This is a genomic window from Mycobacterium sp. 236(2023), from assembly GCF_029623955.1.
In the GTDB taxonomy this organism is placed as follows: Bacteria; Actinomycetota; Actinomycetes; order Mycobacteriales; family Mycobacteriaceae; genus Mycobacterium.
Map to the genome: position 1 here is coordinate 1 of NZ_JARSBP010000008.1, position 56734 is coordinate 56734.

54 protein-coding genes, 1 tRNA gene and 1 other RNA gene are annotated in these 56734 nt (G+C 67.1%); 31 read left to right on the forward strand and 25 right to left on the reverse strand.

Going from position 1 to position 56734, the window contains the following annotated elements; genetic code table 11:
- The first annotated feature begins 104 nt into the window (after nucleotides 1-104).
- The 7 genes from glnT to leuA all read left to right on the forward strand — a co-directional run bounded on the left by glnT (nucleotide 105) and on the right by leuA (nucleotide 8245).
- On the forward strand, nucleotides 105-1412 hold the full coding sequence (glnT, locus tag P9A17_RS26620) for a type III glutamate--ammonia ligase (protein WP_278041770.1): 1308 nt from the start codon (nucleotides 105-107) through the stop codon (nucleotides 1410-1412).
- Nucleotides 1413-1445: 33 nt separating this feature from the next.
- On the forward strand, nucleotides 1446-2354 hold the full coding sequence (locus P9A17_RS26625) for a glutamine amidotransferase (protein ID WP_278041771.1): 909 nt from the start codon (nucleotides 1446-1448) through the stop codon (nucleotides 2352-2354).
- On the forward strand, nucleotides 2342-3025 hold the full coding sequence (locus tag P9A17_RS26630; RefSeq protein WP_278041772.1) for a protein glxC: 684 nt from the start codon (nucleotides 2342-2344) through the stop codon (nucleotides 3023-3025). Before P9A17_RS26625 ends, P9A17_RS26630 begins: the two co-directional genes overlap by 13 nt.
- A complete protein-coding gene (locus tag P9A17_RS26635; protein WP_278041773.1) occupies nucleotides 3025-4356 on the forward strand; it encodes an FMN-binding glutamate synthase family protein in 1332 nt (443 codons plus the stop codon). Before P9A17_RS26630 ends, P9A17_RS26635 begins: the two co-directional genes overlap by 1 nt.
- Nucleotides 4357-4387: 31 nt before the next feature.
- Nucleotides 4388-5584 carry an FAD-dependent oxidoreductase gene (locus P9A17_RS26640; RefSeq protein WP_278041774.1) on the forward strand — a complete coding sequence of 399 codons (1197 nt, stop codon included), beginning with the start codon at nucleotides 4388-4390 and terminating at the stop codon, nucleotides 5582-5584.
- A gap of 11 nt (nucleotides 5585-5595) precedes the next feature.
- Entirely contained in the window at nucleotides 5596-6264 is a 669-nt protein-coding gene (locus P9A17_RS26645) for a helix-turn-helix domain-containing protein (protein ID WP_278041775.1), read from the forward strand.
- Nucleotides 6265-6424: 160 nt separating this feature from the next.
- On the forward strand, nucleotides 6425-8245 hold the full coding sequence (gene leuA / locus P9A17_RS26650) for a 2-isopropylmalate synthase (protein WP_278041776.1): 1821 nt from the start codon (nucleotides 6425-6427) through the stop codon (nucleotides 8243-8245).
- Here the strand turns inward: leuA and P9A17_RS26655 are convergent.
- Nucleotides 8242-8826 carry a TetR/AcrR family transcriptional regulator gene (locus P9A17_RS26655; protein WP_278041777.1) on the reverse strand — a complete coding sequence of 195 codons (585 nt, stop codon included), beginning with the start codon at nucleotides 8824-8826 and terminating at the stop codon, nucleotides 8242-8244. The genes leuA and P9A17_RS26655 overlap by 4 nt on opposite strands.
- A gap of 91 nt (nucleotides 8827-8917) precedes the next feature.
- Here P9A17_RS26655 and P9A17_RS26660 point away from each other — a divergent pair, with 91 nt between their 5' ends.
- Nucleotides 8918-9973: an aldo/keto reductase gene (locus P9A17_RS26660; protein WP_278041778.1), complete on the forward strand. Its 1056-nt coding sequence runs from the start codon at nucleotides 8918-8920 to the stop codon at nucleotides 9971-9973.
- On the opposite strand, the gene P9A17_RS26665 is transcribed toward P9A17_RS26660, so the two are convergent.
- Nucleotides 9970-10971 carry a DEDDh family exonuclease gene (locus P9A17_RS26665; RefSeq protein ID WP_278041779.1) on the reverse strand — a complete coding sequence of 334 codons (1002 nt, stop codon included), beginning with the start codon at nucleotides 10969-10971 and terminating at the stop codon, nucleotides 9970-9972. The genes P9A17_RS26660 and P9A17_RS26665 overlap by 4 nt on opposite strands.
- 78 nt (nucleotides 10972-11049) lie before the next feature.
- Here P9A17_RS26665 and P9A17_RS26670 point away from each other — a divergent pair, with 78 nt between their 5' ends.
- Together P9A17_RS26670 and P9A17_RS26675 are read left to right on the forward strand one after the other, a co-directional pair.
- Nucleotides 11050-12273: a MurT ligase domain-containing protein gene (locus P9A17_RS26670; protein ID WP_278041780.1), complete on the forward strand. Its 1224-nt coding sequence runs from the start codon at nucleotides 11050-11052 to the stop codon at nucleotides 12271-12273.
- Nucleotides 12270-12986, forward strand: a complete 717-nt coding sequence (locus P9A17_RS26675) for a glutamine amidotransferase (protein WP_278041781.1) — start codon at nucleotides 12270-12272, stop codon at nucleotides 12984-12986. Before P9A17_RS26670 ends, P9A17_RS26675 begins: the two co-directional genes overlap by 4 nt.
- A gap of 29 nt (nucleotides 12987-13015) precedes the next feature.
- Here the strand turns inward: P9A17_RS26675 and P9A17_RS26680 are convergent, their stop codons facing one another.
- Both P9A17_RS26680 and P9A17_RS26685 read right to left on the reverse strand, forming a co-directional pair.
- Entirely contained in the window at nucleotides 13016-13672 is a 657-nt protein-coding gene (locus tag P9A17_RS26680; RefSeq protein ID WP_278042038.1) for a response regulator transcription factor, read from the reverse strand.
- Nucleotides 13657-14880: a histidine kinase gene (locus P9A17_RS26685; protein WP_278041782.1), complete on the reverse strand. Its 1224-nt coding sequence runs from the start codon at nucleotides 14878-14880 to the stop codon at nucleotides 13657-13659. Before P9A17_RS26685 ends, P9A17_RS26680 begins: the two co-directional genes overlap by 16 nt.
- 133 nt (nucleotides 14881-15013) lie before the next feature.
- On the opposite strand from P9A17_RS26685, the gene P9A17_RS26690 reads away from it, so the two are divergent.
- Nucleotides 15014-16330 carry a cytochrome P450 gene (locus P9A17_RS26690; protein ID WP_278041783.1) on the forward strand — a complete coding sequence of 439 codons (1317 nt, stop codon included), beginning with the start codon at nucleotides 15014-15016 and terminating at the stop codon, nucleotides 16328-16330.
- On the opposite strand, the gene P9A17_RS26695 is transcribed toward P9A17_RS26690, so the two are convergent.
- The 3 genes from P9A17_RS26695 to P9A17_RS26705 form a co-directional block, all read right to left on the reverse strand.
- The gene (locus tag P9A17_RS26695) at nucleotides 16290-17177 is read right to left on the reverse strand and encodes a DUF559 domain-containing protein (protein WP_278041784.1); all 888 of its coding nucleotides are present in this window, start codon (nucleotides 17175-17177) and stop codon (nucleotides 16290-16292) included. The two genes, P9A17_RS26690 and P9A17_RS26695, sit on opposite strands and share 41 nt — an antisense overlap.
- Before the next feature lie 96 nt (nucleotides 17178-17273).
- Nucleotides 17274-17885, reverse strand: a complete 612-nt coding sequence (gene recR, locus P9A17_RS26700; RefSeq protein ID WP_278041785.1) for a recombination mediator RecR — start codon at nucleotides 17883-17885, stop codon at nucleotides 17274-17276.
- A 14-nt stretch (nucleotides 17886-17899) separates the two neighbouring features.
- Nucleotides 17900-18232: a YbaB/EbfC family nucleoid-associated protein gene (locus P9A17_RS26705; protein ID WP_278041786.1), complete on the reverse strand. Its 333-nt coding sequence runs from the start codon at nucleotides 18230-18232 to the stop codon at nucleotides 17900-17902.
- Between the two features lie 116 nt (nucleotides 18233-18348).
- Between P9A17_RS26705 and P9A17_RS26710 the strand changes: the two genes are divergently transcribed.
- Nucleotides 18349-19083, forward strand: a complete 735-nt coding sequence (locus tag P9A17_RS26710; protein ID WP_278042039.1) for an Rv3717 family N-acetylmuramoyl-L-alanine amidase — start codon at nucleotides 18349-18351, stop codon at nucleotides 19081-19083.
- 16 nt (nucleotides 19084-19099) lie between these two features.
- Here the strand turns inward: P9A17_RS26710 and P9A17_RS26715 are convergent, their stop codons facing one another.
- A complete protein-coding gene (locus P9A17_RS26715; RefSeq protein WP_278041787.1) occupies nucleotides 19100-19549 on the reverse strand; it encodes an SRPBCC family protein in 450 nt (149 codons plus the stop codon).
- A 102-nt stretch (nucleotides 19550-19651) separates the two neighbouring features.
- Here P9A17_RS26715 and P9A17_RS26720 point away from each other — a divergent pair, with 102 nt between their 5' ends.
- Both P9A17_RS26720 and P9A17_RS26725 read left to right on the forward strand, forming a co-directional pair.
- Nucleotides 19652-21040: an FAD-binding oxidoreductase gene (locus P9A17_RS26720; RefSeq protein ID WP_278041788.1), complete on the forward strand. Its 1389-nt coding sequence runs from the start codon at nucleotides 19652-19654 to the stop codon at nucleotides 21038-21040.
- Complete coding sequence (locus P9A17_RS26725) at nucleotides 21037-22359, forward strand: class I SAM-dependent methyltransferase (RefSeq protein WP_278041789.1); 1323 nt, start codon at nucleotides 21037-21039, stop codon at nucleotides 22357-22359. Before P9A17_RS26720 ends, P9A17_RS26725 begins: the two co-directional genes overlap by 4 nt.
- Before the next feature lie 7 nt (nucleotides 22360-22366).
- Here P9A17_RS26725 and P9A17_RS26730 read toward each other — a convergent pair whose 3' ends face one another.
- The 5 genes from P9A17_RS26730 to ffs form a co-directional block, all read right to left on the reverse strand.
- Complete coding sequence (locus P9A17_RS26730; RefSeq protein ID WP_278041790.1) at nucleotides 22367-24130, reverse strand: peroxidase family protein; 1764 nt, start codon at nucleotides 24128-24130, stop codon at nucleotides 22367-22369.
- Nucleotides 24111-24500 (reverse strand): hypothetical protein, encoded by a 390-nt coding sequence (locus P9A17_RS26735; protein ID WP_278041791.1) that lies wholly within the window; start codon nucleotides 24498-24500, stop codon nucleotides 24111-24113. The genes P9A17_RS26730 and P9A17_RS26735 overlap by 20 nt, the downstream gene beginning before the upstream one ends.
- Nucleotides 24501-24571: 71 nt before the next feature.
- A complete protein-coding gene (locus tag P9A17_RS26740) occupies nucleotides 24572-26524 on the reverse strand; it encodes a DNA polymerase III subunits gamma/tau (protein WP_278041792.1) in 1953 nt (650 codons plus the stop codon).
- A 39-nt stretch (nucleotides 26525-26563) separates the two neighbouring features.
- Nucleotides 26564-27856: an aminotransferase class I/II-fold pyridoxal phosphate-dependent enzyme gene (locus P9A17_RS26745; RefSeq protein ID WP_278041793.1), complete on the reverse strand. Its 1293-nt coding sequence runs from the start codon at nucleotides 27854-27856 to the stop codon at nucleotides 26564-26566.
- Between the two features lie 29 nt (nucleotides 27857-27885).
- Nucleotides 27886-27980, reverse strand: an RNA gene (ffs, locus tag P9A17_RS26750) — signal recognition particle sRNA small type.
- Nucleotides 27981-28073: 93 nt separating this feature from the next.
- Between ffs and P9A17_RS26755 the strand changes: the two genes are divergently transcribed.
- From P9A17_RS26755 to P9A17_RS26780, 6 genes are all read left to right on the forward strand, one after another.
- Nucleotides 28074-28159, forward strand: a tRNA-Ser gene (locus P9A17_RS26755).
- Nucleotides 28160-28242: 83 nt separating this feature from the next.
- On the forward strand, nucleotides 28243-29010 hold the full coding sequence (locus tag P9A17_RS26760; protein ID WP_278041794.1) for a hypothetical protein: 768 nt from the start codon (nucleotides 28243-28245) through the stop codon (nucleotides 29008-29010).
- Nucleotides 29011-29056: 46 nt separating this feature from the next.
- The gene (locus tag P9A17_RS26765) at nucleotides 29057-30076 is read left to right on the forward strand and encodes a S1C family serine protease (protein ID WP_278041795.1); all 1020 of its coding nucleotides are present in this window, start codon (nucleotides 29057-29059) and stop codon (nucleotides 30074-30076) included.
- Nucleotides 30077-30125: 49 nt separating this feature from the next.
- Nucleotides 30126-31196: a dihydrodipicolinate reductase gene (locus tag P9A17_RS26770; RefSeq protein WP_278041796.1), complete on the forward strand. Its 1071-nt coding sequence runs from the start codon at nucleotides 30126-30128 to the stop codon at nucleotides 31194-31196.
- A gap of 10 nt (nucleotides 31197-31206) precedes the next feature.
- Nucleotides 31207-32073 carry a DMT family transporter gene (locus P9A17_RS26775; protein WP_278041797.1) on the forward strand — a complete coding sequence of 289 codons (867 nt, stop codon included), beginning with the start codon at nucleotides 31207-31209 and terminating at the stop codon, nucleotides 32071-32073.
- 156 nt (nucleotides 32074-32229) lie between these two features.
- Nucleotides 32230-32403: a hypothetical protein gene (locus P9A17_RS26780; protein WP_278041798.1), complete on the forward strand. Its 174-nt coding sequence runs from the start codon at nucleotides 32230-32232 to the stop codon at nucleotides 32401-32403.
- 65 nt (nucleotides 32404-32468) lie between these two features.
- Here P9A17_RS26780 and P9A17_RS26785 read toward each other — a convergent pair whose 3' ends face one another.
- Genes P9A17_RS26785 through P9A17_RS26800 form a run of 4 tightly spaced genes read right to left on the reverse strand, consistent with a single transcriptional unit; the run spans nucleotide 32469 to nucleotide 35861 of the window.
- Entirely contained in the window at nucleotides 32469-33218 is a 750-nt protein-coding gene (locus P9A17_RS26785; RefSeq protein WP_278041799.1) for an alpha/beta fold hydrolase, read from the reverse strand.
- On the reverse strand, nucleotides 33215-33733 hold the full coding sequence (locus P9A17_RS26790; protein WP_278041800.1) for a hypothetical protein: 519 nt from the start codon (nucleotides 33731-33733) through the stop codon (nucleotides 33215-33217). Before P9A17_RS26790 ends, P9A17_RS26785 begins: the two co-directional genes overlap by 4 nt.
- A 23-nt stretch (nucleotides 33734-33756) precedes the next feature.
- A complete protein-coding gene (gene ligD, locus P9A17_RS26795; RefSeq protein WP_278041801.1) occupies nucleotides 33757-34809 on the reverse strand; it encodes a non-homologous end-joining DNA ligase in 1053 nt (350 codons plus the stop codon).
- On the reverse strand, nucleotides 34809-35861 hold the full coding sequence (locus P9A17_RS26800; RefSeq protein ID WP_278041802.1) for an ATP-dependent DNA ligase: 1053 nt from the start codon (nucleotides 35859-35861) through the stop codon (nucleotides 34809-34811). Before P9A17_RS26800 ends, ligD begins: the two co-directional genes overlap by 1 nt.
- 162 nt (nucleotides 35862-36023) lie before the next feature.
- Between P9A17_RS26800 and P9A17_RS26805 the strand changes: the two genes are divergently transcribed.
- From P9A17_RS26805 to P9A17_RS26830, 6 genes are all read left to right on the forward strand, one after another.
- On the forward strand, nucleotides 36024-36986 hold the full coding sequence (locus tag P9A17_RS26805; protein ID WP_278041803.1) for a sensor histidine kinase: 963 nt from the start codon (nucleotides 36024-36026) through the stop codon (nucleotides 36984-36986).
- 31 nt (nucleotides 36987-37017) lie between these two features.
- Entirely contained in the window at nucleotides 37018-37869 is an 852-nt protein-coding gene (locus P9A17_RS26810; RefSeq protein WP_278041804.1) for a hypothetical protein, read from the forward strand.
- Nucleotides 37853-39289 (forward strand): aminotransferase class V-fold PLP-dependent enzyme, encoded by a 1437-nt coding sequence (locus P9A17_RS26815; protein WP_278041805.1) that lies wholly within the window; start codon nucleotides 37853-37855, stop codon nucleotides 39287-39289. The genes P9A17_RS26810 and P9A17_RS26815 overlap by 17 nt, the downstream gene beginning before the upstream one ends.
- A gap of 4 nt (nucleotides 39290-39293) precedes the next feature.
- Nucleotides 39294-40367 carry an ATP-dependent DNA ligase gene (locus P9A17_RS26820; protein WP_278041806.1) on the forward strand — a complete coding sequence of 358 codons (1074 nt, stop codon included), beginning with the start codon at nucleotides 39294-39296 and terminating at the stop codon, nucleotides 40365-40367.
- A 61-nt stretch (nucleotides 40368-40428) separates the two neighbouring features.
- Nucleotides 40429-41304: an LLM class F420-dependent oxidoreductase gene (locus tag P9A17_RS26825; protein ID WP_278041807.1), complete on the forward strand. Its 876-nt coding sequence runs from the start codon at nucleotides 40429-40431 to the stop codon at nucleotides 41302-41304.
- 115 nt (nucleotides 41305-41419) lie between these two features.
- Nucleotides 41420-42067, forward strand: a complete 648-nt coding sequence (locus P9A17_RS26830; protein WP_278041808.1) for an MBL fold metallo-hydrolase — start codon at nucleotides 41420-41422, stop codon at nucleotides 42065-42067.
- Here the strand turns inward: P9A17_RS26830 and P9A17_RS26835 are convergent.
- The 4 genes from P9A17_RS26835 to P9A17_RS26850 are packed head-to-tail and all read right to left on the reverse strand — an operon-like array spanning nucleotide 42048 to nucleotide 47871.
- Nucleotides 42048-43748, reverse strand: coding sequence for a diol dehydratase reactivase ATPase-like domain-containing protein (locus tag P9A17_RS26835; protein ID WP_278041809.1), 1701 nt, complete (start codon nucleotides 43746-43748; stop codon nucleotides 42048-42050). The genes P9A17_RS26830 and P9A17_RS26835 overlap by 20 nt on opposite strands.
- Nucleotides 43745-44074 carry a diol dehydratase small subunit gene (locus tag P9A17_RS26840; protein WP_278041810.1) on the reverse strand — a complete coding sequence of 110 codons (330 nt, stop codon included), beginning with the start codon at nucleotides 44072-44074 and terminating at the stop codon, nucleotides 43745-43747. Before P9A17_RS26840 ends, P9A17_RS26835 begins: the two co-directional genes overlap by 4 nt.
- Entirely contained in the window at nucleotides 44071-46311 is a 2241-nt protein-coding gene (locus tag P9A17_RS26845; protein ID WP_278041811.1) for a propanediol/glycerol family dehydratase large subunit, read from the reverse strand. The genes P9A17_RS26840 and P9A17_RS26845 overlap by 4 nt, the downstream gene beginning before the upstream one ends.
- A 24-nt stretch (nucleotides 46312-46335) precedes the next feature.
- Nucleotides 46336-47871 carry an APC family permease gene (locus P9A17_RS26850; RefSeq protein ID WP_278041812.1) on the reverse strand — a complete coding sequence of 512 codons (1536 nt, stop codon included), beginning with the start codon at nucleotides 47869-47871 and terminating at the stop codon, nucleotides 46336-46338.
- A gap of 172 nt (nucleotides 47872-48043) precedes the next feature.
- On the opposite strand from P9A17_RS26850, the gene P9A17_RS26855 reads away from it, so the two are divergent.
- From P9A17_RS26855 to gluQRS, 5 genes are read left to right on the forward strand one after another with little or no spacing between them, the layout of a single operon-like run.
- A complete protein-coding gene (locus P9A17_RS26855) occupies nucleotides 48044-49327 on the forward strand; it encodes an aminotransferase class III-fold pyridoxal phosphate-dependent enzyme (RefSeq protein ID WP_278041813.1) in 1284 nt (427 codons plus the stop codon).
- 6 nt (nucleotides 49328-49333) lie between these two features.
- Nucleotides 49334-50323, forward strand: coding sequence for a phosphotransferase (locus P9A17_RS26860; protein ID WP_278041814.1), 990 nt, complete (start codon nucleotides 49334-49336; stop codon nucleotides 50321-50323).
- 32 nt (nucleotides 50324-50355) lie between these two features.
- Nucleotides 50356-51135: a 3-oxoacyl-ACP reductase FabG gene (gene fabG, locus P9A17_RS26865; RefSeq protein ID WP_278041815.1), complete on the forward strand. Its 780-nt coding sequence runs from the start codon at nucleotides 50356-50358 to the stop codon at nucleotides 51133-51135.
- Between the two features lie 50 nt (nucleotides 51136-51185).
- Entirely contained in the window at nucleotides 51186-51953 is a 768-nt protein-coding gene (locus P9A17_RS26870; RefSeq protein WP_278041817.1) for a GntR family transcriptional regulator, read from the forward strand.
- Nucleotides 51950-52837, forward strand: a complete 888-nt coding sequence (gene gluQRS / locus P9A17_RS26875) for a tRNA glutamyl-Q(34) synthetase GluQRS (protein ID WP_278041818.1) — start codon at nucleotides 51950-51952, stop codon at nucleotides 52835-52837. Before P9A17_RS26870 ends, gluQRS begins: the two co-directional genes overlap by 4 nt.
- Here gluQRS and P9A17_RS26880 read toward each other — a convergent pair.
- The 4 genes from P9A17_RS26880 to P9A17_RS26895 are packed head-to-tail and all read right to left on the reverse strand — an operon-like array spanning nucleotide 52819 to nucleotide 56690.
- Nucleotides 52819-53787, reverse strand: a complete 969-nt coding sequence (locus P9A17_RS26880) for an ABC transporter substrate-binding protein (protein WP_278041819.1) — start codon at nucleotides 53785-53787, stop codon at nucleotides 52819-52821. The two genes, gluQRS and P9A17_RS26880, sit on opposite strands and share 19 nt — an antisense overlap.
- 32 nt (nucleotides 53788-53819) lie before the next feature.
- Nucleotides 53820-54584 (reverse strand): ABC transporter ATP-binding protein, encoded by a 765-nt coding sequence (locus P9A17_RS26885; protein WP_278041820.1) that lies wholly within the window; start codon nucleotides 54582-54584, stop codon nucleotides 53820-53822.
- A 1-nt stretch (nucleotide 54585) separates the two neighbouring features.
- Nucleotides 54586-55380 carry an ABC transporter permease gene (locus tag P9A17_RS26890; RefSeq protein WP_278041821.1) on the reverse strand — a complete coding sequence of 265 codons (795 nt, stop codon included), beginning with the start codon at nucleotides 55378-55380 and terminating at the stop codon, nucleotides 54586-54588.
- Nucleotides 55377-56690: an aryl-sulfate sulfotransferase gene (locus P9A17_RS26895; RefSeq protein WP_278041822.1), complete on the reverse strand. Its 1314-nt coding sequence runs from the start codon at nucleotides 56688-56690 to the stop codon at nucleotides 55377-55379. Before P9A17_RS26895 ends, P9A17_RS26890 begins: the two co-directional genes overlap by 4 nt.
- Nucleotides 56691-56734: the final 44 nt, after the last annotated feature.

Genomic DNA, 56734 nt, shown 5'->3' on the forward strand with positions numbered 1-56734 from the left:
TTATCGACCGCCGGCCGCCGCGGGAGTTCCCCGCGGCGGCCGGCTTGTCTGCACGATGTTTCACACCGTGATACGGTGATTCTTAACAAGAGACAAGGACTGAGATGGCCACCACTCTCCAGGACCTCGCGAAGGAAAACGGGACGAAGTTCATCCTCGCGCTGTTCGTCGATCTGCGCGGAAAGCCCTGCGCCAAACTGGTTCCCGTCGAGGCGGTCGACCTGCTCGCCACCGAGGGCGTCGGGTTCGCCGGCTACGCCGTCGGCGCCATGGGCCAGGAGCCCAAAGATCCCGACATGATGGCCATCCCGGACCCCGACTCGTTCACGCCCATCCCCTTCATCAAAGAAGGCTTGGCGATCGTGCACTGCGATCCGCACGTCGAGGGTGCGCCGTGGCCGTACGCGCCCCGCGTCATCCTCAAGAAGCTCATCGAACAGTGCGGCGACGCCGGATTCGAACCGTGGGTCGGCGCCGAAGTCGAGTACTTTCTGTTGCGCCGCAACGACGACGGCTCCGTCGCCGTCGCCGATACCGCAGACACCGCCGCACAGCCCTGTTATGACGCCCGCGGCGTCACCCGGATGTATGACCACCTGACTGCGGTCTCGGCAGCGATGAACCAGCTCGGCTGGTCCAACTACGCCAACGACCACGAGGACGGCAACGGCCAGTTCGAGCAGAACTTCAAGTTCGCCGAAGCACTCACCACCGCCGACCGGGTCATCACACTGCGCTACCTGCTGTCGATGATCGCCGCAGAACGCGGGATGATCGCCACCTTCATGCCAAAGCCCTTCGGCGACAAGACCGGTAGCGGATTGCACCTGCATCTGTCGCTGACCAGCGGCGGCACACCGGTCTTCCCGGCCGACGATGACGACAGAGGCCTCGGCCTGTCCGACACCGCGTACGGATTCATCGGCGGCATCCTCGAACACGCCTGCGCGTTACAGGCTGTGGTCGGTCCAACGGTCAACTCCTACAAGCGAACCGGAGCCGTCGCCACGTCGTCCGGCGCGTCGTGGGCGCCGCGGCTGCCCACCTACGGCGGCAACGACCGGACTCACTACATCCGGGTGCCGGACTCCGACCGGATCGAGATGCGCGGCGGGGACGGCTCCGCCAACCCGTATCTCGCGATCGCCGCGGCGCTGGGTGCCGGTATCGACGGCATCAAGCGCAGCACCGACCCGGGCTCCGTCGGTACCGGTGTCAGTACGCGCCCGCTGCCTCCGACGCTGCTGCACGCAGTCGAGGATTTCGAGGGCAGCCCGGTGATCACCGGCGTGCTCGACGCTGCGGGTGACGGCGTCGCCGCCTACTTCGCCAATGTCAAACGCGAGGAATTCTTCGCTTACCACAGCTCGGTCAGCCCTTGGGAGCTCGACCACTACCTCACGGCCTTCTGAGCCGAAACAGCATTACAGGAAAGGGAATCCATCATGTGTGGGATCGTCGGGCTGCACCTTCGCACTCCCGAGCTCTATCCTCAGCTGGGCGAGCTGGTGACTGGAATGCTCTGTGAGATGGGCGATCGCGGTAGCGACTCGGCAGGCGTCGCCATCTACGGCGACCCGAACTGGTCGCCGCCGGGGAGCGGATGCGTCTCGGTGGCCGACCTCGGAACCGGACGGCTTGAGGCCGCCGATACCGTTGCAGCGGCAGTCGGCGAGGCTCTGGGCGGCGAGGTCACCTGTGTGGCGGTTGACGTCAGCTACGTGCTGTCGGCGCGCGTCGATTCCGAGGTGCTGTTGTCGGCGCTGCGCACGGTGTATCCGCAGGCATTGATCGCCGGATTCGGTTCCGACATAGCCGTTCTGAAAGGCGTCGGCCACCCTCGAGCACTCACCGACGGCTGGGGACTGTCCAAAGCGCAGGGCTGGCAGGGCGTCGGACACACTCGGATGGCCACCGAATCCGCGGTGACGCCTGCGGGGTGTCATCCGTATGCCGTCGGTCCGGGACAATGCATGGTGCACAACGGATCCTTTGCCAATCACGCCACGATCCGTCGCGAATTGCGTTCCGCAGGCGTGAATTTCGACAGCGAGAACGACACCGAGGTGGGAGCCCGGTTCATCGCCAAGGAGCTGTCGGAGGGCCGTGACGTCGAGACGGCGCTGAAGGCACTGTGCGCAACGTTTGACGGCTTCTACACGCTGCTGGTCTCCAACCGCGATTCCTTCGCAGTGGTACGCGACGCCATCGCCTGCAAGCCCGCGGTGATCGCCGAGACCGACGACTGGGTCGCCATGGGCAGCGAATATCGCGCCCTGGCGGCACTTCCCGGTGTCGAGAAGGCCAAGATCTGGGAGCCCGAGCCCGAGGTGGTGTACGCATGGAGCCGTTAGCGTTTGACCTGAACGCGACCCCGTTGCGCGAGGTCAACACCGCGTTGCACGCCCCGGATCTCGCCGGCGAGTTCGCCATCCAGAATCCCGCCGGTGCGCACAACGTCGCCGTCGGCCTCAACGCGCCGGTGACGGTGACCATCGACGGCCACGTCGGCTACTACGCCGCGGGCATGAACCAGCAGGCCGACGTCGTCATCAACGGCAACGCCGGCACTGGCGTCGCCGAGAACATGATGAGCGGCTCGGTCTGGGTCAAAGGCGATGCGTCGCAGTCCGCAGGCGCGACCGCCCACGGAGGCCTACTCGTCGTCGAAGGCAACGCCGCCGCGCGGTGCGGCATCTCGATGAAGGGCGTGGACATCGTCGTCGGCGGCAACGTCGGCCACATGAGCGCCTTCATGGCGCAGGCCGGCCGCCTCGTGATCCGTGGTGACGCCGGTGAGGCGCTCGGCGACTCGATCTATGAGGCCCGCATCTACGTCCGCGGCGAGGTCGCCTCGCTCGGGGCGGACTGCATCGCGAAGCCGATGCGCGACGAACACCACGAGGAGCTCGAAAAGCTCCTGAAAACCGCTGGATTCGAGGGCGACGACACGAGCGCCTATACCCGGTACGGATCCGGACGGACCTTATACAACTTCCACGTCGACAATGCGAGCAGCTACTGATGAGCTACACGACTGACGACCGCGCCCGCCTCGGCCTGCGCGAGTCGGCGACCTTCGACCGCGCCACCATCGCCGCGATCCAGCGCGCCGCCGATACCGGCATCTACGACATCCGCGGGTGGGGAGCCAAACGTCCCCTGCCCCACTTCGACGATCTGCTGTTCCTGGGTGCCTCGATGTCGCGCTATCCGCTCGAGGGCTACCGCGAACGCTGCGCCACCGACGTGGTTCTTGGCGATCGGCACGCCAAACATCCTCTGCACCTTGAGATTCCGGTGACCATCGCCGGGATGAGCTTTGGTGCGTTGTCCGGCCCGGCCAAGGAGGCCATCGGGCGTGGCGCCAGCGAGGTCGGCACGTCGACGACGACCGGTGACGGCGGTATGACTCCCGAGGAACGCGGCCAGAGTAAATACCTCGTCTACCAGTACCTGCCGTCGCGGTACGGCATGAACCCCGACGACCTCCGCAAGGCCGACGCGATCGAGATCGTCCTCGGCCAGGGCGCCAAGCCCGGTGGCGGCGGAATGCTGTTGGGGCAGAAGATCTCCGAGCGGGTCGCGGGGATGCGTACCCTCCCCGAGGGCATCGACCAGCGGTCGGCGTGCCGACACCCCGACTGGACCGGACCCGACGATCTGACCATCAAGATCAACGAACTGCGCGAGATCACCGATTGGGAAAAACCGATCTACGTCAAGGTCGGCGCCACCCGCACCTACTACGACGTCAAGCTTGCGGTACACGCCGGTGCCGACGTCGTGGTCGTCGATGGCATGCAGGGCGGTACGGCCGCCACCCAGGACGTCTTCATCGAGCACGTCGGCATCCCCACGTTGGCCGCGATCCCGCAGGCCGTGCAAGCGCTCCAGGAACTCGGCGTCCACAGAAAGGTCCAGCTGATCGTCTCGGGCGGCATCCGCAACGGCGCCGACGTCGCCAAGGCACTCGCGTTGGGCGCCGACGCGACGGCGATCGGCACCGCGGCGCTGATCGCCCTCGGCGACAACCACCCCAAGTACGCCGCCGAATACGAAAAGCTCGGCAGTGCAGCGGGTTTCTATGACGACTACCAGGACGGCAAGGATCCCGCGGGCATCAGCACGCAGGATCCGGAACTGGCCGCCCGCTTCGACCCGATCGCCGGCGGCCACAGGCTGGCCAATTATCTGCGCGTGCTGACGATGGAGGCGCAGACCATCGCCCGCGCCTGCGGCAAGTCCCACGTGTGCCACCTCGAACCCGACGACCTCGTCGCGGTCAGCATCGAGGCCGCTGCTATGGCCAAAGTGCCTCTCGCGGGGACGGACTGGATTCCGGGGCAGCGATGAGCGCTCGCGCGAAGAGCAGAAGGCAGCGCTTGTGAGCGAGACCGCAGACGTCGTCATCGTCGGCGGCGGCATCGAAGGCTGCGCGGCGGCGTGGGCGCTGAGCCGGCGCGGAGTCACCGATGTGGTTGTTGCCGAACGCAGTACCGTCGGCTCGGGCATGACGGGCAAGTCCAGCGGGATCGTGCGCTGCCACTACGGCGTCAGTTCCCTGGCCGCGATGGCCGCCAGCGGCCTCGAGGTCTTCGAGCAGGCCGAGGACATCTTCGGTTCGGACATCGGCTTCCGGCAGACCGGCTACGTCGTCGGCGTCGGTGAGCAGAACGTCGAGGCGATGCGTAAAAGCCTTGCCGCCCAACGGTCTGTCGGAGTCGAGACCGAGGAGATCGACAAGGCCGACGTCGCAGAGCTGTGGCCGTTCGCCGACCTGTCACCGTTCGCGGCGTTCGGGTGGGAAGCCCGCGGCGGTTACGGCGACGCGTACCAAACCGCTCAGGCGTTCTCGACATCGGCGCGCGCAGCTGGTGCGAGAGTCCGCCAGGGCGCCAATGTCACCGAACTGCTCGTCGACGGCGACACCGTGACTGGCGTGCGACTGGCCGACGGCAGCGAGATCTCGGCGCGCACTGTCGTCGTCGCCACCGGCGTGTGGACGCAGCCCTTCCTGGCCCGGTATGGCATCGACATGCCGATCCGGGTGATCCGCGAACAGATCGTCATGATCAACCCCGGGCTGGACGTCGGCAAGGTGCCCGTCTTCTCCGATCTGGTGTCGCTGCAGTACGTGCGCCCCGAGGTCGGTGGCGACATCCTGTTCGGCAACAGCGACCTGCCCGGATATGACGCGATCGATCCGGCCGATCCCGACGGCTATCTCAACCGCGCCACCGAAGACTTCGTCGATGTCACCGTCGACAAGGTCGGCACCCGCTTCCCCGGCCTCCCCGACGCGTCGATCTCCAGCAGCTACGCCGGGTGCTACGACGCCACTCCCGACTGGAACCCCGTCATCTCCAAGGCGCCCCTGGACGGGCTCGTCATCGCCGCAGGCTTCAGCGGGCACGGATTCAAGATCGCCCCGGCCGTGGGCACGCTGATCGCCGACATCGTGGTCGACGGCCACAGCAGCGACCCCCGGATCCCCGCGTCGGACTTCCGGTTCTCCCGTTTTGCCGAGGGCGACCCGCTCAAGACGCCGTACCCGTACGTGGGGGCGGGACAGATGCGCTAGACAGGAGCATTGTGGCCGCCCGCGACAATCACGCCGATCATGGCTCTCTCCTGCGCAACACCTCCGGTACCGCGCGGGACCGGGATCCCGCCGCACCGGTCGAGGAACTCGAGATCGAGTCGGCCATCGGCCGCAATGTGCGCCTGCTCCGTCAACAGCAGGGCCTGACCGTTGCCGAGACCGCAGCGCGGGTCGGCATCTCGAAGGCCATGATGAGCAAGATCGAGAACGCCCAGACCTCCTGCAGCCTGTCCACGTTGTCGCTGCTCGCCAAGGGTTTCGATGTGCCGGTGACCAGCCTGTTCCGCGGCGCCGACGTCGAACGGCCCGCGGCCTTCACCAAGGCGGGTACCGGTGCGGCCATCGTGCGTGAAGGGACCCGCGAGGGCCATGAGTACCAACTGCTCGGGTCGCTGCGCGGCGAGCACAAGCGGCTGGAATGCCTGCACGTCACGCTGTCGGAGAAGAGCCAGACCTACCCGCTGTTCCAGCATCCCGGCACCGAGTTCATCTACATGCTCGAAGGCGTCATGGACTACAGCCACAGCCGCTCGGTGTACCGGCTGCACGCGGGCGACTCACTACAGATCGACGGCGAGGGCGCCCACGGTCCCGTCGACCTCGTCGAGGTGCCGATCCGCTTCCTGTCGGTGATCGCATTCCCCGACTCCCAGGTATGACGGGGTTTTGACCTGGGATCCCTCAGGAGTATGGTGAGGCGCGTGCAGCGGGTGCTCCTTCTCGGACGCCGCGACGGGGTCTGATCCAGACTGGCTTCCCGTCGCGGGTGTTTCGCGATGCGCCGGTCTGAATCCCATCTAGACCTATCCGGAGCACCCAATGACTGAGAATTTCAATCCTTCGACCGATGCTTTCAGCTCGGTACGCACCATCTCCACGCCCGCGGGCGACCCGCATGCCAGCCAGCCGTCCTGGAACACCCAGCGCGGCTCGCAGATGCCTGTGGCCCGCTACCGCAGCTTCGACGAAGAAGTCGAGCCGATCCGCCTGCCGGACCGCACGTGGCCCGAAAAGGTCATCTCCACTGCACCCGGCTGGTGCGCCGTGGATCTGCGTGACGGCAACCAGGCCCTGATCGACCCGATGAGCCCGCAGCGCAAGCGCCGCATGTTCGACCTGCTGGTCCGGATGGGCTACAAGGAGATCGAGGTCGGCTTCCCGTCGGCGTCGCAGACGGATTTCGACTTCGTCCGCGAGATCATCGAGCAGGGCGCGATCCCCGACGACGTGACGATTCAGGTGCTGACGCAGTGCCGACCGGAGCTGATCGAGCGCACGTTCCTGGCGTGCCAGGGTGCGCCGCGCGCAATCGTGCACTTCTACAACTCGACGTCGATCCTGCAGCGCCGCGTCGTCTTCCGTGCCGACCGTGACGCCGTCAAGAAAATCGCCACCGACGGCGCGCGCATGTGCGTCGAAGAAGCCAAGAAGTACCCGGACACCCTGTGGCGCTACGAGTACTCCCCCGAGTCCTACACCGGCACCGAGCTGGAGTACGCGGTCGAGGTCTGCAACGCTGTCGCCGACATCGTCAAGCCCACCCCCGAGTGGCCGCTGATCGTGAACCTGCCCGCCACCGTCGAGATGGCGACGCCGAACGTCTACGCCGACTCGATCGAGTGGATGAATCGCAATCTGGCGCCGCGGGATTCGATCATCCTGAGCCTGCACCCGCACAACGACCGCGGAACCGCAGTCGCCGCAGCCGAATTGGGCTACGCAGCAGGCGCGGACCGCATCGAGGGCTGCCTGTTCGGCAACGGCGAGCGCACCGGAAACGTCTGCCTGGTGACGCTGGGCATGAACCTGTTCTCCCGCGGTGTCGACCCGCAGATCGACTTCTCCAACATCGACGAGATCCGCCGCACCGTCGAGTACTGCAACCAGCTAGGTGTGCACGAAAGGCACCCGTACGGTGGCGATCTGGTGTACACCGCATTCTCGGGAAGCCATCAGGACGCCATCAACAAGGGCCTGGACGCGATGAAAGTGTCTGCCGACGAACAGGATTCGGATGTCGATGACATCCTGTGGCAGGTCCCGTATCTGCCGATCGACCCGAAGGACGTCGGCCGCACGTACGAGGCCGTCATCCGCGTCAACTCGCAGTCGGGCAAGGGCGGCGTCGCCTACATCATGAAGGCCGATCACGGTCTGGCGCTGCCGCGGCGGTTGCAGATCGAGTTCAGCCAGGCGATCCAGCAGATCACCGACGGCGAGGGCGGCGAGGTGTCCCCCAAGGAGATGTGGGACGCCTTCCGCGAGGAGTACCTGGCGCCCATCACGCCGCTGGAGCGGATCCGGCAGAAGGTGGATGCGTCCGAGATCGACGGCGGCACCGACACGATCACCGCGGTGGTGAAGATCAACGGCGAGGAGCGCGAGATCGTCGGTGCGGGCAATGGCCCGCTGGCCGCGTTCGTCGATGCGGTCGGCGCCGTCGGGTTCAGCGTCAACGTCCTGGACTACTCCGAGCACGCGATGTCGGCGGGCGAGGAAGCCCAGGCGGCCGCCTACGTGGAAGCCGAGATCGGCGGCAAGACGGTGTGGGGTGTCGGCATCGCAACGTCGATCACGACGGCCTCGCTGCGCGCGGTCGTCTCGGCGGTGAACCGGGCCGCGCGGCAGGCGGGGAGTTAGGCGAAGACTCCGGCCGCCACGGCCGCCAGGGTCGCGTCGACAGCGCGCTGGGCATCGCGGGGTCGAGGCGGCGTGATATCGGTCATCAGCCGGTAGTACAGCGGCGCTGAGATGTGCCTGATGACCTCTTCACCGTCGGTGCCTTCCGGCGCCTCGCCGCGCGCGACGGCGTCGTCGACGACGGGCGCCAGCTCGGCCAGGCGGCTGCGGTAGAACCCGGCCAACGCAGCCGCCGTCGCCGCGTCGCAGGTCGCCGCAGCGAGGATTGCCTTGAACAGTTCACCCTGACGGCGATCTGCCAGCGTGCGCTGAATGAGCTTGGCCACGCTGAGCAGATCGCCGCGGAGGCTGCCGGTCGCGGGCCGGGCGGTCGAGGTCTCGGCCATGTCGGCCAGCAGATCTGCCACGAGAGCGGGCACCGTGCCCCACCTCCGGTAGACGGTCGTCTTGCCCACCCCAGCCCGGTCCGCGACGGCCGTCAGATCGAGTGCGTGTAACCCGGTCTCGGTGAGCAGCTCGGCAGCCGCGGTCAACACCGCTGCGCGCACTGCAGCGGTTCGCCCTCCCGGTCGTGTTGTCACCGATCCATCTTAAAGGGACTGGAGTTTCGTTAATTCATCGTGCCTGCTATGGTCCCTTAACGGGAACATAGTTCCGATAAGGAGATGGCGGATGAAGTATCGACGTGTCGGAAACTCCGGCCTCATAGTGTCCGAGATCGGTTTCGGCGCAGCCACATTCGGTGCGTCCGGGGACTTCTTCGGGGCCTGGGCCGACACCGGCGTGGACGAGGCGCGCTCCCTCGTCGACATGTGCCTCGACGCGGGCGTGACGCTGTTCGACACCGCCGACGTCTACTCAGACGGCGCCTCGGAATCGGTGCTCGGAGCCGCCCTCAAGGGGCGCCGCGACCGCGCGATCATTTCGACCAAGGCGGCGTTGCCCACCGGCGACGGACCTGACGACGCGGGAACGTCGCGCCGCAGGCTCATCGCCTCGGTTGACGCGGCGTTGCGGCGACTTCGCACCGGCCACATCGACCTGTTCCAACTCCATGCCTACGACTCGGGAACACCTGTCGAAGAAGTGCTCGACACCCTCGACGGGCTCGTGACCGCAGGCAAGATCCGCTACGTCGGCGCGTCGAACTTCGCGGGCTGGCAACTGATGAAATCCCTTGCCGCAGCGGAATCCGGGCACCGGACGCGCTACATCGCCCACCAGGTGTACTACTCGCTGATCGGCCGCGACTACGAGTGGGACCTGATGCCGCTCGGCCTCGACCAGGGCGTCGGGGCAGTGGTGTGGAGCCCGTTGGGGTGGGGGCGGCTTACCGGTCGGGTCCGCCGCGGCGCACCACTTCCCACCGTCAGCCGACTGCACACCACAGCGGATGCCGGTCCGCCCGTCGACGACGAGATCCTGTTCGACGTAGTGGACGAACTGACCGCGATCGCGCACGAATGCGACAGGACCGTCCCGCAGGTCGCGCTGAACTGGCTGTTACGCAGGCCGACGGTGGCGTCGGTGATTATCGGCGCTCGCACCCGAGATCAGCTGCGCGACAACCTGAATGCCACCGGCTGGTCCCTGTCCGACGAACAGGTCCGCAGGCTCGACGTGGTCAGTTACCGCGAGCCCGGCTACCCCCACTTTCCGTACGTCCGCCAGGACGGCTTCGCCCGACTCAACCCTCCGCTCTTCGCGGCACCGCAAAACACGGTCTAGAACAGCGTGAACTGATCGCCGGCGGGCGACTGCTCGGTGAACGCCTCGATGGCCGACCCGCCGATGACCGACTCCAGCGCCCGCATGAAGTCGGCGCTGGGAACGAGCGGGACACCGAGCTCGCCGGCCTGGTAGCCCTTCCCCTGCTCAGGTGCGGCGGCATCGCACACGACGAGTGAAGTGTTGACGTCCACCGAGTCGGTGAACGCCAGCCCCGCGTGCAAGATCCGCTCGACCATCTCTTCGTGCGTGTGGGAGACCTCGGCAGACAATGCGACCCGCATGCCCTGGACCAGCGCCCTGCCCGCAACGAAGCGGCCCGGATTGGCGTACGGGCACGCAGTTCGCGCGGCGATGGCCTTCAGCGGGAGGAGTTCGTCGTGGGTGACGCGGCCGTTGGGCCACGTGCGCCGCGTGACCGGACGCACCGGAAGCCACTTGCGTCGCTCGTAGGCCCGCGCGAGGACCGGCTTGAGGACCTGGGCCAGCACCATCGCGTCGTCAAGCGCGTCATGCGGCTTCATCTGCGTGACGCCATGGTGTGCGGCCAGCGTCTCCAGGCGCAGGTTCTCCAGGCCGAGATCGAGACGGCGAGCCAGCTCGACCGTGCACATGACGGTGTCGACGGGCAGCTCGGCGCCGACCAGTTCGGCCTCGGCGGTCAGGAACGCGTAGTCGAAGCCGACGTTGTGGGCGACAAGTGTGCGGCCGCGCAGCACGTCGCACAGATCTCCGACGATGTCACCGAACGTCGGCTGCCCGGCCAACATCTCCGCGGTCAGACCGTGCACGTGCGTCGGCCCGGGATCCACCCCAGGATCGAGCAGGCTGTAGAGGCTCTTCTCGACGTTGCCGTCATCGCTGAGAGCCAACGCGGCGACGCTGACGACGCGCGCCTGCCCGGGACGGAAACCCGAGGTCTCGACGTCGACGACGGCCCAGCCCGCGCCATCGGTGTCGGCGGGCCTGCCCCATCGACGTTCCGCGGTTGAGCTCATAGTCCGAGGATGGCACGCCCCTGTGACAAGCCTCGCTCCATCTCACCGCGTGTCGGGCGCTCTTCTAGACTGCCGGGAATGGTCGTCACCCCGCGCGGACGAGTCGCGCTCGCTGCAGGCGCGAGCGCGCGCTGGGCGTCGCGCGTCACCGGCCGCGGCGCCGGCGCGATGATCGGCGGCCTTGTCGCGATGACGCTCGACAAATCGATCCTCGGTCAGCTCGGCCGCGGCCGGCGCGCCGTCGTCATCACCGGAACCAACGGCAAGTCGACGACCACCCGGATGACGGCCGCCGCCCTGGCCACCGTCGGGCCCGTGGCCACCAACGCCGAGGGCGCCAACATGGACGCCGGGCTCGTCGCCGCGCTGGCCGCCGCCCCGGACGCATCGCTGGCCGCGCTCGAAGTCGACGAGATGCACGTCCCCCACGTCTTGGATGCCGTGCCGGCCGCGGTGACCATCCTGCTGAACCTGTCGCGCGACCAGCTCGACCGCGTCGGTGAGATCAACCACATCGAGCGCACCCTGCGCGCCGGGCTGGCCCGTCACCCATCCACTGTTGTCGTCGCGAACTGCGACGACGTGCTGATGACATCGGCCGCCTACGACAGCCCCAACGTCGTGTGGGTGGCCGCCGGCGGCGGATGGGCCAGCGACTCGGTGAGCTGCCCGCGCTCCGGCGAGATCATCGTCCGCGAGGGCACGCACTGGTACTCGACGGGCATGGATTTCAAGAGACCCGACCCCGACTGGTGGTTCGACGACACCCACATCCACGGGCCCGACGGGTTGTCGCTGCCGATGACACTGACCCTGCCGGCCACCGTGAACCGCGGCAACGCGACGCAGGCGGTGGCAGCGGCGGTGACGCTGGGCGCCGAGCCCGCCGCCGCGGTGGCCGCGGTGTCCGCCGTCGACGAGGTCGCGGGCCGCTACCGCACCGTTCAGGTCGGCGCACACACGGCGCGGATCCTGCTCGCGAAGAACCCCGCCGGCTGGCAGGAGGCGCTGTCGATGGTGGACCGCGACGCCGCGGGTGTGGTGATCGCCGTCAACGGCCAGGTGCCCGACGGAGAGGACCTGTCGTGGCTGTGGGACGTGAAATTCGAGCACTTCGAGACGGTGCCGGTGGTCGCCGCCGGTGAGCGGGGCACCGACCTCGCGGTCCGCCTCGGTTATGCGGGCGTCGAGCACACGCTGGTGCACGACACTCTCGCCGCCATCGCGTCGTGCCCGCCTGGTCATGTCGAGGTGCTCGCCAATTACACGGCCTTCCTCCAGCTGAACAGGCGGCTGCGATGACCGAGTCGGCGGTGCGGATCGGGCTCGTCCTACCCGACGTGATGGGCACCTATGGCGACGGCGGGAACTCCGTCGTCCTACGACAACGGTTGCGCCTGAGGGGAATCGAGGCCGAGATCGTCGAGATCACGCTCGACGACCCGGTGCCCGCCGAGCTCGACCTCTACACCCTGGGCGGCGCGGAAGACTACGCACAACGCCTGGCCACCAAACACCTGATCCGCTATCCCGGTTTGCAGCAAGCGGTTTCGCGGGGGGCGCCGGTGCTCGCGATCTGCGCGGCGATCCAGGTGCTCGGCCACTGGTACGAGACGTCGGCCGGGGAACGCGTCGACGGTGTCGGCGTTCTGGACGTCACGACATCCCCGCAGCCGGAGCGCACCATCGGCGAGGTCGCCTCCACGCCACTGGTGGACGGTCTCACCGATCCGCTGACGGGATTCGAGAACCACCGCGGCGGAACAGTTCTCGGCCCCGCTGCGCAACCATTGGCCGCCGTCACCAAGGGCGCGGGAAACCGGGCGGGCGACGGTATCGACGGTGCGGTACAGGGCAGCATCGTCGCCACCTACCTGCACGGCTGCTGCCTGGCCCGCAACCCCCAATTGGCCGATCACCTGCTCAGCAATGTCGTGGGCCCCCTTGAACCACTGGAACTTCCAGAGGTCGCGCAGCTGCGGAAAGAGCGTCTGGCAGCACCGCGCCGCGTCTAACTTCGCCCGTCTCCGCTTCGCGCAAGCGCTCATCGGGGCGCGACGATCCCGTTCCGGTAGGCATAGACGATCGCCGCGGCGCGATCGCGCAGCCGCAGCTTCAAGAAGATCCGGCCGATGTGGCTCTTGACGGTGACGCCGGAAATGACGAGCTCGTCGGCGATCTCGGCGTTGGAACGGCCCTTCGCCATCAGACGGAGAACGTCGAGCTCGCGCGGTGTCAGATCCTCGACCACCTGGGGAGCGGGTTCCTGTGCTGAAGTCCGGTAAGTGTCGAGGACACGCGCGGTCACGGACGGATCAAGGAAGCCGTCGCCGCGGGCCACTGCGCGCACGGCGCGGATCAGCTCTTCGGCCGGCGAGTCCTTGAGCACGAAACCCGCTGCACCGGCACGCAATACACCGGACAGCAGTTCTTCGTCGCTGAATGTCGTCAGGGCCAGGACCGGTGGCCCGCCCGACTCGGCGAGCAGACGCGTCGCCTCGATCCCGCTGACCCGCTTCATGCGAAGGTCCATGACGACGACGTCGGGGTGGTGTTCGGCCACTGCGGCGGCGACTTCGTCACCGTCGGCGCACTCACCGACCACGGCGATGCCGTCCTTGCGGCGCAGGATCATTCGCAATCCCGACCGCACCAGCTCCTGATCGTCGACCAGGAGTGTGGCGATCATGCCGTCGGCCATACGCCCCAGCTCCGGATCGGGCATGGATCGTCGTCGAGCGGGATTGTCGCCCGTACGATCCAGCCGTCGCCTGCGGGCCCCGCAGTGATTGTGCCGTCGAGCAATTCGACCCTCTGACGCATGCCGCGCATGCCTCGGCCGTCCATCGGGTGGGCTGCGACCGGCACGGGAAGCCTGTTCGCGACCGTCAGCATCGCGAAATCCTGCAGGACCGTCAGCTTCATGTCGGCGGGCGCATCGGGCGCGTGTTTGGCGATGTTGGCCAACGACTCCTGCGCGATGCGGTAGAGCGCGAGCCCGCCGGCAGCGGAGATCCTGTTCTGCGGACCGCTGACGTCGAGGCTCACTGTGAGGCCCGCCCGGACGAAATCGACGACGAGCGTGGGGATGTCACCGGCTCCGGGTTCGGGCGACACCTTGCCGACGGCGCCGTCGAGCAACCCGACGGTACGCCGGATGTCGGCCATCGCCTGACGGCCGAGCCGCTCGGCCTGTTCGAGGGCATCGACTGCCTCGTCGACGTCGCGGTCCTGCTGCAGGCCGCGGCGCGCGCCGGTCACATGCAACAGCGTGACCGACAGCGAGTGGGCGATGACGTCGTGGACCTCACGCGCGATCCGTCGGCGCTCGTCGGTCGCGGCGTGCTCGGCGAGCTTCTGCTGCGCTGCCCTCTGGTCGAGCAGCAGCCGCTGCTGAATCCGCATCAGATAGCCGACAAGCCAGCCGATTCCGATGAACGCCAGGTAGATCCACGGCGTGTCCACGCGGCCCGTCACCGCGGCGACTCCCAGGATGACGGCGGCGGCACCCGCGGCGAGCATTCCGCCGCGCAGCGACGTCATCGAACCGACCATTCCCGTCACCAGCCCGAGCAGCATCGGCGCGAAGTCACCTTCGGCGGGCACCGTCATGGCGAACAGCCAGATGGAGATCGCCAGCAACCACGCCGTGCCGAGTGCGAAGGCCTCGAGCACGGGAGTCACCGAGATGTCGATGGCGAAGAACACGACGTACGGCAGGTATGCGATGGCCAGCCCGGCAAGCCCGATCCACCATTGCGAGTCCGGCCGCTGAACGAGTGCCACCGACGCAACGACCAGGAGCGTCACGTCGATGCTCACGACGATCGGCCATGAGAAGCCGCCCGGCATCATCTCGCCTTTTCGGCGCAGATATTGCCGGAATCGGCGCCGCACCGCTGCCAGCATCACGACAGTTTATGGGGGCGGTCGGGGCTTTGGCATCAGCCTCGGGTAGGCAATCGCGCTCCTACCACGGTAGGAGGACCGAATCGAACCCCGGCACGACGATCCGCGCGGCCGATCTTCGTAACGTCGGAGTATGGCCACCATCTCGCGAACGAGCATCTGGCTGCGCTGGGCTTCGGTGCATGGCGTGCCCCGGACGTTTCTGTCGATGCGGGCGCGACGAGGCGACCCGATGGCCAGTCTGATCCTCGGACGCGGCGACCGCCTGGCGCTGATCGAACAGAACCGCGCCGCCGGACCTCTGGCGCGGACACCGGTCGTCTGGGTCAGCGCCGACTACGAGGTGTGCCGGGCAGTGCTGCGCGACAACGACTTCGGCGTCGCCGACCCCAACGAGACGGGACTCCCCGACGCTCTGCTCGGACTCGTCCGGCGCGTGGATCCGGCACTGCCGAATCCGGTCGAACCGCCCGCCATGCTGATGGTCGACCCGCCGCAGCACACCGAGTACCGGAGGTTGGTGGCGCGCAGTTTCGCACCCAAGTCCATTGCGGCGCTGGATACCCGGATCAGCGAGCTCACCGCGGAGCTGCTCGACGACATCGATCGAACTGACGACGTCGACCTGATCTCCGCCTACGCGGCTCAACTGCCTGCCGCGGTGATCTCGGAGATGCTCGGGGTGCCGGCAACCGAGCGGGCCCGGATCCTCGATTGGGGTAAGACCGTCGCGGCACTGCTCGACATCGGTATCGCGTGGCAACCGTTCCGCGCCGCCATCGAGAGTCTGCTCGACGTCGACCGCTATCTCGACGAACACTTCCGGCATCTGCGCGCCAACGGTGCTGATGGCACACCGTTCAGCAAGCTGGCTCTCGACGGAAGCCTCAACGGTCGCGAGTTGATGTCCAACGCGGCGCTGCTCATCGGCGCGGGGGTCGAGACGACCGTGAACCTGATCGGCAACGGCATCGCCGCGCTGCTCGCGCATCCCGAGCAGCTGGCGATACTGCGCGACGATCCCGGTCGGTGGCCGAACGCCATCGAGGAAATCCTGCGGTACGACAGCCCGGTACAGATGACGGCGCGAGCCGCGCACCGCGACACCGAGATCGCCGGGATACCGATCCAGAAGGGCGCGGTGGTCGTGCTCCTACTCGGCGGCGCGAATCGCGACCCGCAGGTGTTCGACCGGCCCGACGAATTCGACATCACCCGTGACAACGCCCGCGATCACCTGGCCTTCGCCAGCGGTATTCACGTCTGTCTCGGCGCGGCGCTGGCACGAATCGAAGGCGCGACGGCGCTGCGGGAGCTGTTCACCCGCTATCCCGATCTGCACTTGCGGGCGCCCGCGGAACCGCGCGGGCTGGTGAACCTGCACGGATACCGGCGGCTGCCCGCGGTCCTCACGCCGCGGATGTCCGCGCGAACCTCTGTAACTCGGTGACGTCGAACTGACAGCCGCGGCTGCGTAGAGCGGCCTCGGCCCGCGTCAACCATTCGGCCGGCCGGTCTTCGGCGATGACGCGGATGACGATCCAGCCTCGCTGCTCCAGCATCCGGGCCCGCGCAAGGTCCTTGACGTACTGCTGACGGTCCGTGCGGTGATGATCGCCGTCGTATTCGACCGCGACTTTGTACTTGCGCCATCCCATGTCGAGGAACGCCACGGGCCGAGAGCCCTCGAACACCGGGATCTGCGTCTGCGGACGGGGAAACCCGCAGTCCAGCAACCACAGTCGGATCCGGCTCTCGCGCGGCGAGGCCGCGCCGCCGTCGACGAGGGGAAGTACTGCGCGGAGTTGCAGGACACCCCTGGCTCTAGGTCGTCTGTCGGCAAGTTCGACAACGTCGTCAATCTCGTAGTGCTGATTCCACATGAGCGCGTCAAGACGAGCGAGAGCCTCGGGCCTTTCGAGATGGCGACCGAGGTCGAAGGCCGTCCGCACTCGCGACGTGACCGGCAGACCTGAGCGCTGAACTATCTCATCGCTGGAGACCGCTTCGGCACGGGTGACGAGGCCAGCCTGCGATAGCGAATGAACACCCGAGATGTCGATCGGCTGCTCGGGATCCACCCACGGTGCACCATGTAATGCTGAGGCGGCCACTCCGGCGATGACGCCTTTGCGGCCGGTGGCCAACCACGCTCCGACTGCGCGGTCACGCAATGTTGGTGCTGCCCCTTTGCGAATGAAGACCCCTCGGTAGAGCTTCGTGTAGTCGCGTGCCAGCTCATGCCGGGTCGCCACGCCTGCCCTGACTGCCTCGCCGCCGAGAATGACCCTGCCCATGGGTCGTATCGTGCCAACGCCTACCGACAAGTCATGAGATGCGACTTTTGCAGGCGTCTACTCGAACTTTCGCTGCAAAAGTCGAGTTTCGTGCACCTAGGCCATGGCGCGGCGGCCCGCCAGCGCACGGCCCAGCGTCAGCTCGTCGGCGAACTCCAGGTCCCCACCCATGGGCAGTCCCGACGCAATGCGCGTCACCGAAAGCCCCGGGATGTCGCGCAGCATCCGCACGAGGTACGTCGCCGTCGCCTCACCCTCGGTGTTCGGGTCCGTGGCGATGATGACCTCGGCCACGTCGACGCCGTCGACGCGCTCACCGATCCTGTTGAGCAGCTCGCGAATTCGCAGTTGGTCAGGCCCGACCCCGGACAACGGATCCAAAGCACCGCCGAGCACGTGGTAGCGCCCGCGGAATTCGCGGGTCCGCTCGACGGCCTGGACGTCCTTCGGTTCCTCGACGACGCACACCAGCGACGCGTCCCGCCGCGGGTCACTGCAGATGCGGCAGCGCTCCTCGTCGCTGACGTTGCCGCACACCGCGCAGAACGTCACGCCGTCGCGAACCCTATTGAGAACGGCGGTGAGCCGGTCGATGTCCGGCGGCTCGACCGACAGCAGATGGAACGCGATCCGCTGGGCACTCTTGGGCCCGATGCCCGGCAGCTTGCCGAGCTCGTCGATCAGATCCTGGACAGGTCCCTCAAACATTTAGGTACAACCGGTCACATCCCCGGCAGGCCGAGGCCGCCCATGCCGCCGGCCAGCGGGCCCAGCTTGTCGTGGGCGAGGATCGTGACCTGCTTGGCGGCGTCGGCGATCGCGCCGACGACCAGGTCCTGCAACGTCTCGACGTCGGATGGGTCGACGACCTTGGGGTCGATCGATACGCCGATCACCTCGCCGCTGCCCTTCATCGTGACCTGGACCAGACCGCCACCGGCCTGACCGTGCAGTTCGGCGTTGGCCAGCGCTTCCTGCGCCTCCATCAGCTGCTGCTGCACCTGCTGCGCCTGGGCGAGCAGTGCGGACATGTCGGGCTGGCCACCGGGTTCCATGACTGATCCTCTACGTATTGATTGCGTTGCGGTATCGACTTGGTTGCGCTCGCCCTTCAAGCGGCACTTTGGACTTTCAGCGTAGTCGGCACTCGGGCTACCGTGGCGCCGTGCCCATGCCAGCCAGCCTGCGTGTCGGGGCCGCTGTCGTGGCCGCAATCGTCGTCGCGGCGACCCCTGTACTCCCCGCCCAGGCGGCCCCCACCAACATCGCCGGCAAGATCGTCTTCCTCGATCCGGGCCATCAAGCGTCGATGGAGGGGTTGAGCCGACAGGTCCCGACCGGCCGCGGCGGAACCAAGGACTGCCAGGCCAGCGGCACGTCGACCGACGACGGCTTCGCCGAGCACACCTTCACCTGGGACACGACGCTGCGGATCCGCCAAGCGCTCACCGCGATGGGAGTGCGTACCGCGATGTCCCGCGGGGACGACGCCGGCCCCGGGCCCTGCGTCGACGAGCGTGCAGCGATGGCCAACTCGGTCAGACCGAACGCGGTCGTCTCCATCCATGCCGACGGGGGTCCGGCCACCGGCCGCGGCTTCCACGTGCTCTATTCGTCGCCACCGCTCAACGCCGCGCAAGCCGGGCCGTCTGTGCAGTTCGCGAAAGTCATGCGCGACCAGCTCGCCGGCTCGGGCATTCCGCCGGCGACCTACATCGGTCAGTCGGGCCTGAACCCACGGCAGGACATCGCCGGGCTCAACCTCGCGCAGTACCCGTCGATCCTCGTCGAGCTGGGCAACATGAAGAACCCCGTCGACTCCGGGCTGATGAAGTCACCGGAAGGGCGTCAGCGGTACGCCGACGCCGTCGTCCGCGGCATCGTCGCGTTTTTGGGTCAGGGCTAGCGTTCCTCGGCCTGGGTCAGACCGGCCGACCGCCCTCGACCTCACGCTTGAGGTTGGCCAGCACCTCGGCCTGAATCTTTCGCAGTCCGAGCGGGGCGAACGTCTTCTCGAAGAAGCCGCCGATGCCTCCCGCGCCCTGCCAGGACGTCTTCACGGTGACCGACGAACCGGGACCTGCCGGGGCGACGGTCCAGTTCGTCACCATGGACGAGTTGGCGTCCTTCTCGATGACGGTGCGGCCCGCGACGTCGACTGCGGCCTTGACGTTGCGGGAGCGCGACTTGGTCGCCTGTAGCTTCCACTCGACGACGGTGCCCGCCCCCTGTCCTCCTTCGAGAACCCGGTAGCCGCTGTAGTGCGCGGAGAGGATCTTCGGGCGCATGGCCTCGTAGTCCGCGACGGCCGCCAGAACCGTTGCCGGATCGGCGTCGATCAGGACCGTGCTGGACGCGCTGACCTGTCCCATCAGTGAAACTCCTTGTCAAGAGGGGGTCACAGTAGCCTTAAAGGTGCCTGTATGCGGCTCGGTGCGGTCGCACGACGTGCCACTGCCGACTAGCGTATATGTGTGTCTGTTGCCTCGACCGACGCACGGGCCGCTCACGCCGACGGCGTGCAGCGGTTGTTGGCAAGCTTTTCCGCGATTCCCGCCGATGCCACCGTCCGCCTGGCCAAGCCCACCTCCAACCTCTTCCGCGCCCGCGCAAAGACGACCAGCAAAGGCCTCGACACCTCGGGGCTGACCGACGTCATCGCTGTCGACCCGGTGGCGCGGACCGCCGATGTCGCCGGCATGTGCACCTACGAGGATCTTGTGGCAGCGACACTGCCCTACGGACTTTCGCCGCTGGTGGTGCCTCAGCTCAAGACGATCACCCTCGGCGGTGCCGTCACCGGTCTCGGGATCGAGTCGACCTCCTTCCGCAACGGCCTGCCCCACGAGTCGGTGCTCGAGATGGACATCCTCACCGGCACTGGCGATATCGTGCGCGCATCGCCCGAGGAGAACCCCGACCTCTTCCGGGCTTTCCCCAATTCATATGGCACGCTGGGTTATTCGGTGCGCCTGAAGATCGAGCTGGAGCCGGTCAAACCCTTTGTCGCGCTGCGCCATCTGCGTTTCCACTCCGTGCCGGCGCTGGTCGAGACGATGGACCGGATCATCGAGACCGGCGAGTTGAACGGCGAGCGGGTCGACTACCTCGACGGTGTCGTGTTCAGCGCAGACGAGGGCTATCTGTGCGTCGGGTCCCAGTCGGCGACACCGGGGCCCGTCAGCGACTACACAGGTAGCGACATCTACTACCGCTCGATCCAGCACTCCGGCAAGGACACAGCCGAGAAGCACGACCGTTTGACGATCCACGACTACCTGTGGCGGTGGGACACCGACTGGTTCTGGTGCTCAAGGGCGTTCGGCGCGCAGGATCCGCGGATCCGTCGCTGGTGGCCGAGGCGGTACCGGCGTAGCAGTTTCTACTGGAAACTCATCGGCTACGACCAGCGCTTCAACATCGCCGACCGTATCGAGCAACGCAACGGCCGGCCGCCCCGCGAACGCGTCGTGCAGGACGTCGAGGTGCCGATCGGGCGGACCGCCGACTTCATCTCATGGTTCCTCGACACCGTTCCGATCGAACCGATCTGGTTGTGTCCGTTACGGCTTCGCGACGAGCGTTCCTGGTCGCTCTATCCGATCCGGCCGCACCACGCCTACGTCAACGTGGGTTTCTGGTCGTCCGTCCCCGTCGGCCCCGAGGACGGACACACCAACAAGATGATCGAGGGCAAAGTCAGTGAGCTCGACGGGCATAAATCCCTGTACTCCGACGCTTTTTACTCTCTGGACGAGTTTGATTCGTTGTACGGCGGGGAGATGTACAAGACAGTGAAGAAGACTTATGACCCAGACTCGCGTTTCCTGGACCTCTATGCGAAGGCGGTGCGGAGACAATGACCACATTTCGCGAGCAGACGGATGAGCCGGCGCAGGATCCGGACCGGAAGCTGACACTCGCCGAGGTCCTCGAGATCTTCGCCGCGGGCCGTCTGCCGCTGAAGTTCACGGCCTATGACGGAAGTAGTTCCGGCCCCGACGACGCGACGCTCGGTCTCGATCTGCTGACACCACGCGGGACCACCTATCTGGCAACAGCACCAGGAGATCTCGGTCTGGCCCGGGCCTACGTCTCCGGCGACCTGGCGATGCACGGTGTGCACCCGGGCGACCCCTACAACCTGCTCACCGCACTCGTCGAGAAACTGGACTTCAAGCGGCCGCCCGCACGGGTTCTGGCCCAGATCGTTCGTTCGATCGGTCTTGAGCATCTCAAGCTGATCCCGCCGCCACCGCAGGAGCAGCTCCCGCGCTGGCGACGTATCGCAGAAGGACTGCGGCACAGCAAGACCCGGGACGCCGATGCAATCCACCATCACTATGACGTGTCGAACACGTTCTACGAGTGGGTGCTCGGACCGTCGATGACGTACACCTGCGCGTGTTACCCGCATCCCGATGCCAGTCTCGAAGAGGCGCAGGAGAACAAGTACCGCCTGGTGTTCGAGAAGCTGCGCCTCAAGCCCGGGGACCGACTGCTCGACATCGGTTGCGGCTGGGGCGGAATGGTCCGGTATGCCGCCAGCCATGGTGTCAAGACCATCGGTGTGACACTGTCGCGGGAACAGGCAGAGTGGGGCAAGGCCGCGATCGAGCGGGAGGGCCTGACCGACCTCGCCGAGATCCGCCACAGCGATTACCGGGATGTGCGCGAATCACAGTTCGACGCAGTGTCTTCCATCGGCCTCACCGAGCACATCGGCGTCGCGAACTACCCCTCGTACTTCCGGTTCGTCCAGTCGAAGCTGCGCACAGGTGGGCTGCTGCTCAACCACTGCATCACCCGCCACAACAACAGGACCGGCCCGGCGGCAGGCGGCTTCATCGACCGGTACGTCTTCCCCGACGGCGAGCTCACCGGATCCGGGCGGATCATCACCGAGATCCAGGATGTCGGGTTCGAGGTGGTGCACGAGGAGAACCTGCGCCACCACTACGCGATGACGCTGCGCGACTGGTGCCGCAACCTCGTCGAGCACTGGGACGAAGCCGTCGCCGAGGTGGGACTTGCCACCGCGAAAGTGTGGGGACTGTACATGGCCGGGTCGCGAGTCGGCTTCGAGCAGAACGCCATTCAGCTGCACCAGGTGCTGGCCGTCAAGCTCGACGAGCGCGGTGGCGACAGCGGGCTTCCGCTGCGTCCGTGGTGGGACGCCTGACGCGCGCTCAACGCAGTGCGCGCCACGGGGCGAATACGTTTCCCTGCCCGCGCAGCGCGGGGGCCAGCTCGGGATGGTGGCGGGTCAGCACCGACATCATGTCGTTGCCGTCGATCCAGGCCATGCCCTCGGGGGTGTAGATCCTCGGTGTGAAGTCGATGCTGTAGAACCGGTCGCTCTTGAGCCTGCGCGTCGCCATCAGCACAAAGATCCGGAAGGCTGTCTCCCCGAAGGCAAATCCCTTCGGCAGCCGCTCCCCGAACATGCCGACGACGGTGTCGACTTTGTCGATGTCCCCGCCGTAGACGTGCCGCAACGTCTCCGCCGTCTCGAGGTTTCCGCGGCTGATCTCGTCAAAGCTGCGAGCGCGCGGCAGCCGCAGACTCTGCCGGAAGTCGTTGTACCGGGGCACTCCTCGCTCCCGGGACCGCAGCACATCGACGGCGTTGAGGTCGATGACCAGGTTGTCCGTGCGGTCGAAGCGTTCCATGAACCGCGGACTGTTGTGCAGGGCGAGCGCTCCGGCGTTGGCCACGCCCAGCGAGTACATTGCGTTGCCCGCTCCGACCTTCTCCAGCGCGCTGCGTGAGCGGGTGCTGCGGATGTCGTCGAACGAGCACGACAGCGACGGGGCGCCGTCGAGGGCGACGAATCCGAAGTCGTCGGGCAGCAGCGGATGCATGCGGTACACGGTGACGAATTCTTCGGTGACCGAGTACGGCGCTGCGTGATGGTCGGTCGCCGATCCCGGGATACCACTGATGAAATCGCTTGAACTCAGCCGTCCTGCAAGCCTTTTCACCCGCTCACCGGCAGCGCCGAACCAATTCCCGCGCATGCCCTGTTCCAGCGCCGGATGCCCGAGCAGCGCCGGCGTCCATTCGAGGGTGTGGATCTTGGTGATCAGCGCGGTGGTGATGAGCCGCGCCTTGTCGAAGAGTTGATCGTCGGTCCACCGCGGGTACGCCGAGGCGAGTTTGTCGCAGATCGCGTTGTGTTCGTTCATGAACAGCGTGGTGAGCAGTTCCAGGCCCAGCCACCATCCGTCGTTGGTCAGGAACGGATCGGTCTGTGCAGGGTCGGTGCTGATGAACCCGTCGTCGTCGATCGACAGCTTGCCGTTCCTGCCGCTGCGCACCGCCTGTTGGGCAGCGATGGTGCTGCCGTAGATCTGGGAGCCGTCCCACCAGTGGCTGTCGACGTTGAGGTAGGTCTTGGCCCTGCTGCCGCCAGACGCGGTCGGGTCCGACGGCGTCGCGGGAACGCAGACGGGGTCGGTCGGCCAGTCGTAGCCGGCGGGGCGGGGCACTTCGATCATCCGGTCGGTGGTGGTGCCGTGGCTGAACCAGTCGTGCACCTCGAACTGCAGCCACGCCGCAGCCAGCACGTTCACCGTCGTCGCCGGGGTGAACGTCTCGCGGTGCAGCAGTTGCGTGCTGATGGTCATCGGGTTGGGGTCGAGCAGCTGCGGTGGCGCCTCGGCCGGCGCCGACTCGGGCGCGACGTTGCGGCCGAACCGCGTGCCCGCCATGCCCATGGACGGCGCCGAGAGGTCGTTGTAGGAGCCGTCGACAGTCCGCACGGTCAAGTACTCGTGGGGCTCCCGCGCCGGTGCGGGCGGAGGCGCCCCCTCGTGGGTGTCGAACAGGTTGTCCTCGCGCAGCCGGTTGCGGATCCCGACGAGGGTCAGTAGGCCGAGGGTGGGCGGCAGGTTGTCCCAGCCCCAGCGCCGATCGAGGAACTCGGCGAACTTAATGAAGCGGCTCGACATTGCGGCCCCCCCTCCAGGCGATGACCGCGAGCGTCGTGTTGACCGCGGAGATCCCGATGGCGGTCAGCCCCTGTTTGCGAGGCAGGTCGTTGCGAACGGTGGTGACAGTCGCCGACGCCGTGTCGGCGGCATGGATGAGCACCGCCAACTTCTCGGCCCGGCGCAGCTCGTCGCCCGTCAGCAGGAGAAGGTCGAGCCCGATGAGTACGGTCCGGATGCCGAACATCCGGAACGGATAGGTTCCCGACCGGTCGGTCGCGGTGTCGACGCCCAGACGTCCGAGCAGCTTCTCCGGGATCAGGAGGCCGGCGGCCCCGTTGAGGATCCGGATCGCAGCGAGCAGCTTGCGCGCAATTGCGGGGAGTGCCATGCGTTGATCATGGCGTGCTGATCCGGGAGGCGCGTGCGTAGTCGAATACCTGCTTCTCGGTCACTTCCCGCTCAGCCTTCGATGCGGCGTGCCCCCAGCTCGCTCTGAAGAAGCTCCAGCGCCACCTCTTCCGGATCGCGGCGCGGGGCAGCGGGATCGGCGTTGCTCGCCTCGGCGAGCATGCTCTCTTCGTCGTCCTCGGGCGGCGGCGGTGGCTCCTCCACCGGCGCGACGCGCTCGATGCGGGGACGCTGCGGCGTCGGGCGCTGAGGCGGCGGTGCCGCCGGGGCGGCTGCCGCAGGGGCAGCCGGTGCCGAGTCTCCCGTCTCGCACACGATCTTCCAGTTCACCCCGAGCGCATCCTTGAGCGCTTCCCGGATGACGTCGGCGTTGCGTTGTTCCACGAGCCGCTTGGCCAGTGGCGCGGACTCGTGGCTGAGGATCAGCGTGTCGCCCTCGACGGCACGCACGATCGCGCCGGCCAGCATGACCTCGGTGGTGCGGCTGCGCTCGCGAACCTTCTCGCGCACCGTCGTCCACATGCTGCGGACCGCGGCGGCATTCGGCTCACCCGCGGCGACGGCGGCGGCGGGAGTGGCCGGTGGCGCCTCCACCGCGGGCGCGGCGGGCGGCCGCACCGGAGGTGGTGGCGGCGGAGCCGGTGGTTCCGGAACCGGTTCGGGCTCAACAGCTTCGGGCTCAGCGGGTTCGGGCTCGACCGGTTCAGGCTCCGGTTCGGGCGTGGGCGCGGGCACCGGCTTCGCCTCTGACGCCGCTGACGGCGCGGCGACGGCTTCGCTCTTGCGCACGAACTGCTTACGCGGCGTGCCGGACGATCCGGTGCTGATCTCGTCGCTGGCGGGGATCGACATGTCGAGGCGGGTCTCGATGCGCTCGACGCGTTGCAGCAGTGCCGCTTCGGTGTCGCTGGCCGACGGCAGCAGCAGCCGCGCGCACACGACCTCGAGCAGCAGCCGTGGCGCGGTCGCACCGCGCATCTCGCCGAGCCCGGCGTGCACCACCTCGGCGAAGCGGGTCAGCGTCGCCAGCCCGAGCCGCGAGGCCTGATCGCGCATGCGCTCCAGCACGTCCTCGGGTCCGTCGACCACGCCGCGAGCCACCGCGTCGGGTACGGCCTGCAACACGATCAGGTCCCGGAAGCGCTCGAGAAGGTCGGTGGCGAACCGTCGCGGATCGTGCCCGGCGTCGATGACCCCCTCGATCGCCCCGAACAGCGCGGCCGAGTCGTTGGCGGCGAGCGCGTCGATCGCGTCGTCGATCAACGCGACATCCGTGGCGCCCAGCAGTGAGAGCGCTCTTTGGTACGCGACGTGGTTGCCTTCAGCGCCTGCCAGCAGCTGATCGAGCACGGACAGCGTGTCTCGGGGCGAGCCGCCGCCCGCCCGGATGACGAGCGGGTACACCGCGTCGTCGACGTCGACACTCTCGGACGCGATGATCTTCTCGATCAGGGTCCGCATCGTCTTGGGCGCCAACAGCCGGAACGGGTAGTGGTGGGTGCGCGACCGGATGGTCGGCAGCACCTTCTCCGGCTCGGTGGTCGCGAACACGAAGATCAGATGGTCCGGCGGCTCCTCGACGATCTTCAGCAGCGCGTTGAAGCCGGCCGTGGTGACCATGTGTGCCTCGTCGACGATGAAGATGCGGTAGCGCGACTGGGCAGGCGCGTAGAACGCCCGATCGCGCAGTTCTCTGGTGTCGTCGACGCCGCCGTGGCTGGCGGCATCGAGCTCGGTGACGTCGACGCTGCCGCCACCGTTGGGCGCCAGAGCCACGCACGAGTCGCAGACGCCGCACGGGGTGGCCGTCGGACCCTGCTCACAGTTCAGTGAGCGGGCGAGGATGCGCGCCGACGAGGTCTTACCGCACCCGCGGGGACCGGAGAACAGATAGGCGTGGTTGATGCGTCCCGAGTTGAGCGCCGTGGACAGCGGCTCGGTGACGTGTTCCTGGCCGACGACCTCTGCGAAAGTCGCCGGTCGGTACTTGCGGTAGAGAGCCACGGAAGGAAAGGCTACCCACTCGGTCCGACGAGGGACGCGCTACTTGTCGGCCAGCAGGAGTTCGGTGGCCGACAGCAGCGCACACGTCGAGAGCCCGTCGATGGCAGCGCGCAGGTCGGAGATCGCCGGGAACGTCGGCGCGATCCGAATGTTCTTGTCCTCAGGGTCTTTTCGGTACGGGAACGAGGCGCCCGCCTCGGTCACCGCGATGCCCGCATCCTTGGCCAGCGACACGGTTCGCTTAGCCGTACCCGGCAGGACGTCGAGGCTGATGAAGTACCCGCCCTTGGGATCGGTCCACGACGCGATCTTGGAATCGCCGAGGCGGTCTTCGAGGATGTCGAGGACCAGCTTGAACTTCGGTGCCAGCACTTCCTGGTGACGCTGCATGTGCAGGCGCACTCCGTCGGCGTCGCCGAAGAACCGCGCATGGCGCAGCTGGTTGAGCTTGTCCGGGCCGATCGACTTCTTGCCCGCGTGCTGGAGATACCACGCGATGTTGCCGAGCGAACCGCCGAAGAAGCTGACGCCCGCACCGGCGAACGTGATCTTCGACGTCGACGCGAAGACGAGCGGCCGGTTGGCGTGGTTGGCCGCGGCGGCGAGCCCGAGGATGTCGATCTTCTGGGTGAAGTCGTGCGTCAACGTGTGGACGGCATACGCGTTGTCCCACATGATTCGGAAATCGGTTGCGGCGGTTTCCATTTGGACCAGACGCCGCACGACCTCCCAAGAGTATGTGGTTCCGGTGGGGTTGGAGTAGACCGGCACGCACCATATGCCCTTGATGGCGGGATCGGCGGCGACGAGTTCCTCGATGAGATCGACGTCGGGACCGTCTTCGAGCAGCGGCACCGGAATCATCTCGATGCCGAGGCTTTCCGTGATCGCGAAGTGGCGGTCGTAGCCGGGCGACGGGCACAGGAACTTGACGCCGGTGCCGTCGCGCAGATCGTCGATCCACGGCCGCGGCGAATCGACACCGCCGTGCAGGAGCGAGTACACGACGACGTCGTGCATGAACTCCAGGCTGGCATTGTTGCCGGCGATGAGGTTGGGCACGGGGACACCGAGCAGCTCGCTGAAGATCGCGCGCAGCTCCGGCAGCCCGTGCAGGCCGCCATAGTTGCGGACGTCGGTGCCATCGGCGTCCCTGTAGGAATCAGCACCGGGCAGCGTCAGCAAGCCGTTGGACAGGTCGAGCTGTTCGGTGCACGGCTTGCCGCGCGTGAGATCGAGGCGGAGGTTCTTGGCTTTCAGCTCGTCGTAGTTGCGCTGCTGTAGTTCATGCTGTGCGCGCAGATCGTCGAGGCCCAGCGCATGAAACGACACCGCTCGCCTTTCGCTGTCTACCCGGAAATGTAAGGGGACCCCGCGCACCCGCCAGAGCCCATTGACCCTTGCTGCCTTCCGGCCCTGGGGGAGTTCACAGGATAGACGCCGCGCGGGGTCCACGGCGAGTGTAATACCCCGGCGCCCAAGACCCACCAGTGCGCACCTCAGCCGCGGATTTGGGGGACAACCAGGGCGGTCCGCTACCATGACCGGCGGAGGATTCGCCTAGTGGCCTATGGCGCTCGCCTGGAACGCGGGTTGGGTTAATAGCCCTCAGGGGTTCAAATCCCCTATCCTCCGCGCTCGCCCGGGGCGCGACCGGCGCGATGATGCGGTCGCCCCCGGGCATCACGATCGAGCGGGCAACACGATCGAGGAGGAATATGGGCCGCACCGCTGCGGTGATATGGCACGCGTCGTTCTCCATTGCCGCCGGTGTCCTCTACTTCCTCTTCGTGCTACCGCGCACGCTGGAGCTTCTCGGCGACACGTCCCACACGCTCGGCACGGTGCTGCGCATCGTCGCGGGCGCGCTGATCGGTCTCGCCGCGCTGCCTGTGGTGTTCACGTTGCTCCGGACCCGCAGGCCCGAGTTCGGCACTCCGCAGTTGGCGCTGAATCTGCGCACGGCCTCGATCGCGCTTCACGTTCTTGCGGGTGTGGTCATCATCGGCGCTGCGATCAGTGAGATCTGGCTGTCGCTGGATACCGCCGGCCAGTGGTTGTTCGGCGCGTACGGTGCCGCCGGTGCCGTCGCGCTCCTCGGTGTGTTCGCGTTCTACCTAGCCTTCGTCGCCGAACTGCCGCCTCCGCCACCGAAACCGCTGAAGGTCAAGGAACGCTCGGAGCGCCGCGGCCGCAAGGACGCCGCGGTTCACGAAGCGGCCGACGAGCCTGAAGAGGCAGCCGAGGCCGTCGAGGTCGAAGAGAGCAGTGCGGTCGAAGTGACCACAGAGGCCGACGAGGCCCCGGCCACCGAAGACACGGATTCCGGCGCCGAAGACGGGGTAAAGGCCGAGAGTGATGAAACCGAGCCCCAGGCCGCAGACGGCTCGTCCGACGGCAAACTGCAGAATCGCCGCCCGACGGGCAAGGGTTCGGTCCTGGGACGGCGTCGCAAAACCCGCGGCGGCGTGGCCGTCGAGGACTGACGACACCCGTTCACGTCGACAGCAGCCGACGTCGCAGCCACTATTGATGGGTATGGCCCTGATTCGCCGAGCCGGCACCCTGCTGATCGCGTTGGCGGCGCTTCTCGCTCTCGTCGCTCCCATCTCCCCCGCCTCGGCGGCTCCAGCAGATCCTGTCGGCGCATCTGCGCAGGTTGAAGCAGCAGTCGTACGTATCGACACCGCAGTCGACTATCAGGGAGTTGTGGGCCTCGGCACAGGATTCGTGCTCGATCCGGGCGGGCAGGTGCTGACGAACTTCCACGTCGTCCAGGGCGCTGACCGCATCACCGGAACCGTCGCCGGACGCGCGTACCCGGGCCAGTTGGTCGGATACGACCGCAAACGGGACGTCGCGGTGATCCAACTGCTCGGTGCGGGCGGGCTGCCGGTCGCCCCGATCGGCGACGCGAACGTGTTGGCGCCGGGCGAGCCCGTCGTCGCCCTGGGGAACGCGATGGGTTCCGACGCCCCGCTGACCCGCGAGGTCGGCACCTTGACGGCGTTCGGGCGGACCGTGGAAGCCGAGGATGCGCTGACCGGATCCACGGACGAGCTGACCGGCCTCTTCGAGTTCGCGGCGCCCGTGCGGGCGGGCGATTCCGGCGGGCCGGTGGTGAACAGCGTCGGCCAGGTCGTCGGGGTGACGACGGCGGCGTCGGTGAACTTCCGGATGGGCCCCGGCGGTAAAGGCTTCGCGATCCCGATCAACGACGCGATAGGGGTCGCCAACCAGATCCGCGCCGGTGTCCGCTCCGACAGCATTCACATCGGACCGCCCACCTTGCTCGGCGTCGGTGTGCGCACCGCACCGCGCGACGCACCGGGCGTGCTGATTCAGGAGGTCATGGTCGGCGGTCCGGCTGAGCAGGCGGGGCTGGTGGCCGGCGACATCATCACGACGCTCGACGGCACTTCGCTGGACTCGACGAACACGCTCACATCGGTGCTCGATCGCCACTACGTCGGCGATGTCCTCGATCTGACATGGATCGACCGCTCCGGTCAGACCCGCACCGGTAAAGCGGTCCTGACGCCTGACGTCTAATTGACGCAATTTAGTCCAGCTAGACACCGCCAAACCCTATGCTGAGCGAGTGCCCAACACTGCGCCCTATCGCGTCGTCCAGTGGACGACCGGAAACGTCGGAAAGTCTTCGGTCACGGCGATAGCCGCGAACCCCACGCTCGAGTTGGTCGGTTGCTATGCCTGGTCGGATGACAAGGTCGGCAAGGACGTCGGCGAGCTCGTCGGGATCGAGCCGCTGGGCGTCGCCGCCACCAACGACGTCGACGCGCTGCTGGCGCTCAAGCCCGACGCCGTGGTCTACAACCCGATGTGGATCGACGTCGACGAACTCGTGCGCATCCTCGAAGCCGGCGTGAACGTCGTCGCGTCCGCGTCGTTCATCACGGGGCGCAACCTGGGTGACGGACGGGACAAGCTCGCCGAGGCCTGCCAGCGCGGCGGGTCGACGCTGTTCGGCTCCGGCGTCAGCCCCGGATTCGCCGAACTGCTCGCCATCGTGGCGGGCACGGCGTGCGACCGGATCGACAAGATCACCATCGCCGAGTCGGCCGACACCACGCTCTATGACTCCCCCGAAACCGAGCGGCCCGTCGGCTTCGACATGGCCATCGACGACCCGGCTCTGCAGCCGATGGCAGCGAACGGCACCGCGGTGTTCGCCGAAGCGGTGCAGCTCGTGGCCGACGCACTCGGCATCGAACTCGACGAGATCAAGTGCGTGTCCGAATATGCCCAGACCACAGAGGATCTCCCGATGGCGTCGTGGACCATCAAAGCGGGCCACGTCGCCGGGGTGTTCGCCAGCTGGCAGGGCATCTATCAGGGCCGGGCCGTCATCGACATCAACGTCCGGTGGAAGAAAGGCCAGACGCTGGAGCCGGACTGGAAGCTCGACGGCGACGGCTGGAAGATCACCATCGACGGCCGCCCGACGGTCAACATGTCCGTCGGATTCCTTCCGCCCCAGGACATGATCGAGAACGCCAAGACGCTCGAGGACTTCTTCGTGCTGGGCCACATCATGACCGCGCTGCCGCCGATCCACGCCATCGCGGCGGTCGTCGCGGCGGCCCCCGGCATCGCCACGTACAACGATCTGCCGCTGCCTCTGCCCCGCGGAGTCGTACCGAAGGCCTAACCTTGGCCCGGTGAGCTTTCGCGGGTGGTTGTTGTTCGCCGCGATGAGCGTCATCTGGGGCATCCCCTATCTGCTCATCAAGGTTGCGGTGGAAGGGGTTTCGGTCCCGGTGCTGGTGCTCGCGCGCACCGCGGTCGGCGCTCTGGTGCTGATCCCGCTGGCGTTGAGCCGTACCGCGTGGGCGCCGGTTCTGGCGCATTGGAAGCCCGTGGCGGTGTTCGCGTTCTTCGAGATCATCGCGGCGTGGTTGCTGCTGTCCGACGCCGAGCGGCACATCTCGAGCTCGCTGACGGGTCTGCTGATCGCGGCGTCGCCGATCGTGGCGGCCGTGCTCGACAGGGCAACGGGCGGTGGGCAACCGCTGACGCTGAAGCGGTTGGCCGGCCTTGCGGTCGGGCTGGGTGGCGTCGCGGTCCTCGCCGGGCCCGAACTCACCGGAGGCAGCGCGTGGCCCGTCACCGAGGTGCTGTTGGTGGCGGTCTGCTACGCGATCGCGCCGATCGTGGCGGCCCGGTATCTCGGCGATGTGCCGACGCTCCCGATGACGGCGGCGTGCCTCGGCTTGGCGGCCCTCGTGTACGCCGCGCCCGCGGCGGCGACATGGCCTTCCGAGATGCCGGCGACGCGCGTGCTGGTGGCGATCGTGCTTCTGGCCGTCGTCTGTACTGCGTTGGCGTTCATCGTGTTCTTCGCGCTGATCCGCGAAGTCGGCGCGCCGCGCGCGCTGGTGTTCACCTACGTGAACCCGGCGGTGGCGCTGGCTGCGGGCGTGGTCGTGCTGAACGAGCCGCTGACGCCATGGCATCTGGTCGGGCTCGGGTTGATCCTCACCGGGTCGGTGCTCGCGACGCGGCGGCAGGAAAACCCGTTGAGCTGACGGCAGATATGCGGTGCCATCGTGTGATGTCCGATGTCATGCCCAGCGCGATCTGGCCGCACAGGGCATTTCACGATCCTGCGACCATGCCGTCCTCAGAGCCGCGGCGAGTGCGCCCGCACCCGGGCCTGGCATGACAATGCCGCGTCACTACGGGTGACGCGGTCGCTGCCGTATGCCGAGGGCGGCGCTTCTACGGAGATGCGGCGCGATCGCGAGGACACGATGCTGTCGTTCTCGATGACGCGTGCACAGTGGGGATCTGTGCGGCGCAACGACGTTGAGTTTCGCGGCCTGGCGCCGGCACGGGAGTTCCTCGGGGTCTCCTGACGTCGCGAGTTCTGCACACAGGCTGTGAGACCGCCCGCCCAGCGACCCCGACGCAGATCTCGGCGCTACCCGGCGTTCCGGAGCGTGGACGCCACCACCTCGATGACCCGCTGCGGGTTCTTCTCCAGGAAGAAGTGCCCGCCGGTAAAGGTGTGCACGTCGCCGCCGCGCGTCGTGTGGTCATGCCACGCCCGCGCGCCGTCGTCACTGGTCTTCGGATCGTCCGTCGCGGTCAGCACCACGACGGGCGCGGCGATCCCGATGTCGGTACCGCGGTGATACTGCTGCAGCGCGCGATAGTCGTTGCGGAACGCAGGCAGGAACGTCTCCAGCAGCTCGGGGTTGTTGAGCACCCGGGGGTCGGTGCCGCCGAGTTGGCGCATGACCTCGACGAGGCCGGCGTCGTCCTTGCACTCGCGCTCGTCGCCGTAGTGGCTGGGGGCCCGCGAACCCGACGCGAACACCGTCACAGCGGACCGCCCCGCTCGCGCCTCGGACCGGCGGGCGACCTCGAACGCCAGCACCGCGCCCATGCTGTGCCCGAAGAAGGCCGTCGGCGCGTCGGGCAGTGTTCCCAGTTCGGTGTAGATTCGGTCGGCGAGCTCATCGATGGATTCGACGAACGGCTCGTTGTGCCGGTCCTGCCTGCCGGGGTACTGCACGCCGTACACGTCGAACTCGGGTGACAGCGCCGCCGAGAGCGGGAAGTAGTAGCTCGCCGAGCCGCCCGCGTGCGGGAAGCAGACCAGTCGGATGCGCGCCGTCGGCGCCGGGTGGAAGTTGCGCAGCCAGCGACTGCGGGGAGGTTGGGTCATGGCGCCGGGGGCGTCTCGGCGGGAGGCTCCTCGCCTGGCGGCGGGCCGGGAGGCGGCGGGGGCGGCCCGTCGATCACGCGCAGCACGTTGGCCGACAACCGCGCGCCGGGTGCGACCTCCACGGAGACGTCTTTCATGATCTCGGCTTGCTGGCCGGTGACGGTGAACTTGCCGGGCTGCGGCGCGAGACCGCCGACCACCTCATACTCAACGGTGAACGGGGTCTCCGGAAATGCATGCCATCCAACGTATTTCGGGTCGATCGTGTAGGTGTACAGGCACAACGTGCCCGCCGGGTCGCAGGCCTGACCGCTGACGTTGACGGCGATCTCGAACTCCTTGGCCTCCGGGATCGCAGGCGGCGGCGGAGTCGGCGGCGTGTATCGGGGGGTCGCCGCTTCCTGCTGCTGGTCGCGGTTGCCGAAGATCATGAAAGATGCGATACCGATGCCGCTGGCCAGCATGCCCACGATCGCCACGGCAGCGAGCAACTTTCGAATGGTGTTGACCGGCATGCACTGCAGGGTAGCCAACGACCTCAGTCGGCGATGCGATTGCCGTCTTCGTCCCAGTGCGCCGCGACTTTCTTGCTCGGCTGCACCCGCGGCGGTTCGCCCGGCATCTTCGGATAGCTGGGCGGGTAAGGCAGGTCGCCTTCGCCGCGCTCCTCCTCGTCGGCCTTGGCCATCTCCAGCAGCTTGGCGATCGACTGCGCCCTCTTGTCGATGTCGGCCCACGGATCCGGACGGCCTGCGACGAATTCGGGCACCGTCGCGATCGTGTAGTCGTCAGGCTCGGCGCCGCGCAGTTCGTCCCACGTCAGCGGTGTCGACACCGTGGCGATCGGCGTCTTGCGCACCGAGTACGCCGACGCGAACGTGCGGTCGCGGGCGTTCTGGTTGTAGTCGATGAAGAGCCGTTTCCCCCGCTCCTCCTTCCACCACGACGTCGTCACCGCGTCCGGTGCGCGTCGCTCGACCTCGCGTGCCAGCGCGATCCCCGCCCGGCGCACCGCGATGAAATCCCAATCCGTGGCGATGCGCAGGAAGACGTGCACACCGCGTCCCCCGGAGGTCTTCGGGTAGCCGACCAGGCCGAGTTCGTCGAGCAGCGGCTTGAGTACGTCGCAGGCGACCTCGCGGGCTTCCTTGAACCCGGTCCCCGGCTGCGGGTCGAGGTCGATGCGCAGTTCGTCGGGATGCTCGGTGTCCGGGCAGCGCACCTGCCATGGGTGCAGCGTCACGGCGCCCATCTGCGCGGCCCACGCGATCGCCGACGGATGGGTGATCTTCAGTGCGTCGGCGGTGCGGCCGGACGGGAATGTGACAGTGCAGGTTTCGAGAAAGTCGGGATGCTTCTGCGGTACCCGCTTCTGGTAGATCTCCTCGCCGTCGATGCCGTCGGGAAATCGTTGCAGGTGCACGGGCCGGTCGCGCAGTAGCGCCACCATGTGGTCGGCCACCGACAGGTAGTAGTCGACGAGCTTGCCTTTGGTGCCGTCCTTGCCGAGCTTCGGAAAGTAGGGCTTGTCCGGGTTGGTCAGGCGAACCTTCACCCCGTCGACGTCGAGTTCGGTTGCGGGGCTTGCCATCAGGATGTCTCCAGAACGTCGTAGAGATCGAAGTTCAGCGGCACGTCGAGCTGGTCGAATCGGCAGCTCTCGGGATCCCGGTCGGGTCGCCAGCGTAGGAACTTCACCGCGTGCCGGAACCGCTGGGCTCCGCTGTTGCCTTCCATCTGGTCGTACGCCACCTCGCAGACCTTCTCGGGCCGCACCGGGATCCAGCGCTTGTCGGCGGCGGAGTTCCAGCGACTGGCCTCCCCGTCACGCACTTCGTCACCGATCCGCAGCGGCTCCAGGTCGGCCAGCAGCGACAGCCTTGCCTTGGCCGTGAAAGATGCTGCGCCGCCGACCATCTGGAGCTCGCCGTCGTCGCGGTGCAGGCCGAGCAGGATCGAGCCGACCCCTTCACCGCTCTTGTGGATGCGGTAGCCGATGGCCACACAGTCGGCGTCGCGGTGGTGTTTGACCTTGATCATCTCCCGCTTGCCCGGCAGGTACGCGCCGTCCAGGCGCTTGGCGATGATCCCGTCGAGTCCCGCCCCTTCGAATTCCTCGAGCCACGTCGCACCGAGCTCAGGGTCTTCGGTGGTACGGGTGACGTGACACCATTCCTTCTCGTTGACCGCGTCGATCAGCGCCTCGCGCCGTGTCCGGAACGGCTCTTTCATCAGCGAGGTGTCCCCGACCGCAAGGGCGTCGAAACCGATGAAGTGCGCCGGGGTTTCCGCCGCGAGTTTGCGGACGCGGGAGTCTGCGGGGTGGATCCGCTGGCTCAGCGACTCCCAGTCGAGCCGGGTCCTTCCGCTGAACTCGCGCGGCACGACGATCTCACCGTCCAGGACGCAGCGCGGCGCCAGCTCGGCGCGCACGGAGTCGAGGACCTCGGGGAAGTAGCGGGCAAGATCCTTGCCGCTGCGGGAGAGCAAAACGACGTCATCGCCGTCGCGGAACACCACCGCCCGGAACCCGTCCCATTTGGGCTCGTAGGACCAGACCCCTGCGTCGTCGGGAACCTTGGTCGCAGCTTTCGCCAGCATCGGCTCCAGCGGCGGCGTCACGGGAAGGCTCACGGTGTTCATACTCACCTAGACTCGGCCGCGCCGACAATGTCATCGGGCGCTTCCCGCGGTAAGTGGGCGTATCGTTGCGGGGACGATTTCAGCAGCGAGGTCGGGCTGTCACCACGAGATCCGAACGTGTCAGCGGCCTAAGACACGAATTCGACTTTCCACGGAGCAGTCATGAGGACGGGGATATCGGCCGGATACACCGGACATTTCCACGAGGCCGGCTTCTACGGCAGCGACGACGACCTGCTTGAGCTGATCGTCCCGTTCGTCACCGAGGGCGTCGACGCGGGCGAACCGTCGATCCTGGGTTTCGACGAGAACTCCACCACGTTGTTGCGTAAGCACCTGCCTGAATCAGACCTGGTCACCTTCGTCGCAGGTGGCGACCACTATGCGACGCCTGCGCGGGCGATCGCGAACTATCGCAAGCTGTACGCCGGGGCGGTCGCGGCCGGTGCACAGCAGGTCCGCACCTCGGGTCAGGTGCCCCTGAACGGAAACCCGACGCACTTCCGGGCGTGGTCGCGTTACGAGTCCGCCGTCAATTCCGCGTACGACGACTTCCCACTGCTCAGCCTCTGTGTCTATGACACGACTGCCATGTCGCCCGAAGTCCGCGACGTGGTCGAGCGTGCCCACCCGAATCTGCTGACAGCATCGGGTGTGCACTCGCCGAGCCCGCGGTACCAAAATCCGGCGTCTTTCGTGTTGTCGCCGGTGGTGCCCGACCCTCTCGAGTTCTCGACACCGTTGCTCGACATTGCGGACATCACCGCGGCGCTGTCGAGGGAAGTCATGCACGACGTCGCGTCGCCGCACCTTGACGAGGTCGCCGTCCACGATCTGGTGCTGGCCACCTCCGAGACGGTGACCAACGCGTTGGTGCACGGCCGACCTCCGGCCCGTCTCACGGTGTGGGCGCAGGACGGCCGTGTCGTGGTCCACGTCCGTGACGGCGGCCGGGGACCGCTCGGGGACCTCGTCGGCCTGGTGCCGGTCGACAGTGAGATCGGCGCCGGCTTGGGCCTGTGGCTGATTCACCAACTCGGTATCGACGTGGATCTGATGACGGCCGACGACGGGTTCACCGTCAGGCTGTGCGCGTCCCGCGGCAGCGCGATCGCGGAAAACTGAGCCTCGCGTCGCCGGGTGCGACGATCGTCTGATGGGTGTACTGACTTCAGGCCTGGATCTGTCGACGAGATATTTCTGGCGGACGATCGGCCGTCCCGTCGATGTCGAGAGCGAACATCGATGGCTCGACTCCCCGCATACCGCGCGCGGCGGAGTCGGAGACGACTGGCTCACCGCGTTGGAGCGCGACGGCCACGTGCGGCAGCCCGATGCGTCGGACGGCCTGATGGAGTCGATGGCAGCGCTTGACGGTCCTCATTTCACCGCGAGCCGTCTGAAACCCCTCATCCGTGACTTCTACGAGCACACGGCGTCGTGGCGAATGGAGGTCTGGTCGCAGTGGAACGCGTTGTTCGCGCCCGGCGGAGAGTTGATCGCGCGGGTGTGGGGCAGGCGGGTGGAGCAGCTGGCGCTGCCGATCCAGCCGCTGTCGGTCAGTCGTGGAATGTCGAGCGTGGTGCGCGTCGTCGAGGAGGAAGACGGCAGCCGCGCCGGCGCTGCGTGGCTGCGCAATCTGCGCTCCGACGGTTCCCGGGTCTACAGCGGCTACTACCGGGTGGGCCGGCTGCCCGCGAATCCGCAACCGCACGTGTATGTTTCGTTCCCGCTGGAAAGCGGCAGCGTTCAGGTCTACCTGACCCCGCGCAACGATCCCGACGGTTCTTTCTGGCTGGAGTCGCGCTCCCGAACGTTCGGCGGCGACGGTGCCTACTCGGTGGTGCGGTTCGGCGATCGTTGGTTCGCATCGCTGACGCCGCTGCGGGAGACGTTCCATGTCTTCGTCGACGACGAGGGTGTGCTGCGCACCGACCACTGGTTGCGGATCGGCCGCTGGCAGGCCCTGCGTCTGCACTACCGCTTGGACCGTGCCGGTGCCCACTGACCCGCGCGGCCTGAGGCCGGACGCGCCACTGCTCGATGCGTGGCTGCGATTCCAGGAGGATCCGCCGACACCGTTCACCATTCCCGGACACAAGCAGCGTCACGATCTCGTCGGGGACGTCGTGGCGGGCGACGTTCCGCTCTATGCGGGTCTGGACACGATGAAACTGTCCGCCGGTGTCCTCGCCGACGCCGAGTCACGCGCGGCGCGGCTCTGGGGAGCAGACGTGTGCCGCTTCTCCGTCGGAGGGTCGACGCACGGAAACCAGGCGCTCGCTCTCGCACTGGCCGAAGACGGCGGCACGGTGGTCGTCAGCCGGACGCTGCACCGGTCGATGCTGCTCGGTCTGGTTCTAGCCGGCCTGACACCCGTGTGGGTCCGGCCCGACGTGGACCCGGCGACCGGCCTGCCGCTCGGAGTCGCGCCCGAATCCGTCGCGGATGCGCTGCGGGAGAACCCTGGCGCGTCGGCGGTGCTGCTCGGCGACCCGTCCTACGTCGGCACCATCGGAGACGTCGCCGCTCTCGCCGACACCGCACATGCCCACGACGTTCCGCTCGTCGTGGACGCGGCCTGGGCGGCACACTTCGGATTTCATCCCGAATTACCCAGACACGCTCTGCAACTGGGCGCCGACGCGATGGTTGTCAGCGCACACAAGACGCTGCCCGCCTGGAGCCAGTCGGCACTGGTGTTGGTGCGCGGCAACCGGTTGGACCCGGCCCGCGTCGATGCGGGAGTCGAGGCGACGCACACGACGAGCCCGGCCGGCGCGATCCTCGCCAGCATCGACGCCGCCCGCGCACTGCTGGAGCGCGACGGTGAATCCCTTCTGGGAGAAGCTCTCTCGGCGGTTCGCATCGCCAAAGAGCGCCTGAGCGCGGTCGACGGCCTCGTTGTGCTGGACGGTCCCGGTGTGGATCCGCTCAAGGTGACGATGGTCCTTCCGGGGACCGGCGCCGACGGTATCCGGATCGAGGACGATCTGCTGGCAGCCGGCCTTCCTGTCGAGGCTGCCGAGCGGGACACGCTTGTGGCGCAGGTGTCGCTGGCCGACACGCATTCCTCGTTGTCACGCCTCGTCGACGAGATCGCGACGTCGATAGCGCGCCACCGAGGTCCCGCCCGGCCCGTCGTTACCGGCGTCGCGTATCAGGTGGCTCCCGTGACCGTGATGCCGCCGCGGGCCGCGTTCTTCGCACCCAGCGAGGCCGTCGTCCTCCGCGACGCGATCGGTCGTGTCAGCGTCGAGCTCGTCGCGCCCTACCCACCGGGGATCCCGATCCTCGCCCCCGGCGAGGAAGTCACCGGAGCAGTCGTCGAGGCGCTCGATGAGGCGCGCGCGGACGGAATCCGGATCGCGTACGCAGCAGACCCCACACTGGAGACACTTCGCGTTGTCAGCCGGACGGAGGCGTAACTCCATGCAATTGCCCGTGATGCCCCCGGTGTCGCCGATGCTGTCGAAGTCGGTCAACGCGATCTCGGAAGAGGCGTCCTACGAACCAAAGTGGGACGGGTTCCGCTCGATCCTGTTCCGCGACGGTGACGACGTCGAGTTCGGCAGCCGCAACGAGCGGCCGATGACCCGCTACTTCCCCGAGCTCGTCGAGGCCGCGCGGGCGGAGTTGCCGGACCGCTGCGTTGTCGACGGGGAGATCGTGATCGCCACCCCGGACGGGCTCGATTTCGAAGCGTTGCAGCTGCGACTGCACCCCGCGGCGTCGCGCGTGCGGATGCTGGCCGATCAGACACCCACGGCGTTCATCGCGTTCGACCTGCTGGCGCTCGGTGACACCGACTACACGGTGCGCCCGTTCGTGGAGCGTCGGGCCGCGCTGGCGGAGGCGCTCGCCGGGGTGGGGCCGACGTTCCACGTCACGCCGGCCACGACGGACGTCGCGACCGCGCAGCGCTGGTTCGACGAATTCGAGGGTGCCGGTCTCGACGGAGTGATCGCCAAGCCGCTCGACGGGCTGTACCTGCCCGGCAAACGGACGATGTTCAAGATCAAGCACCAGCGCACGGCGGACTGCGTCGTCGCCGGCTACCGGTTGCACAAGTCGGGTGACGACGCCATCGGATCCCTGCTGCTCGGCCTGTACGACGAGGACGGGTCCCTTGCCTCCGTCGGCGTGATCGGCGCCTTCCCGATGGCCGCACGGCGTCGGATCTTCACCGAATTGCAGCCTCTGGTAACTACTTTCGACGACCACCCGTGGAACTGGGCGGCCCACGTCGCCGCCAATCCGGAGGCTCGCAAGTACGGTGGCGGCTCCCGCTGGAACGCCGGCAAGGACCTGACGTTCATACCGTTGCGGCCCGAGCGCGTCGTCGAGGTGCGCTACGACCACATGGAGGGCCGGCGATTCCGGCACACCGCGCAGTTCAACCGTTGGCGACCCGATCGCGACCCGCACTCATGCACCTACGACCAGCTCGATCGCCCGGTGAGCTTCAGCCTCGGTGACATCGTGCCGGGCCTTGGCGGTTCCTGACCACGCACCCAAGTTGCTGCCAAACCGGAATGACCGCCCCGGATAGCGGCTTGTACCGGGCATGGATCTCGGACTCAGCATTCCCATTCTCGACATCGATGGTGGCACCGCGGCGATCGGTCCCGAACTCGCCAAGGTCGGCACGGCCGCGGAAGCGGCAGGCGCGAACTCCCTGTGGTTCATGGACCACTTCTTCCAGATCGAGCCGACGGGACTGCCCGCGGAAGCGAACATGCTGGAGGGCTACACATTGCTCGGCTACCTGGCGGGTAAGACCTCGCGGATCAGCCTCGGCCTTCTCGTCACCGGCGTGACCTACCGGCACCCCGGCCTGCTCGCCAAGACCGTCACAACGGTGGATGTGTTGTCGGGTGGCCGCGCGGTGCTGGGTATCGGCGCGGCATGGTTCGAACGCGAGCACGTCGGCCTGGGCGTGCCGTATCCGCCGATCTCGGAGCGGTTCGAACGGCTTGAGGAGACACTGCAGATCTGCGACCAGATGTGGGACCCCGACAACAACGGCGCATTCGACGGCAAGCACTACCGTTTGCAGGAGACGCTGTGCAATCCCCAGCCGATCAACCGGCCCAAGGTGCTGATCGGTGGAAGCGGCGAACGCAAGACGCTGCGACTGGTCGCGCAGTACGGCGACGCCTGCAACCTGTTCGGCACCTCACCCGACGAGGTCGCCCACAAGCTGCGCGTGCTGAACGATCATTGCGACAAGGTCGGCCGCGACTACAGCACCATTCGCAAGACGATCATGGTCAACGACCTCAGCCCGGCGCCGGAAACCAGCGACGAATTCGTCCGCAGCATGGGCGATTACGCAAAGCTCGGTATCGAGGAGGTGATCGTGTTCCCGCCGACCGGTTCACCGGCCGCGTGGATCGACAGCATCGCCCCGGCCGTGAAGCAACTCGCCGAACTGGGCTGAGTTTCTTCCGCGAGCAGACACAAATGCACACGATTTCCGCCGAATTCGAGTGAGTTTGTGTCTGCTCGCGGAACGGCCTTGACCTGAACAATTGTTGAGGTTGCAGCCTGGAGACATGAAACACGTACTCAAAGACCTCTGGGAGACCGACACCGACTCACCGTTTCCCGGCCTGACCACCCACGCCTACCTGTGGACACCGGCCAACGTGCTGTTCTACTCGCCTGCCACAGACAAGCAGTTCGACGAACTGGCCGAACTCGGCGGTGTGCGTGATCAATACCTGTCGCACCGTGACGAGGCGGGCCCGATGCTCAAACGCATCGCCGACCGCTTCGCCTCGACGCTGCACGCGCCGAAAGACGACATCCCCGACATCCGACAGCACGCCCACGTCGACGTACCGGTAGGCGCCAGGCACATCGACTACAACGGTGTCGAGATCATTCCTACCCCGGGGCATTCGCCCGGCAGCGTGTGCTACCTGGTGCCCGGGGCCGAAGGGCGCTACCTGTTCACCGGCGACACGCTGTTCCGCACCACCGAAGGCGAGTGGCGGGCAGGCTACATCGAGGGCTTCCATCAACCCGGCGACGCCGAGACGATCGCCGCGAGTCTGCGCGTGATCGCCGAACTCACCCCCGATGTCGTGATCTCCAGCGCCTTCCAGGGTGATTCGGCGGTGCACCGCATCACGCCCGGACACTGGCGGGGCCACGTCGCCCACGCCATCGCCGGGCTGCCTACCGCTGCGCGTACATAGCGAGGAGCCCTCTGGCCACCGCGAACCGGGGGCCGTGCACACCGTCGATGTTGGCTCGGCCCACCACGACCGGGACCCTGCGGAGCGCCTCGCCGACCGTGCGCATCAATTCGTCGTCGAGGGCCCCGCCGCCTGCGAGCACCAGCGCCGTGGGTGGCTCGCCGAACGCGCTCAGGCACCGGGCGATGTTGGCCGCCACCGTCTCCTGCTTGATCGCCAGCCGCAGGCTGCGCCACTCCTCGGCGGCAAGACGATTCGAGAAAGGCACCAGCCCAGCACTTCCCCGGACGCACAGCCGGCCGATCGCATCCGATGACGCGGGCGAGTTCAGGAAGACCCGTCGGCCGTCCTCCTCATGGGCGACGTGGGGACCCTCCACCCGCACGGCAGGGCTGCGCTTGACGGTTTCGGCGAGCGCATGCGGGATACCCAGCACCCGCGCGACGGCAACGGTGATCGACTCCCCCGCCCCCGCGGCCACCACGGTTCCGTCCGAACCGATGAGATCGACTGTGCCACCGCCGATATCGCACACCATGGATCCCGCAGGGATGCCCGGCGTGGTTCGTGCGCCCCATGCCGCTGCCTCGGGTTCGGAGGCAAGCGTGTGTGCCGGTCTGCCGGTCAGACCGGTCAGCGTGGCGGCCGCATCGGCAACCTCGTCGGCGGCAAGCAACGCGACGACCGTGCCCTGCGCGTCGGCGACTCCGCGACGCAGCCACGCGCCGTTGTCGATCGACACCAGATCGGTGAAGAACGCGTCGTGCACCGCGATACCGCCGGCGGCGCTCGGCACCGCGCCGAGCCGGACGCCGCGCACGCAACCCGGTATCGAGCGGCGCAACACAGCGTGCGCTTCTGCAGGTGAGAACCGCACCACCTGATCGTCGATCGTGACATCGACCCAATCGTCCTCGGACGACGGCGGTTCCGGAGCTCGCGTGCGACGGGTCACCGCGATCGCCGCCGAATCGGCGAGCTCGCGGCAGAACTCCGCGATGTCCACGAGATTCTCGGTGGGCAGATCCAGCGCCGCCGACAGCGCGATCGGATCGGCCATCGCGCGGTAGGCGCGTCCCTCCTCGACGACCTCGACCGCGATCAGCGCACCCGGTGCAATACCGTCGACGTCGGCCTCGTCGACGACCGGCACCTCGACGGGAATCCTGTTGCGGATCAACACCGCATCGTCCTGAGCGGCGACCACACCGACCACCACCCATCCTCGTTGGACGGCTGCGGTGATGGCGCGGGCGGCAACCTCGAAATCGGTGGCGCCGTCGACGGAGATCACGACGGGGCCACTCGCGACCGGACCGTCGAGGTCGGTCAGCCGAACATGGCCCCCCACACCGTATCCTGCGCCCGCGGGGGTGCTCGCGTCCGGCCGCCGTAGGCTGCGGACCGGCGAGGCGGGCGAATACGCCGGCGGTATCGGCGCTGTCGCGGTGTCGACGGGACGCAACGCGGACAGCAGCAGCTCGTCGGCGGTGACACCGGCGTCGACCTCGATCCGGTGCAGCAAGGCCGCGGCTCCCTGGAGCGATTCGGCGCTCCCCTTACGCCCGCGGGTGGGAGCCTGGTCGTGGGCGAGGGTGACGACAACGCCGTCCTCGATCCGGGCCAGCAGGATCTCGGTGGTGTGGTTGCCGACGTCGATGCCGGCGACCGTGCGGGTCAACGCAGAAGGCCGCGTCGGGCGTAGGCGACAGCGGCTTGCTCGACGAGCGCCGCGCACCGCGGAGCGCCGTTCGCCACCAGGGACGCGCGCAAATCCTCAAGCTCGGCGGCTGTCGATCGGTGCGGCCGCAGCGCCTCGTACAGCGACATCACCTGTTCGTCGTCGATCGTCGCCAATTCGGCTGCGCGCAGGAAGTTTTCGGCCAACTGCGGGTTTCCGCCCTCGTCGGCGACCGCTGCCTGATGGGCCAGCACCGAGGGGTCCATCCGCAGGTCGCCCAGCCCCAGCTTGCCGTCGACGGCATTCTCGACCGTTATCTCGCTCATGGCGTGTCCACCTTCACGGTGATCGGCGGCTGGCCGGGTTCGGACGCGTCCCGCTCCAAGGCGACAAGCGCGACCGCCCTGGCGTGGTAGCGGGCGGAGATCGACTCGTCGGTGCCACCGGTGAAGATCGGCACCGGAGCCATCCCTTTCGCGTGGCGGGCGGCGTTCTTGCCGAGCTCCCGGTACATCTTGGCGGTCAGCAACGGCGCAACGCTGAACAGTTCCAGGTTGGCCAGCGGCGCCAGGTCGCGGCGGTGGATCAGCGCGGTCCCCTTGCCCTGCAATCCGATTCCGATGCCGGACCCCGACAGTCGTGCGGCCGTCAACCCGATCAGGCCCACGTCGATCGTCGACCGCACCCGCACCGTCCTCGCGATGCAGCCCTCCTCCTCCAGTCCCGCCGAGATCTGCCGCAGCACCTCCCCGATCGTCAGTCCGCACAATGTCAACCACACGCTGCGACCCCATGCCGGCGACAACCCGATGCACACTTCGCGGGGATCGCTGCCCTGCCTGGCCGGTTCGACATCGGTGACGACGACATGGCCCTGATGCTCGGCCTGATCGGCGGTCAGTTCGGAGCTGCTGCGGGCCTGGCGGACCGCGTCGATCTCGGCCCGGCGCTGCTCGGTGAGCGCGTAACCCGTTGCGGGTCCGGCATAGTCGTTCGGGTCGGTGAGCTTGGAGAGCACCTGGAACTGCTCGTCGAAGATCGCCGAGGTCTGCAGCTGGTCGCCGCGCAACCGTTCGCGGGTCAGCGTCGTGATCGCCTCGGCCTCCTCCGCGTAGCCGGTGCGGTGCAGCGAGGCGATCACGTCGAACACCGTCAACTGCCTGGCCTCGATGGAGGCGGCAGCCTCGGCCACCATCTTCGGATGTCCGGCGGGCAGATCCCGAGAGCCGTTGGCGGCCACCACTTCCTCGACGCGGACATCGTCGTAGTCGGCCAGCCCGAGATCGCGGTAGACCGCCTGGACGGCCTTCGCGGCCCGGCGGCGTACCGCTTCCAGATGCTCGGGCGACACGGTGCGCAGGCCACCGTCGGCACCCCAATCCCGCTGCAGGACCAGGAAGTCGTCCATGTCGTCGGAGTTGAAGTTCGACAGTGCGAACGCGTTGTCGTACCGCGGGATCGACCCGAATCCGGAGAAGATGAAGTCCGCCCCGGCCAGCAACACCGGCAACGTGTGCGCGCTGCGACGGATGTCCGATTCGGAGATCAGGTTGTCGTTGCCCGCACACGACTCCAGGTCACGCATCATCACCATCAGGTTCTCGGCGAGCAGTTCCTTCATGCCCTCCGGGACCGAGGCCACCACGCCGACACCGTCGATGCCGCCGTTCTGCACACCCTGGGAACCGAGCGCGCGGGCCAAAGAGACACAGCGGGATTCGAGGTAGAGGATGGAGCACTTCTCCGCCGCACCCATCAGGACCTCGGCACCGCCGCCGCTGGTGACCCGCATCTTCAGTCCCCGCGACGCGTAGGCCGACGTCAGAATCGCCTTGCTGAACGGGGTGTCGTCGCCGTCGACGAACACCTGCTCGGTGCCGTAGATCGAGATGGTCTCGGCGTAGCTCGTCAGGCCACGCAGGCCCAGCCGCAGTTCCAGCGCCTCCTCGATGGAGCACTGGGCCATCGCGCCCGGCGTGCCGACCTGCGAACCGATCAGCAGCGCAACGGCATTCGACGGCGCATCACCGAGTACCGGCACCGTCGTCTCCACCTCGCGGAACCCGTAGGCCACCGCCGACGCCGCGTCGGCAGCGATCAGCAGCGGGTCGTCGAGCTGGTTGGTGACATGGGCCTGGTTACTCGGGGTGCGCCGGGCCCGCATCTTGGCCATGGCCATCTGCATCTCGACGGGCGACATCAGCGCGATGACGCGAGCCAGTTTGGCCGGCGTCGTCCCGCCGATCAGCCGGACCACCTCGGCGCGCGGCACGTTCACGTCGACCGCCATCCGAGCCAGCGTGACGTCGTCGAGTGACATCGCCTCCTCGGCCACCGCGAGATCGATGCCGTAGCGGGCAATGAACTCGTCGATGACGTCGAACTCGCCGGCGCCTTTGCCGTCGAGCTCTGTGACGGCTCCGTCGGTGATGACCAGCGACGGCGAGGGGTCGTGGGGGCTGTGCATCGCGACCAGCCCGAGGCCGGCGTCGGGAACGCTGAACCCGTCGAGGTTGACCGGCTTCGAGTTGAGTACCCGGAACCTCCCCAACTCGTCTGCCAAAGCGGCCTCCCTAGTCGCGGTTCACTAGTCCCGAACTTCGCTGTCCTCGTACACGATCCGGCCGATCAGCTCGTAACGTCGCGGGTCGCGGAACTTGAAGTACACCGCGATCACAGCGCCGAGCGCGAACAGGCCGACCACGATCCATGGTGTCAGCTTGAAGAGCAACGTGCCGGATGCGGCGCCCGCCGCGGTGTCCTTGTGCATCCATAGCAGGTACACGACATACAGCATGCCGATACCGCCCATCAGTGGCGCGAGGAACGTCTTGAACCAGTGCGCACTCGACGGATGGTTCTTGTGGAAGTGGAAGTACGCGATGACCGCGAACGCGCACAACGACTGCACGATCAGGATGGCCATGGTGCCCAGGATCGCCAGCAGACCGTACAGGTGGACGTAGGGGTCCATGCCGGCGGCGAAGAACGCCAGGACGAGCACCAGTGTGATGGCGGACTGCACGAAGGACGCGACGTAGGGCGAGCCGTGCTTGGCATGGGTCGCACCCAGCGTCTTCTGCAGTCCCGACGAGAGACCCTCGCGACCGAGCGCGTACAGATACCGCGAGGCGCAGTTGTGGAAAGCCATGCCGCAGGCGAACGATCCGGTCACCAACAAGAGCTTGAACAACGTGATCGCCCAGTCGCCGTAGGTGGCCTGGACCGGGTCGAAGAAGATGTTGCCTGCGGTCGCCGAATCCTGGGCCAGCTCAATGGCTTTCTGCGGCCCGGTTCCGGCGATAGCCATCCACGAGATGAACACGTAGAAGAGCCCGACACCCAGCACGGCGATCATCGTGGCGCGCGGGATGATCCGCTTCGGATCCTTGGATTCTTCGCCGTACATCGCGGTCGACTCGAAACCGACCCATGACCAGAACGCGAAGAACAGCCCGAGGCCGGCGCTCGCACCGACGATGCCTTCGGCGGCGGTGAACGCGCCGATCGGGTTCAGCGTCTCGGCGACCACGAAACCTTCAGGTCCGCCGCCCTTGAACAACACGGCGAGCGCGCCGAGCGACAGCATGAAGATCTCGGTGACAAGGAACACGCCGAGCACTTTGGCGGTCAGGTTCACGTCGAAATAGGTGAGCACGCAGTTGAGGACGAGCATCAGCAGCGCGGGCACCAACCACGGCACGGTGATGCCGAACTGGGTCGAGGCGAAGTCGGCGAAGAAGTAGGAGAAGATGCCGATGAGCGACCCCTCGAACACGATGTAGGCCATCGTGATGATCAGCCCGCTGGCCATTCCCATGACGCGGCCGAGGCCGTGGGAAATGTAGCCGTAAAAGGCGCCCGTCGAGGTGATGTGCTTGGCCATCGTGGCGTAGCCGATCGCGAACAGGCCGAGAACGATGGTTGCGACGAGATACCCGGCGGGGGCGTGCGAACCATTTCCGAAGCCGACGGCGATCGGGACGTTGCCGACCATCGCCGTGATCGGGGCTGCCGTCGCCACCGCCATGAAGATGACTGCGACCGTTCCGATGGCGTTGCGCTTGAGTCGCTGAACTGAATCCGGTGGTGTGGTTGTGCGAGGGACGACGTCTTCTGTCATGTACTCGAACCCTTCCAAGACGAAGGAAAGAAGCTGGTCCAGCCCCTATTTGGACGCTCTGTGGTATAGACCACAGCGGTGGACCTGAGTCATATTGGCACTACCAATTACGCAGCGCAAGAGGAACTCGCCATCTGTTGACACAAATGGTCCTACCATTTACGTTGGGCCCGTGCACGACTACGGCGCGTTCTCCTTCGAGTCCAAGGCCCAGGTTCTGGAGCTGGCGAAAAAGTTCTGGAACCCCGACAAAACCCAGTTCTGGACCGACACCGGCGTCGATCTCGTCATCGACCGCAGGCAGGATTATTTCCTCTGGGACATGAGCGGCCGCCGCCTCATCGACATGCACCTCAACGGCGGCACCTACAACCTCGGGCACCGCAATCCCGAAGTGATGCAGGCGATCATCGACGGAATGCAGTACTTCGACGTCGGTAATCACCACTTCGCGTCGGTCGCGCGCACCGCGCTCGCCCAGAGGCTCGTCGAATCCGCCCCGGCATCGCTGACCAAGGTCGCGTTCGGGTCCGGTGGCGGTGAGGCCATCGACATCGCGCTCAAGAGCGCCCGCCACGCCACCCAGCGCCGAAAGATCGTCTCGATCATCAAGGCCTATCACGGCCACACGGGCCTTGCCGTCGCCACCGGTGACGACCGGTTCGCCAAGCTGTTCCTCGCCGACCGTCCCGACGAGTTCGTCCAGGTGCCGTTCGGGGACGTCGACGCCATGGATGCTGCGCTGCGCGGCGGGGACGTCGCCGCCGTCATCATGGAGACGATCCCGGCGACCTACGGTTTCCCGATGCCGCCGGCCGGTTACCTCGAAGCGGTCAAGGAACTGTGCGAGCGTCACGACGCGCTCTACATCGCCGACGAGGTCCAGACCGGGCTGATGCGCACCGGTGAGATGTGGGGAATCACCAAGCACGGCATCGATCCCGACATCATGGTGACCGGCAAGGGCCTCTCGGGCGGGATGTACCCGATCACCGCCACGCTGCTCAGCGAGCGCGCCGCGCAATGGCTCTACCAGGACGGGTTCGGCCATATCTCCACGTTCGGTGGCGCCGAGCTCGGCTGCGTCGCCGCCATCAAGACCCTGGAGATCACCAGCCGACCCGAGGTCCGGACGTCGGTCAACGCGATCACCGACTTCTTCGCCACCGGCTTGGCTCGCATCCAGGCCAAGCAACCGGACTGGTTCGTCGGGATCCGGCAGAACGGCGTCGTCATCGGCCTGGAGTTCAACCACCCCGAGGGGGCCAAGTTCGTGATGCGGGAGCTCTACGAGAACGGCGTGTGGGCAATCTTCTCGACGCTGGATCCCCGTGTCCTGCAATTCAAACCGGGTCTGCTGTTGAGTCTGGACCTCTGCCGTGACGTGCTGGACCGTGTCGAGCTCGCCGTGGAACGGGCCGCGCTCGCGGCTGCCGAAGCCGGCGTGGCGCAGTAGTCTCCGATGGTGGCTGTGAGTGACGACGTGGAGGTCGCCGAAGAGGCGTTGACGGCGTTCGACCTGCCGCAGGGGTCGACGCTTCGACTGCTCAACCTCTCCGAGAACGCCACCTACGCCGTCGAAGAACCCGACACCGGGCACCGCTCGATTCTGCGAGTGCACCGCAAGGACTACCACCGCCGCGACCAGATCGAGTCCGAGCTCACGTGGCTCGATGCGCTGCGTCGCGACAGCGACGTCGTCGTGCCTTCGGTCCTGCCTGCCCGGGACGGACGTCGCGTCGTCGCCGTCGAGCACGACGGGACGGAACGGTACGTCGTGCACTTCGACATGGTCGCCGGCGCCGAGCCCGACGAAAACTCAGTGACCGCAACAGATTTCCACACGCTCGGCCGGATCACCGCCGAGCTTCACGATCATTCTCGCAGCTGGGCGCGCCCACCTGAGTTCAGCCGGTTCGCCTGGGACTGGGCGACCACCATGGGCGACACCCCACGCTGGGGACGGTGGCGCGACGCGATCGGGGTCGGCGATGGCGAGGCCGAGATCATCGGCCGGGCATGCGAACTGCTGCAGCGGCGCCTGGCCGAATACGGCACCGGACCCGACACGTTCGGTCTCGTGCACGCCGATCTGCGCTTGGCCAACCTTCTCGTCGACGGCGACACAATCACCGTCATCGACTTCGACGACTGCGGATTCAGCTGGTACTTCTACGACTTCGGCACGGCGGTGTCGTTCTTCGAGGACCACCCGTCGGTACCCGAGTGGCAGGACGCGTGGGTCACCGGTTACCGCACACGCCGGGATCTCACCGCCGCCGACGAAGACATGCTGGCCTCGTTCGTCCTCCTGCGCAGGCTCGGGCTCCTGGCGTGGATGGGCACCCACAGCCATTCGAAAGAATCCCAGGCGATCTCGGTGACCTATGCCGCGGGAAGCTGTGCGCTCGCCGAACGTTATCTGTCCTCCGACGGCCACCGGCTGACCTGAACCGCCACCACCCCAGAGAGGCGTCACCGCACATGTTCAATTCACTGCAGGGCCGTTCGGCAATCGTCACCGGTGGAAGCAAAGGCATCGGCCGCGGCATCGCCGAGACCTTCGCCCGCGCCGGTGTCAACGTGGTCATCACGGGACGCACCCAAGCCGACATCGACGCCACGGTGGCCGATTTGGCGGACGCAAGTGGCTCCGTCACCGGCGTGACCGCCGACGTGACCAGCCCTGAGGACTGCCGCCGCGTGGTCGCCACGGCAGTCGAACGCAACGGCGGCCTCGACATCGTGTGTGCCAACGCCGGTATCTTCCCGTCGGGCCGGCTGGCCGACCTCACCCCCGACGACATCGAGCAGGTGATGGGCGTCAACTTCAAGGGCACCGTCTACATCGTGCAGGCAGCACTGGACGCCCTGACTGCCAGCGGGCACGGCCGCGTGGTCATCACGTCGTCGATCACCGGTCCCGTCACCGGGTTTCCCGGATGGTCGCACTACGGCGCGAGCAAGGCCGCACAGCTGGGCTTCCTGCGCACCGCGGCGATCGAACTGGCCCCCAAGAAGATCACCGTGAACGCGGTCCTGCCGGGCAACATCATCACCGAAGGCCTGATCGAGATGGGGCAGACCTACATGGATCAGATGGCCGCATCGGTGCCGGCGGGCAAGCTGGGCGCCGTCGCCGACATCGGCAACGCCGCGCTGTTCTTCGCCACCGACGAGGCGGCCTACATCACCGGCCAATCGCTGATCGTCGACGGAGGCCAGATCCTGCCGGAATCGCCGGAGGCACTCGCCGATCTCTGAAGGGCATATCCTAGATTTGGTCATACCAAATTCGGCGGCCAGGAGGTCCGGTGCCCACGCAAACCGAAGAGCTGCGTCGCCGGATCGTCGCCGAGATCAACGCGGGTGTCCCCGGTACCAAGCTCGGCAGTGAGCGCGAGCTCGCCGAGCACTACCGGACCAGCAGGTCGAGCCTCCGCCAGGTGCTCGCCGCACTGGAGGAAGCCGGCCTCATCGACCGGGTGATCGGCCGGTCCGGGGGGATCTTCATCAGTCACGCCCAGGTTCAGCGCAACCTCACCGACGTCGTCGGGGTTCCGGCGTTCCTGGCCAGCCAGGGCTACGTCGCCGGGACGCGGGTGCTGAGCACGAAGATCTGTGCGCCCGACGCGACGACGCGGGTGGCCCTCGGGATCACCGCCGACGATTTCGTCGTCGAGATCCAGCGGGTGCGGCTCGCCGACGGCTCCCCGATCTCGTTGGAGTTGGCACAGTTCCCGGCCGACGCGTTCCCGGGCCTGCTCGAGCAGCAGCTGGGCGGGTCGCTGTACGAGATTCTGGAGTCACGCTACGGACTGGTCACCGCACGCGCCGACGAGCACATCGAAGCCGTCAACGCCACCACCGAAGAGGCCAAAATCCTTGGGATCAAACCGAAATCGGCGCTGCTGCTGATCACCCGGGTCAGCTACGACCAGAGCGGAACCGCCTGCGAGTTCTCCCGCGACCTGTTCCGCGGTGACCGGACGAGGCTTGCTGTCACCGCGCAGGGCCGCGGCGTCGGCGCCGCCCCATCGGTCGCAGCCGCGTCGGTGGCGTTGCAGAGTCAGGCGGGGTGACGAGCACACCCGGAGCGGGCAGGTTCGCACCGAGCCCGTCGGCCGACCTGCACATCGGCAATCTGCGCACGGCCGTGCTGGCGTGGCTCTTCGCCCGCTCGACGGGCCGCGGGTTCCTGATGCGCGTCGAGGACCTCGACGACCGCACCCACACCGACATCGCCGAACGCCAACTGTCGGACCTGGCCGCCATCGGCATCACGTGGGACGGGCCGGCGGCCCGGCAGACCACGCATGCGCAACGCTACGAATCGGTCGTCGACGACCTGAAAGATCGCGGATTGCTGTTCGAATGCTATTGCACACGAAGGGATATCGCACAGGCACCGCGCGCGCCCCACGCACCCGAAGGCGCCTACCCGGGCACCTGCCGGGACCTCTCCGACGCCGAACGTGAACTGCGCAGGCAGGAGACGGGTCGGCCGCCCGCGCTGCGGCTGCGCACCGACACTACCGAGTTCACCGTGCACGACGTGCTGCACGGCGACTACACCGGCCTGGTCGACGATTTCGTCGTCCGCCGCGGCGACGGGGTTCCCGCCTACAACCTTGCGGTCGTCGTCGACGACGCCGCTTCCGGCATCGACCAGGTGGTGCGCGGCGACGACCTGCTGTCGTCCTCACCCCGGCAGGCGTATCTCGCCCGACTGCTCGGCCATCCGGTGCCGGTGTACGCCCACGTTCCGCTGGTGCTCAATGCCGATGGCGCGCGGCTGGCCAAACGCGACGGCGCGGTCACACTCGCCGAGATCGGCGTGCCGCAAGCGTTGGCCCAGATCGCCGACTCGCTCGGGTATGCCGCGCGAACCATCGACGGCATGCTCGACGAGTTCGTTCCGACGCGATTACCGCGCGAACCGTGGATCTACCCCGCGACGAATTGAGTGTCGAGGAACTGTTTGTAATCGGGCAACGCCACGTTCGCGTCGATCTTGCCGTTCTCCTGAGCCCATGCACCCAGCGAGGCCAGATCGTCGGCGAGTTCCGGCTTCAGTTGCAGTGTGAAGTCGTATCCGGACAGCACATCCTTCACCAGGGCGGGGTCCAATTTGGTCGCGTCGGCGACGGCGGACACACTCGCGTCGGTCTGCTCGGTGAGATCCTTGCCGGCATCGCTCAACGCGTCGAAGAACGCCGCAAGGTCGGCGCTGCGGTCCTTGGCCGCAGTCTCCGTCGTCACGAACAGGCAGTGATCGACAATGGCTCCGCCGGGTGGCTCCAGAACGACGGCGTCGGCGCCGAGTGCCGCGATGGTCTGTGCCTGATACGGCTGGAAGATCGAGACCGCGTCCACGTCGCCCTGGGTCGCCGCCGTCACGATCGCGGGCGGCGCCACCTGGATGAGTTCTGCATCCGTGCCAGAACCTTCAATGACCTTGGACGCGAAGTACGCGCCACTGGTACCCAGCGGTGTGCCGATCCGCTTGCCGTCCAGATCCGCCAGCGACGCGATCCCGGACTCCTTACGGGCAACCAAGCGGAACCCGTTCCAGCGGGAGCCGTCTGCCGCGATCCGCAGGTTGGGCGACTTGATGACCGCCGCGGACGTCGGCACGGCCGCAGCGGTGGTGACATCCACCTGGCCCGCCGTAAGTGCTTGCAGCGCTTCGACTCCCGTGGAGAAGTTCACTACCTTGACCGTGATGCCGTGGTCGGTGAAGTAGCCTTCCTGCTGCGCGACCGGGATGTGTGCCCACGATGGATCGACGACGAAGCCGACGGTCAGCTCACGTGCCTCCTCAGAGGATGAGCTGCTGCAGCCGGTCAATCCGGCGACAGCGATGGCAAGGGTGGCGATCAGCGCCCCCACGGTTCTCAGGCTGAATTTTCGCATCGGGTTACTCCTCGGGTGGGTGGTGTTGGGAATCAGAGCTTCTGGAAGTCGGTCTGCGGTTGCAGTTCGTGATGCAGCCTGCGCCGCAGATCGCTGTAGCCGCCGAGATCAGCCAGACTGTCAGCGGGCCGCGGCCGCGGAAGTGGGTTGTCGATCGACGTCCGCACGGCGCCGTCGCCGAGCACCACGATGCGGTCGGAGAGCCGGATCGCCTCGTCGACATCGTGCGTGACGAAGACGACCGTGCGGCGCAGTCGAGACCATAGATCGACCACAAGATCCTGCATACGCAAACGGGTTTGAGCATCGAGTGCGGCGAACGGCTCGTCCATCAGCATCACATCGGGCTCGCCGGCCAGTACGCGCGCCAGGCCCACGCGTTGACGCATCCCCCCGGAAAGCTGATTCGGTCGTTGCCGCGCCACGTCGGGTGATAGCCCGACGGAGTCAAGAAGTTCTCGGACGCGCCGGCCGCGCTCCCGGGCGGGCACACCTTTGGCACGCAGTGCGAACACCAGATTGGACTCGACGCTCATCCATGGAAAGAGAATGTCGCGTTGAAATGCCATGCCACGTCGAGGATCCGGCCGCTGGACAAGCTCACCATCGTCGGTCACCCGTCCTGACGTCGGCGACAGTAGGCCTGCCAGGCAGTACAGCAGGGTCGACTTGCCACTGCCCGACGGGCCCACCAGCACGGTGAATGACCCCTCACCGAACTCCACGCTGACGTCCTTCAACGCAGGCGTCGTCGCACCGTCGTGGACGACCGTCACATCGTGTGCCTGCAGAGTCATGTCAACGCTCCTGCTCGGCCCAGCGGGTCAACGGAGCCGTCGCGCGAGCCAGCAGCTGGTCGACCGCGGCACCGAGGATGCCCAACACCACAAGGCAGAAGATCAGGCGGTCGGCCTGCGAGAAGAGCTGGGACTGGTAGATGCGGTAGCCCAGCCCGTTGGTGGTACCCGTCATCTCCGCGACCACGATCAGCACGAAGGCCATCGCCGCGCCCACCCGCAGTCCGGCCACGATGTCGGGCGTGGCCTCGGGAATTACGATGCGGGTCAACGTGTCCCAGCGGGTGGCGCCAAGGCAGCGCGCGGCCTGGAGAAAGTCCGTCGGTGTCGTCGCCAGCCCTGCGTGGCTGTTGATCCACACCGGCACGAAGACTCCGAGCGCGACGACGATGGCCTTGCTCTCCTCCCCGAGCCCGAACCACAGGATCGCCAGCGGCACCAACCCGATCGTCGGGATCGGCGCGAACAACCGCAGGACCGGTTGCATCACCAGGCGTCCGGTGGTGGTTGCGGCCGTGGCGATGGCCAGCAGGAAGCCCGCCGTGGCACCAATGGCGAAACCCGTTGCAGCGCGCAGCAAGCTGGCCATGATGTCGGGAATCAGTTCCCCCGCGGTGAACATGGACCATCCCGCCTTGCCCACGTCGGTCAGCGGCGGGAAGAGGGATCGGGGGAAGACACCGGTCGCCGCCACAGCGGACCAAGCCAGCGCCACCAGCACCAGTCCGACGGCGAGAGCGCCGGCCCGGCCGAAACCCCTGCGCGTCGCCGGGGAGGCTCTCGTCGATGAGCTCAACCGGACCTCCGATCGACCGCCGCCTCCGAATGCGGTGTGCCCGGGGGAACCCAATCCAAGGGCACCGCTTGGGAGCGGTAAATCATGTGCGTCTCGGTCAGCCGGTCCACACCCGGCACCCGAAGGGTCGTCACTTCGGGCTCACCCGCGACGCCCTTGCCGTCGAACGGCGTCAGATACTCCCAGACGATCCGCCCATCGGGGGTCACCTGGAAGATGCGGCCCTGCATCCCCTCGGTGATGAGCGTGTTTCCATTCGGCAGTCGTTGCGCATTGCTCACAAACGAGCTGAAGAACGTCCACGGCGGCTGCCCGGAGTCCTCGGCGGTGTACTGCCACACGATGTCCTGGCTGATCGGATCCACCTCGAGCACACGTGATCCCGCGTAGATCCCCAGCGGGGCCGACGGGTAGCCCGCGCCACCCTGGTTGTCGAAGATCAGCAGGTTGCCCGCGCCCGGCAGGCCTTCGGCGATGATATGCGGGTTGTGCTGGCCTGAGATCTGATCAAGCGGCCTCGGCAGGCGGTGGTCGACGATCCGCTGGTGTTCGGCGCCGGGCGTCGCCGGGAAGTAGGGTCCCAGCCGCCATGCGATGTGACCGCTGCCGCGGTCGATGAGCGCGATGATGTTCGCCTTGCGCAGCCCGATGACGATATTGTCGGGCTGGAAGACCGAATCGGGGTCGGAGCGATGCCACCGGTTGGGGCCAACGGCTTTGGCGCTGTTGATCTCCAGGTAGCCCCACGGGCCGTCCGGATCCCTGTTCGCCGCCGCCTTGAGTTGGCCGAATCCCTCGGTACTGAAGCCGAATTCGTCGAGATGATCACCCGCGAGCCATTGCCACACGATGTCCCCGTCAGGTGACACCTCGTAGAGGCCCTGGTCACCGACGACCTGATCGCCGAGCGCGGGTACGACACGGGGGATGGTGACGAGCAGAAGCGTGTTGCCGTTGGGCAGCAACTCCCAGTCGTGGTTCTGACGTGCGGCCCCACCTGGCGCCTCTGCGCCCCACTCCCAGAGTGTGTCGCCCGTCCATGACACACGGCCCACTGTGCGGTTGGCGTAGATGCCACCCTGCGAGTCCGGCACCGCCGAAAGCTGCAATCCGACCTCGCCGAGAACTCCGCCGTTGAGCGCGGGGTCGATGATTCGCGCAGGCACCCCCGGGTGAGGCCATTCGTTGCGAACCTCGCCGGTCAGATCGATGAGACGGGTGACGCCGTCGGCTGCCGTGTAGAGAACGAAGCCGCGCCATGCCGCATCGGGGTCGTGAAACGTCACGCCGCTGAGTCGAGCCAAAGCCATAGGGCGATGTCTACCGGGGCCGTCGGCGCCTAGCGAGGTTTGCA

Bases quoted from the DNA above. Each gene is read 5' to 3' on its own strand.
- ligD (WP_278041801.1), bottom strand. From the start codon at position 34,809: ATGGCAAGCCCCGCAACCGAACTCGACGTCGACGGGGTGAAGGTTCGC.
- P9A17_RS26790 (WP_278041800.1), bottom strand. From the start codon at position 33,733: ATGCCGGTCAACACCATTCGAAAGTTGCTCGCTGCCGTGGCGATCGTG.
- P9A17_RS26725 (WP_278041789.1), top strand. From the start codon at position 21,037: ATGACCACATTTCGCGAGCAGACGGATGAGCCGGCGCAGGATCCGGAC.
- P9A17_RS26885 (WP_278041820.1), bottom strand. From the start codon at position 54,584: ATGACTCTGCAGGCACACGATGTGACGGTCGTCCACGACGGTGCGACG.
- P9A17_RS26705 (WP_278041786.1), bottom strand. From the start codon at position 18,232: ATGGAACCCGGTGGCCAGCCCGACATGTCCGCACTGCTCGCCCAGGCG.
- P9A17_RS26675 (WP_278041781.1), top strand. From the start codon at position 12,270: ATGACCGAGTCGGCGGTGCGGATCGGGCTCGTCCTACCCGACGTGATG.
- P9A17_RS26685 (WP_278041782.1), bottom strand. From the start codon at position 14,880: ATGCTGGCAGCGGTGCGGCGCCGATTCCGGCAATATCTGCGCCGAAAA.
- P9A17_RS26630 (WP_278041772.1), top strand. From the start codon at position 2,342: ATGGAGCCGTTAGCGTTTGACCTGAACGCGACCCCGTTGCGCGAGGTC.
- P9A17_RS26710 (WP_278042039.1), top strand. From the start codon at position 18,349: ATGCCAGCCAGCCTGCGTGTCGGGGCCGCTGTCGTGGCCGCAATCGTC.
- P9A17_RS26665 (WP_278041779.1), bottom strand. From the start codon at position 10,971: ATGAGCTCAACCGCGGAACGTCGATGGGGCAGGCCCGCCGACACCGAT.
- P9A17_RS26880 (WP_278041819.1), bottom strand. From the start codon at position 53,787: ATGCGAAAATTCAGCCTGAGAACCGTGGGGGCGCTGATCGCCACCCTT.
- P9A17_RS26895 (WP_278041822.1), bottom strand. From the start codon at position 56,690: ATGGCTTTGGCTCGACTCAGCGGCGTGACGTTTCACGACCCCGATGCG.
- glnT (WP_278041770.1), top strand. From the start codon at position 105: ATGGCCACCACTCTCCAGGACCTCGCGAAGGAAAACGGGACGAAGTTC.
- P9A17_RS26735 (WP_278041791.1), bottom strand. From the start codon at position 24,500: ATGGCACTCCCCGCAATTGCGCGCAAGCTGCTCGCTGCGATCCGGATC.
- P9A17_RS26820 (WP_278041806.1), top strand. From the start codon at position 39,294: ATGCAATTGCCCGTGATGCCCCCGGTGTCGCCGATGCTGTCGAAGTCG.
- P9A17_RS26765 (WP_278041795.1), top strand. From the start codon at position 29,057: ATGGGTATGGCCCTGATTCGCCGAGCCGGCACCCTGCTGATCGCGTTG.
- P9A17_RS26850 (WP_278041812.1), bottom strand. From the start codon at position 47,871: ATGACAGAAGACGTCGTCCCTCGCACAACCACACCACCGGATTCAGTT.
- P9A17_RS26660 (WP_278041778.1), top strand. From the start codon at position 8,918: ATGAAGTATCGACGTGTCGGAAACTCCGGCCTCATAGTGTCCGAGATC.
- P9A17_RS26680 (WP_278042038.1), bottom strand. From the start codon at position 13,672: ATGGCCGACGGCATGATCGCCACACTCCTGGTCGACGATCAGGAGCTG.
- P9A17_RS26840 (WP_278041810.1), bottom strand. From the start codon at position 44,074: ATGAGCGAGATAACGGTCGAGAATGCCGTCGACGGCAAGCTGGGGCTG.
- P9A17_RS26625 (WP_278041771.1), top strand. From the start codon at position 1,446: ATGTGTGGGATCGTCGGGCTGCACCTTCGCACTCCCGAGCTCTATCCT.
- P9A17_RS26800 (WP_278041802.1), bottom strand. From the start codon at position 35,861: ATGAACACCGTGAGCCTTCCCGTGACGCCGCCGCTGGAGCCGATGCTG.
- P9A17_RS26690 (WP_278041783.1), top strand. From the start codon at position 15,014: ATGGCCACCATCTCGCGAACGAGCATCTGGCTGCGCTGGGCTTCGGTG.
- P9A17_RS26730 (WP_278041790.1), bottom strand. From the start codon at position 24,130: ATGTCGAGCCGCTTCATTAAGTTCGCCGAGTTCCTCGATCGGCGCTGG.
- P9A17_RS26785 (WP_278041799.1), bottom strand. From the start codon at position 33,218: ATGACCCAACCTCCCCGCAGTCGCTGGCTGCGCAACTTCCACCCGGCG.
- P9A17_RS26860 (WP_278041814.1), top strand. From the start codon at position 49,334: ATGGTGGCTGTGAGTGACGACGTGGAGGTCGCCGAAGAGGCGTTGACG.
- P9A17_RS26635 (WP_278041773.1), top strand. From the start codon at position 3,025: ATGAGCTACACGACTGACGACCGCGCCCGCCTCGGCCTGCGCGAGTCG.
- P9A17_RS26670 (WP_278041780.1), top strand. From the start codon at position 11,050: ATGGTCGTCACCCCGCGCGGACGAGTCGCGCTCGCTGCAGGCGCGAGC.
- fabG (WP_278041815.1), top strand. From the start codon at position 50,356: ATGTTCAATTCACTGCAGGGCCGTTCGGCAATCGTCACCGGTGGAAGC.
- P9A17_RS26830 (WP_278041808.1), top strand. From the start codon at position 41,420: ATGAAACACGTACTCAAAGACCTCTGGGAGACCGACACCGACTCACCG.
- P9A17_RS26825 (WP_278041807.1), top strand. From the start codon at position 40,429: ATGGATCTCGGACTCAGCATTCCCATTCTCGACATCGATGGTGGCACC.
- P9A17_RS26695 (WP_278041784.1), bottom strand. From the start codon at position 17,177: ATGGGCAGGGTCATTCTCGGCGGCGAGGCAGTCAGGGCAGGCGTGGCG.
- P9A17_RS26760 (WP_278041794.1), top strand. From the start codon at position 28,243: ATGGGCCGCACCGCTGCGGTGATATGGCACGCGTCGTTCTCCATTGCC.
- P9A17_RS26810 (WP_278041804.1), top strand. From the start codon at position 37,018: ATGGGTGTACTGACTTCAGGCCTGGATCTGTCGACGAGATATTTCTGG.
- leuA (WP_278041776.1), top strand. From the start codon at position 6,425: ATGACTGAGAATTTCAATCCTTCGACCGATGCTTTCAGCTCGGTACGC.
- P9A17_RS26805 (WP_278041803.1), top strand. From the start codon at position 36,024: ATGAGGACGGGGATATCGGCCGGATACACCGGACATTTCCACGAGGCC.
- P9A17_RS26715 (WP_278041787.1), bottom strand. From the start codon at position 19,549: ATGGGACAGGTCAGCGCGTCCAGCACGGTCCTGATCGACGCCGATCCG.
- recR (WP_278041785.1), bottom strand. From the start codon at position 17,885: ATGTTTGAGGGACCTGTCCAGGATCTGATCGACGAGCTCGGCAAGCTG.